The following is a 57671-nucleotide window of genomic DNA, read 5'->3' on the forward strand; positions in this document are numbered from 1 at the left end:
CGGACGATTCGGTCGCCGTATACGGCGATCCGGTCGCTCTCTGACCTCGCGTGCCGACCATGATCGGGAAGCGGAAACGCCTGTCTTTGTTGCTGACTGCGGCCGCCGCGATGGTTCTCGCGCACTTTCCCGCTCCTCCCGCCGCCGCTGACGTCGTCGCGCCCGCACCGCACGAGCGGTCGGTCACCGCGGCGGACGGGCGGATATTACGGGTAGGGAACCGGCCCGAAAGAGTCGATCGGGTCGCGAGCGGGATGTTGTCCAGGCGTTCGGCATCAGTGGATATCGAGGCCTACGGCGCGTTGGCGGGCCGCGGGAAGTCGCCGCTGGAATCAGCGGAACTGGCCATCGGCTACCACGTCGGCTGCGCGGTTGCCCTGGCGGAGATCTCGGCAGGGGTGAAGTCTCTGCTGTCGGCGATCGGCTTGAGCGAGGAGGGCCCGTACCAGCGGGATTCCACCATCGTGGTGAAGCCCGACGAGAGCAAGCCGGAGTCGGAGAGTGAGAGCCGAATCTATCCCGGAATGACAGTCGCACCCGAAGTCACAATGTCACTCGCGACCGGATCGATCGCCGATATCCGGTTGGCGACGGCACCGGTTCGCAAAGGCCGGGCGGCAGCGGGTATCCGGCGTACACACATCACCGTCGAGGGTTGTATCGGGCCAGCCGCCATCAGGTCGTATGCGGTACTGACGACAAAATCGGCCCTGGCCGACGAAACCGTGGTCGTCTACGGCGATCCGGTTCTGCTCTGATGCGCGCGAATCGATAACGGACGGGTCGTGAGTGGCCCGCACGGGTTGGCACAACTCGTACGGGCCACATCGACCGCGTCGTCGCGGTGAGTCGTTACCGGACGCGACCGCGCCGCGTCCGGTAACGGCCTACGGGAGTCAGTTCCCCGAAACAGGCTGCTTCGGTGCCCACTGCGTGGTGCCGGGTGCGGCGTTCAGGGTGTTGACCAGGTCGACGGCGGCGATCACCAGGGTCGGTCCGCCGACGGCGATCGTGCCGATGATCCCACCGATGGTTGCGCCGGCGATGATACTGGCGATAACCCCTGGGCCGGTGACAATCCCGGTGAGCCCCACGAGTGCGCCGAGGGCCGTGCCGACGAATCCGCCGATAGCGGTGGCGATTCCGAACTGGGACGCGAAATTGTTCTGGGCCGCGAGGTTTTCCTGCGGGGAGGCCACGAACTCGGCGGCGGGCCGTGCCGCCGCGGGGTCCTTCACCGCGGTGAGTTCCAGGACGCGGTCGTCGTCCCGGACCGCGTGCGGCAGCGGGTATTCGGTGGTGCCCTCGCGGACCGCCAAGGGCAAAGTGACCACGGTGGCGCCGGATTCGTCGACGATATCGACGGTTTCGCCGTCTACCTCGAAGGTTCCGTGGGTGAGCGTGGTGACAACGGTCTTGCCGACCAGTTCAGTGCGGTAGCCGATATCGGGCGCCGCGGGTTCTGCGTGTGCGGCTGCCGAGCCGAACGTCGCAACGGCAAGGAACGGCACTACGGCCGTAGCAATCTGGCGGATCCTCATGGTGTCACATGTCCGATCTGATCACGGTGTCGCCAAGGATGGTTTACAGCCGGGACAAGCGCTCCGTCCGCGTACCGCCGGACCGAATGGGCTGGGTCCCGGCGGTTTCGAGCAAATGGGACATTACGCTGCCCGGGGTGCCCGAGAGAAGTATTTTCCAGGAAAATCCTAGAAAAAAGTTTAGATACCCGATGATTCGGATACTCAACTGCGCCTTGCTCGCTCGGGCTAACGGGGGTTATGCGGGCCGACCCGCAAGCCACGGATATCGAGCAACCCGGGCTGATGCGGCCGGATCGTGCCTTCGCCGCTGTATTGCCGCGGCCTCCGCCGGCTCCGGTGCGGATGGTTCCGGTGGATCGGACCGCACTTTATATCGGCGCGATGGTGAATGTACAGCTATCTGCAGTGATGCGCACTTGATAATGTATCTGTGTGCGTAGTTCCAGCTGACCGATTCGAGGAAAGAAGGAACGCCGATGACAACGGCACACGCTCAGCACACCGAACACAACCATGTGCACGGTCCGGATTGCGGGCATGTCGCGGTACCGCACGGCGACCACGTGGACTACGTCCACGACGGGCATCTCCACCGCGAGCACGCCGGTCACTACGACGAATGCGAACCCGAGGGTCATACCGAGCACGCCACCCACGAGCACGTGCACGGTGAGGGCTGCGGGCACGTCGCGGTACCGCACGGCGACCATGTCGACTACATCCACGACGGCCACCGCCACGCCCCGCACAACGGGCACTACGACGAGCACTGACCGCACACGCGGCCCCGGTCGTCACCGGCACCGTCGGGGCCGCGGAGCCACCGGGTGGCCCATGGGCTGATCGCGGGGCGGGGTGACCCGCGACGACGGCCGGTCGAGCCGCTCAGCGCGGGCGGAGCACGATTTCGGTCGGGTGTCCGTCGCGCGGTGTGTCGACGGCCGTCCGTACCGCACGGGCCACCGTTTCCGGCCGCAGGAATTCCGCGGGATCGTAGGGCCGGTCCTCTCCGGCCACGATCTCGCGCTGCATATCGGTGTCGATACGTCCGGGATGGATCGATGTCACCCGGATCGAGGGTTCCTCCAGCCGGAGCGCGTCCCCGAAGGCCCGCAGACCGAATTTGCTCGCCGCATACGAGGCCCAGCCGGCGTTCGCCCGCAGGCCGGCACCCGAATTGATGAGCACCACATGACCGTTGGCGGCACGCAACGCGGGCAACAAGAGCCGGGTCAGTTCCACCACGGCGATCAGATTGGCTTCGAGCGTCTCACGCCACTGACGCACCGAGGATTCGGCGATCGTGCCGAGATCGGCGATGCCGGCGTTGTGCACGAGAACATCCAACCGGTCGATCGGCGCCACCGCCTCGGCCACCGCGGTGTAGTCGGTGAGCTCCACCGGCCAGCCCGTGGCACCCGGGAGCTCCGACCGGATAGCGTCCAGGCTGCTTTCCGTCCGCGCTCCCAGCAGCAGTGCGTGATCGGGCGCGAGCTCCCGCGCGATCGCCGCCCCCAGCCCCCGCCCGGCCCCGGTGATCAGCGCCACAGGCCGCTCCCGGCCCGGCTCGTCCGCCGCATTCTCCACGCCCACAGCGTAGCGCCGCCGAAATACGACGCACACGCCCACGAAACCCGGCCGAGGTGAAATTGCCATCACCCACACCGCCCCGTTCCTCACACACGGGGCAAACTGCCTCCGAATGGCAAACCACCCATATCCCAACCCCGCGCCACCCGAGGCGGCGCCGAAAACACGAGCAAGATGTAGAGATGGCACATCCGGGTTTCACCCCCACGCAACTCGCTGCCCGCGCGGCGTATCTGCTGCGCGGCAACGACTTGGGAACCATGACCAGCGCCGCGCCGCGCTTGTATCCGCATATGTGGAGCTGGGACGCCGCGTTCGTGGCCGTGGGTCTGGCGCCGTTGAGTGTGGAGCGCGCCGTGATCGAACTCGACACCCTGCTCTCGGCGCAGTGGAAGAACGGGATGATCCCGCACATCGTGTTCGCCAACGGCGTCGACGGCTATTTCCCGGGCCCGGCTCGCTGGGAATGCCGGCTGCTGGCCGCCGACGCGCCCGACGGCCCGGATACCTCCGGGATCACCCAGCCGCCGGTGCATGCCATCGCCGTGCAGCGGATCCTGGACCATTCGCGCCGGCACGGGCGCAGTACCCGGGCGGTGGCCGAGGAATTCCTGAACCGCCGCTGGCCCGATCTGGTGCGCTGGCACCGCTGGCTGGCGCATGCCCGCGACCCGCTGGGCAGCGGCCGGATCACGCTGTATCACGGCTGGGAATCGGGGATGGACAATTCGCCGCGCTGGGATCGGGCGTACGAGAACGTCCTGCCCGGGGCGGATCTACCGCCCTACCGGCGGGAGGACGTACTCGTTATCGACGACCCCTCCCAGCGCCCCAGCGACCGCGAATACGACCGGTACCTGTGGCTGGTGGAACAGATGCGCCGTGCCCGCTACGACGCCGCCGAACTGAGCACTGTGATGGATTTCGCCGTCGAGGACGTATTCGTGACCGCGATCTTCGCCCTGGCCTGCGAGGTGCTCGGTCAGATCGGCGAGGAGTACCACCAGCCCAGGGCCGACACCAAGGAACTGTTCGCTTGGGCCGACCGGTTCCGCGCCGGCGTGATCGCCACCACCGATGCCCGCAGCGGCGCCGCCCGCGACTACGACACCCGTTTGGGGCGCTGGATCGGCACCGAAACCCTGGCCATGTTCGCGCCCCTGATCAGTGGTGGTCTGCCCCGCGCGACCGAACGCAACCTGCTGCGGCTTTTCGAGGGCCCGCGGTTCTGCGGTCATCCCGACCTGCGCTACGCGCTACCGCCGTCGACCTCGCCGGTTTCGAAGGATTTCCGCTCCCGTGAATACTGGCGCGGCCCGGTCTGGCCGGTGATGAGCTGGCTTTTCTCCTGGGTCTTCGCCCACCGCGGCTGGGCCGAACGCTCGTTCATGCTGCGCGCCGAGGCGTTGCGGCAGGCCAGCGACGGCAGCTTCGCCGAATACTACGAACCGTTCACCGGCGAGCCGCTGGGCAGTATGCAGCAGTCGTGGACGGCGGCCTCGGTGCTGGACTGGCTGGGCTGACCTCAGACAGCCGGCGAGGTGCCGGCCGGTTCGCAGGTGTCCTTCAGCGAACACCCGCCGCACGATCCGCCACAACCGCCGGTCGCCGGCGCCGGGGCGATGGCCTCGGCGGCCCGCGCCCCCGCATTGGCCCCGGCACCGAGGGTGAACAGCGCGATGACCAGCACACCGGCGGTTACGAGGATCCCGGTGAGCGCACCCGCGGCCAAGACCACCAGCCCACCGGCGGCGAGCAGGGCCCCGGAGACGACCGAGGTCGGCGCGGCGATCCGGTTCGCGGTGCGGAAGGCCGTTTCGTCACGCAACGCGGCTTCGGTATGAACGCCGATATAGCGGTTGCCGGGAAGCCGGCCGATGAGACCGAGCACGCCCATCGCCAGGGCAATCAGAGCCAGGACGAACAGCAGAATCGCGACGACAAACACCAGGTGAGAGTACCGCAGTGTTTTTGTGGCGCCGCCTCCGGCATCGCGGGGTTCGGGACCCCGGACGCGTTCGATCCCTGCCGCCCGCCTGTCCACATACACCCCACCCCGTTTCCCCGCATGCGACTCCACCGCCGCCTCCGGGGTGTTTGATCCCCCCTTCCGCCAGCCGGTCCGCATGCGACCCTCACCCCCGTTTCCCGCATGCGGCCGGTCCACCTTGGTGGTTCGGGGCCCGTCTCGTTCTGGAGCGACCAGAGCGAAGGAGCGCAGCGACTGAGCGCCGGGAGTGAAGAACGAGACCAAGGGGGCCCCGAACCCGCGACGCCGCAGGCGGCGCCAAAAAACACAGAGCCTTAGCGAACGGGCTTCCTTGTCACCTTCGCGGTCCGGCTCACCTCGCACCTTGACAGTCCTGCTCACCTCACGTGCTCACCTCACGTGCTCACCTCCCGCCTTCACGCCCGGCTCACCTCACGTCTTTATGTCCCGGTTCACACCACGACAGGCCCAGCCCACCTCACCGCACCCCGGCCCCGGCCCCGGCCCCGGCCCCGGCCCCCGAGGCGACGCCAAGAGACACAGCTTTTTGGGCTTGTCAGGGGGCAAGTCTTAGGCTGTCGACGACGGATTTCTCCCATCAGCAGCTAGAGAAGGCAGGGCCGTGCAGGACACCCGCGCAACCGAGACCGCCGGGCAGAGCTCGGCAGACACCGGCGCCCCCGGCCGGGCCGGCGATACGCCCGCCCACCGGTACACCGCCGCGCTCGCCGGGGAGATCGAGCGCCGGTGGCAGCAGCGCTGGAACGAGCGCGGCACCTTCCACGCCCCCAACCCTGTCGGCCCGCTGGCCGGGGAGGTGCCGGCCGATAAGCTGTTCGTGCAGGATATGTTCCCGTACCCGTCCGGGGCGGGTCTGCATGTGGGGCATCCGCTGGGATATATCGCTACCGATGTTTTCGCGCGGTATCACCGGATGCACGGGCGCAACGTGCTGCATGCGCTGGGGTACGACGCGTTCGGTCTGCCCGCCGAGCAGTACGCCGTGCAGACCGGTGCGCATCCGCGGGATACCACCGAATCCAATATCGCCACCATGCAGCGGCAGCTGGATCGGCTGGGGCTGGGGCATGATCGGCGGCGTTCGTTCGCGACCACCGATCCCGAGTACTACAAGTGGACGCAGTGGATCTTCCTGCGGATCTACAACGCCTGGTACGACCAGGAAGCCGATCGGGCCCGGCCGATCGAGGAACTGGAACGTCAGTTCGAAACGGGGGCCCGTCCCGCGCCCGAGGGTAAGGATTGGGCGGCCATGTCCGCGGCCGAGCGCCGGGCGCTGATCGATTCGTACCGTCTGGTGTATCAGACCGATTCGATGGTGAATTGGTGCCCGGGCCTGGGGACCGTGCTGTCCAACGAGGAGGTCACCGCCGACGGGCGCAGTGAGCGCGGCAACTTCCCGGTGTTCCGTAAACAGCTGTGGCAGTGGATGATGCGTATCACCGCCTACTCCGACCGGCTGATCGACGATCTGGATCATGTGGATTGGCCGGAGAACGTGAAGGCCATGCAGCGCAACTGGATCGGGCGCTCACGCGGGGCCCGGGTCGAGTTCGCCACCGCGGCAGGCGATGTGGAGGTTTTCACCACCCGCCCCGATACCCTGTTCGGCGCGACGTACATGGTGCTGGCTCCGGAGCACGAGAAGGTCGACGAGCTGACCGCCGCCGCGTGGCCGGACGGCGCCGATGCCCGGTGGACCGGCGGCAGCGCGACCCCGGCCGAAGCGGTCGGGGCCTACCGTAAGGCCATCGCCGCGAAATCGGATCTGGAGCGGCAGGAGAACAAGGAGAAGACCGGCGTCTTCCTGGGGGCCTACGCCACCAATCCCGCCAACGGTGCCCGGATCCCGATCTTCATCGCCGACTATGTGCTGAGCGGGTACGGAACCGGCGCGATCATGGCCGTACCGGGGCAGGACCAGCGGGACTGGGATTTCGCGACCGCGTTCGGGCTGCCGATCATCCGGACCGTCGAACCGTCCGAAGGGTTCGACGGCGAGGCATACACCGGGGACGGTCCGGCGATCAACTCCGATTACCTGAACGGGCTGTCCATCGCCGACGCGAAGGCGGCAATGATCGCCCGGCTGGAAGCCGACGGCCACGGCGCCGGAACCGTGCAGTACAAGCTGCGGGACTGGCTGTTCGCCCGGCAGCGGTACTGGGGCGAACCGTTCCCGATCGTCTACGACGAATCCGGCGCCCCGCATGCGCTGCCGGAATCGATGCTGCCGGTGCGGCTGCCCGAACTGGACGATTTCGCGCCGGTCACCTTCGACCCGGACGACGCGGATTCCGAACCTTCCCCGCCGCTGGCCAAGGCCACCGACTGGGTGCAGGTGGAATTGGATCTGGGCGACGGTCCGCGCACCTACCGCCGCGATACCAATGTCATGCCGAACTGGGCGGGTAGTTCCTGGTACCAGCTGCGCTACGCCGACCCCACCAATTCCGAGGCGTTCTGCGCGAAGGAGAACGAGAACTACTGGCTGGGTCCGCGCCGGGCCGAGCACGGCGCCGACGATCCGGGTGGCGTGGACCTGTACGTGGGTGGTGTGGAGCATGCCGTGCTGCACCTGCTGTACGCGCGGTTCTGGCAGAAGGTCCTGTTCGATCTGGGTGACGTGAGCGGTAGCGAACCGTACCGGCGCCTGTTCAATCAGGGCTATATCCAGGCTTTCGCCTATACCGACGCGCGCGGGGCCTATGTTCCGGCGGCGGAGGTCGTCGAACGGGACGGCAAGTTCTACTGGACCGATGCCGCGGGCGTCGAGGCCGAGGTGCACCAGGAATACGGCAAGATCGGCAAATCGCTGAAGAACGCCATCGCCCCCGATGAGATCTGCGATCTGTACGGGGCCGATACGTTCCGGTTCTACGAGATGTCGATGGGTCCGCTGGATACGTCCCGGCCGTGGGCCACCAAGGATGTGATCGGCGCTCACCGGTTCCTGCAGCGGGTGTGGCGGCTGGTGGTGGACGAGGAGACCGGCACGACCCGGGTCACGGAGGACAACCCGTCCGACGAGACCCTGCGCCTGCTGCACCGCACGATCGCCGGGGTGGACGAGGATCTGGCGGCCATGCGGGACAACACCGCCGGCGCCAAACTGATCGAGCTGACCAATCACCTGACCAAGGCCTATCCGAAGGGCGCGCCCCGCTCGGCGGTGGAGCCGGTGGTGCTGATGCTGGCCCCGCTGGCCCCGCATATGACCGAGGAACTGTGGGAACGCCTGGGTCACACCGGCTCGCTGGCCCACGGCCCGTTCCCGGTGGCCGATCCGGCGCTGCTGACCGCCGAGACCGTGGAGTATCCGATCCAGGTCAACGGCAAGGTCCGCAGCCGGATCCAGGTCGATCCCGAAGCGGATCGGGCCGCGATCGAAGCGGCCGCGCTGGCCGACGAGAAGATCGCCGCTCTACTCGACGGAAAAGACCCGCGCAAACTGATCGTGGTCCCGGGCAAGTTGGTGAACATCGTCGCGTGAGCCGTCGCCGATCCTCGCCGCGCACCGGCGGGGTTCGGTAGCGCAGCCGGTCACCTGTTGCGGCGCCGCGTCGACCCGGGATAATCCGGGCAGATCATCGTTGCGCGGATCGGTGGTCGCGGAGCCGGTCACGTTCGGTGGTAAGGGCGGCGTTCGCATCGCGGAGCGTGGAATTGGCGTCTTCGAGGTCGAGGATGCGTCCGATCGCGATGAGCTGGATACCCTGCTCGGACAGTGCGATGATGCGGCGTAGCCGAGTCAGGTCATCGCGACTGTAGCGGCGGGTGCCGCCCGAGCTGCGGGCCGGGGTGATCAGTCCGTTTCGCTCGTAGAGTCGCAGCGTTTGCACGCCGACACCGGCCAGTTCCGCGGCCACCGATATCGCGTACACCCCGTGGCTCGGTCCGGGCACGGAATTGCCTCTGTGATCCGTGTACGTCACTTCTTCGCTCACCTCCCGAGATTATCTGCTCCTGCCACTTGCACTCACCCCTCTCGAGTGCTAAAAATTATCTGTGTCAGTTGGCATAGATTATCTGGTTTCTCTTCGAGAGTGAAGGAGTGGACTGGAGGTGGCGACCATGTTGATGCGCACGGATCCCTTCCGGGATCTGGATCGCCTGACGCAGCAGGTTTTCGGCACACCCGCACGTCCGGCAGCGATGCCGATGGATGCCTGGCGCGAGGGCGATAATTTCTTCGTCGAGCTGGACCTTCCCGGCATCGACCCCGACTCACTGGATCTGGATGTCGAACGCAACGTGATGACTGTCCGGGCATCACGGCCCGAATTGGACGAGGGCCGGTCGATGATCGCCGCTGAGCGCACTCGCGGCGTGTTCAGCCGGCAGCTGTTCCTGGGCGAGAACCTCGATACGAGCGCGATCCGCGCCGACTACCGCGACGGTGTATTGCGGTTGGTTATCCCGGTCTCGGAGCAGGCGAAGCCCCGGAAGATCGAGATCGCCCGCCACGATCACGAGCGTCAGGCCCTCAACGCCTGACCGGCCCGGTCGGCGCCGCGGAGGGGCCGACCGTGGCAACGCGGGCCGAGGGGCCCGCCTCCCCGGCGCGACCCTCGGTTCTCCGATTCCATCCAGCCGTGGGCGGGTCCGGATCGCCGCGATTCTCCGGGCCCGCCCGCACTTCGAACAAGCGTGGATCAAAACTCACGATGACGATGACGATGACGACGACTTCCTCACCACCCGATCGCCGATCTGCCCACATCCGCGCCGAGCCCACCGCGGTCCCGGCCGGGCACGCTGCCGCGGATGTGTACTGGCCCGACCCCAGCCCGTTGGACCACTGGTGGACCGAGGTCATGGACGTGCCGTCCGGCCACGGCCTCGCCGCACTGGGGCGGAGGCCATGAACACGGCACCGCTCGTTCATCCGATGGACTCCTGAGACTCGCCTTTCTCGGCTAGCCTCCGGGCGTTCAGCCCTGCACAGGAGTCCACCGTGAAACCTCTCGAGTTATTCGTCGCCCACGAACCGGCCGGATCGCGGTCCCGCGTGACCTGCCGGTACAAATGCGGCAATGCCTGCTTCCACGAGGTACCCAACACCTCGTCGAACACCTACTTCGGGGATATCGTGGCCGGGATCTCCCGGCGCCGGGTCCTCCAGGGCGGTGCGGCCGCGGTGGTCGCGATCGGTGCCGTCGGCACCCTGGCGGCCTGCGGTGACGACGCGGACGCCGGATCGTCCGACGGCGCCCCGGGCACGGGTACCGGTTTCTCCCCGGTGGCTCCCAACACAGAGGACGCGGTCGTCATCCCGGAAGGGTACGAGCAGGGTGTGGTCATCCGCTGGGGCGATCCACTGTTCGACGACGCGCCCGAATTCGATTTCTTCGGCCAGACGCCCGCCGCGCAGGCGAAACAGTTCGGCTACAACAACGATTTCGCCGGGCTGCTGCCGATCGAAGGGCAGGCGGGTAAATACCTGCTCGTGGTGAACCACGAATACACGACCGAACTGTTCATGTTTCCCGGCTACCGGACCGAGGCCGTCACCAGGGAACAGGTCGATATCGCGATGGCCGCGCACGGCCTGTCGGTGGTCGAGGTACACGGTGAATCCGGAACCGGACGGCTGAAGCCGGTTTTCGGGAAGTACAACCGGCGGATCACCGCGACCACCCAGTTCACCGTGACCGGTCCGGCAGCGGGCAGTGCCCTGCTGAAAACCACCGCCGACCCCACCGGCACCAAAGTTCTGGGCACCATCAGCAACTGCTCCGGTGGTGTGACCCCTTGGGGCACTGTGCTTTCCGGCGAGGAGAACTTCAACGCCTATTTCGTGGGCGAGGCCGCCGATCCGGCGACCGCCGCGCGGCTGGAGCGCTACGGGATCGGCGAATCCGATTCCCCGCATTTCTGGGAGAAGTTCGACAAACGTTTCGATGTGGCGGCCGAACCCAACGAGTCCAACCGCTTCGGCTGGGTGGTCGAGGTGGATCCGTGGGACCCGCGGTCCACGCCGGTCAAGCACACCGCGCTCGGCCGGTTCAAGCACGAGGCCGCCAATATCCACGTGACCTCCGACGGCACCGTGGTCGCCTACAGCGGTGACGACGAACGCTTCGACTACATGTACAAGTTCGTCTCCTCACGCAAGATCGAACCAGGTACCGGCGCGGCCAGTCGCCGCCACAACCTGACCATCCTGGACGCGGGCACCCTCTACGTGGCGAAACTGACCGGTGATCACCCGGACCGGATCGACGGTTCGGGCACCGTCCCCTCGGATCAGGGCTTCACGGGTTCCGGCCGGTGGATCCCGATCCTGCGTACCGCCGAGGACGGCCGCGGCGAATCACTGGTGGACGGCATGACCGCGGAGGAGGTCGCGGTGTTCACCCGCCTCGCCGGTGACAAGGCCGGCGCCACCAAGATGGACCGCCCGGAGGATTTCGAGGCCAGTCCGAAAACCGGGAAGGTGTATGTGGCGCTGACCAACAACACCAAACGCGGTACCGACGGTAAGGCCGCGGCCGACGAGGCCAACCCGCGTAACGAGAACAAGAACGGCCAGGTCCTCGAGATCACCGACGACCACGCGGGCACCGAATTCACCTGGTCGCTACTGCTGGTCTGCGGTGACCCGGCCGCCGCCGATACCTACTTCGCCGGTTACGACAAAACGAAGGTCAGCCCGATCTCCTGCCCGGACAACCTCGCGTTCGACCCGTACGGCAACCTCTGGGTCAGCACCGACGGCAACGCGCTGGACGCCAACGACGGGCTGTTCGCGGTGGTTCTCGACGGTGATCGGCGCGGCGAGACCAAACAGTTCCTGTCCGTCCCGGCGGGCGGCGAGACCTGCGGTCCGGTGATCACGGAGGAACGGGTCATGGTGTGCGTGCAGCATCCGGGTGAGACCGACGACGCGTCGGTGGAGAACCCGGCCTCACACTGGCCGGACGGTGGCACCTCACAGCCGCGACCGGCGGTGGTCGCGGTCTGGAAGTCCGGGGGCGGCCGGATCGGCGTGGAGTAGTCTGCCGCGCCGACCCGGGATGACTACCCGCTGCCGGTGAGCCCGCCCATTCGGGCGAATCGGGCGAAATCGCCCTGCGCGCCGCTGTACACGTTCACATCGGTGGGGCCGTGGATACCGGGAATGGAACCGGAATCGGTCTGCTGCCAGAAGGTCCACGCGGGCCAGCGGCCCGGGACCTCGGGTGCGGGGCGGTCACGATAGTCGGCGATCCACAGCGGATAGCGGTGGAATTGATCGCTGTCGGCCATCGCGGCCCGCCAGAAGGTCGGATAGGTGTAGATGATCGGGACGCGGCCGGTCAGCGACTGCACCGTGTCGAGATAGCGGTGCGTCCAGTCGATCAGCGCGCCCGGTGGGAGTCCGCCGGAGTTCTCGATATCCAGTACCGGCGGCAGATCGAGGGGGCCGTTCTGGCCCAGCACCACCGCGGCGTACAGCGCCGCCTGGGGTTCGGGCGGCAGCTCCGGGCGCGCGTAGTGATAGGTGCCGCGCGCCATTCCGGCGACCCGCATCTGCAGGCTGTCCGGGACGAAGAACGGGTTGATGTAATCCAATCCCTCGGTGGCCTTGACCATGGCGAAATGATGTCCGGAGGCGCGCACCGAGAACCAGTCGATGAGCCGCCCGCCGCCGTGCTGCCAGGACGAGACATCGGGTCCGGTCGGCTCGGCGGTGGCGGCCGCCGGGAAACCGCCGAACCCCGCCGCGCAGACCAGCACCCCGGCCATCGCGACCCTGCGTGACAGACCCCGGACCGTGCCGCCACGCTCGGCCGCCCGGTTCCGGCTCGCGGGGGGTGGCGCTGTCCGGTGAACGCTCGAGGACCGGCCGGCGGCGGGCGTTCTCCGGCGAGTGGTACAACCCGTAGCCGCGGGGCGGGCCGCGGCGAAGATGCGGGTCATTTCGCCGGCGGTAGGGGTGTGATCGGGCGTTGTGGGCCCGCGCCGCAGGAGGCGGCGCAACGGTGCAGTCGGTCTCCGGCGGTGAAGTCTCATATCACCGACCATAAGCATCAGCAGAGCTTCTACCTGGTAAGACAGCGCCGTGTATCGTCCGGAAATCGGTGCGGTGCGATATTGCGCTCTCACAACTCGGTCGCGGTTCGGCTCTCCGTGGCCGTGGCGTACCGCATCTCGCAGGCCGATGGTGTCCGGCCGTTCGCTGGTCGGTGAGCAGCGCGTACACCCGGACCGGCACCTGCGTTTCGCGGTCCGGCCGACGAAAAATTCTGGCGTGGTGGAGGTTCGCGCCGGATACTGGTTTCACATCGGGTGGAGCCAGAGGTGGGTATGCGGGAAATCGAATTGCCGGCGGCTGGGTCTGTGCTGTCGGCCGGGGAGACATGGGGGATCTCGGGCACCGGCTTCTTGGCGCTGTACTTGCCGATCGTGATTTTCGCGGTGGGTCTCGGGTTCTGGTTGCGGCACGGGATCATCGGAGCCCACGCCGCCGCACCGCCGGGAGAACTGACCGCGCCCGAGCTGGGTCTGCTGACCAGCGATCGCCGGGCGGTGATGGCTTCGGTGGCGTTGCTGCGCAGTCACAACCTGATCGATGGGCACGGTCATCCGACCGGAGTACCGGCTCCCGCAACCGGGCTCGACCCGTTGACCGTGGCGGTGGCCGCACAGCTCGACGCTTCGAGACAGAGCATCGCGGGGGTGACTCGACGGGTTCATACGGTGCTCGATCTCCTGCGCGGCTCCCTGGTGGAACGCGGCTACCTTGCCGGCGGAAGTTTCAAGAAGAAGCTCGGCGAAGCGGGGCTGCCGATCGTAGTGGTCGGGCTCTTCGGGGTAGCCCGGCTGATCGCGGGGATATCCGCCGGCAACCCGGTGATCTTCCTGGGGATCATCCTGGTACTGCTGGGCTTGGCCTGGTGGCGGGTCGTGGCCGCGGTGCGGGTCACGCCCGCGGGCCGGACTACCTTGCGCGAAGCCGCAACCGGTCACCGGCACCTGCGTCCGGAGAACAATCCCTCGTACGTGACGTACGGGCCGGCGGCTGCCGGTCTGGCGGTGGCGCTGTTCGGGGTCCACGCACTGGTTCTGCTGGACCCGGCCCTGAATACGGCGATGCAGGGATTCGGCGGGGGATTCGCGAGCGGCGGTGGCGACGGCAGTGGGGGCGGTGACAGCGGTGGAGGTGACGGTGGTGGCTGCGGCGGTGGTGGTTGCGGCGGCGGTGGTGGTTGCGGCGGGTGCGGTGGCTGACCGGTGACCGGGCCCCTGCCCGAAGCGGCCCTCGGAATCGGCTGGCGACCGCAGATCTGCGGGCTGATCGACCAGTTGGACGGTCTCGATTTCTGCGAGGTGATCGCCGAATCGCTCACCGTCGGCGATAAGGCGGCGGGCACGGTGCATGTGCCCTACGAGCTGGAAGAGCTGCGCGCCCGGGGGACAGCGGTCGTCCCCCACGGGATTTCGCTATCCCTCGGCGGAGCCGAACCGGTGCAGGATGCCCGGGTCGAACATCTGTCGGTCTGCGCGCGAGCGGTGGGGGCACCCCTGGTGAGCGAACATATCGCCTTCGTCCGAGCGGGTGGCCTGGAAGCCGGGCATCTGCTGCCGGTTCCGCGCAACCGGGACGCGCTCGACGCACTGACAGCCAATATCGCCCGCACCCGGGCCGCGCTCGACGTCCCGCTGGCGGTGGAGAACATCGCCGCCCTGTTCGATTGGCCCGACGACGATTTCACCGAATCGGAATTTCTCACCGAGATCGTCGAGCGCACCGGGGTGTATCTCCTCCTGGACATCGCCAACGTGTACGCCAACGCGCGCAACCGCGGGCGTGACCCGCGCGCCGAACTGGCCCGGCTGCCCACCGAACGGATCGCCTACTGTCATATCGCGGGCGGCCACGTATCGGACGGCCGCTATCACGACACGCACTGCCATCCGCTGTCACCCGAGGTAATCGCTCTGGTCACCGAATTCGCTCACGATCACCCGGTTCCGCTCATGCTCGAACGGGACGGGAATTTTCCGCCGGCGTACGAATTGCTCGACGAACTCGATGCCCTCGCCGTCGCCGCGGCGCGCACCCCGATCACCGCCAGCGCGCGGGCCGGCCTGCGGTGAGCGGCCCGGACGGACCGAGCCTGGCCGAGCGCCAGGCCGCCCTGGTGCGCGCACTGGTGGCGGGGGAGGCCGTACCGCCCGGGTTCGACCGGGACGCGGTGCGGGCCGCGGCGCACGCGCTGCTGCACAAACGTGCCCGGGAGACCGCGGCGCGCTTTCCCGCCCTGGTACACGCCACCGGCCCCGATTTCACGGCGCGCTACATCGACTGGGCACGCGATCGCCCGAAGACCGGTACCGCGGCCGACGCGCTCCGGTTCGCCCGCGACAACGGTGTGCGGTGGTCGCCGGAAAAGCCCGGCCCGGGCGCCCGGATCGCGCGGCTGTTGCGGATTCGCCGATCGCGCTGAGCGGATACGCATCGTAGGGGTCCGAGAGCCCGCCGCCGGGCGCCGGGGGACGAGCGGCCCGGTTCCAGGATGCCGGCGGTCATCCGGCTCCCGGAGCGGCGCCACCCCGGCCCGCCGGGTCGTACACCTTTGACGTCACCGTGCGCGAATATCTCGTGACGCACCCTTACGCGCGCCACTGTCTATGCGTACATGTGAATGTCCCTACTCGACCCGAGCGAGGTTCGATCATGACGGTGACCGACGAATACCTGGCGAACAACGCCGAATATGTCGCCCAGTTCAGCGGCCCGCTACCGCTGCCGCCCAGTAAGCACGTCGCCGTGGTGGCGTGTATGGATGCCCGGCTGGACGTCTACCGCATCCTCGGTCTGAAAGAGGGTGAGGCACACGTCATCCGGAACGCGGGCGGTGTGGTGACCGACGACGAGATCCGCTCCCTGGCGATCAGTCAGCGGCTGCTGGGCACTACCGAGATCATTCTGATCCACCACACCGACTGCGGCATGCTGACCTTCACCGATGACGAATTCAAACGCGCCATCCAGGACGATACGGGGATCAAGCCCCACTGGTCTGCCGAGGCCTTCCCGGATCTCGAGGAGGATGTGCGCCAATCCATCCGCCGGATCGAGTCCAGCCCGTTCGTCACCGCGACCACGTCACTGCGCGGTTTCGTCTTCGACGTGTCCACCGGCAAACTCGACGAGGTGCTGACCTGACGCGACGTCTCGTCGAGGCCGTGACCGCCCGATCGAAGGCGGATTCCGGCGGCTAAGCACCCGCCGCGGCGTGGTCGCGGATCCACTCCCGGTAATGCGTGCCCGCCAGGTGCGCGTCCGGTCCCGCGATGAGCGCATCGCCGCTGACGGCCGCGAACATACCGGCCGTATCGTCGGTGACGACGATACGGTCGTCGTGCTCGGCCGCCAGGGTGATCCGGCCGAGGTCGTCCAGCGCGAAGACATCCGGGCCGGCGATATTGCGTATCCCCTGCAGCGGGGTGCGGGTAGCGACCTCGACGACCCCCTCGACCACGTCCGCGGCGGCCATGGGCTGGAGGCGAGTGGTGGGCAGGCGGACGGTGCCGTTATCGGAGGTCCAGGCCAGGACCGAGTCCATGAACTCGAAGAACTGGGTGGCACGGACGATCGAATACGGCGTCGGCCCCTGTCGTAGCAACTGCTCCTGCAGGGTCTTGGCCCGGTAGTAGTCCAGCTGCGGCACCTGATCCACCCCGACAATGGAGAGCACGACCTGGTGTTTCACGCCCGCGCGCTCACCCGCGGCGAGCAGGTTGTCCATCGAGGTGCGGAAGAAGTCCAGCGATGCCTCGTCGAAAGTCGGTGAGTTCGCCAGGTTGGTGACGACCTCGGCGCCTTCCAGCGCCTGGTCCAAGCCCTTACCGGTGATGATGTCGACACCGGTGGAAGGCGCCGCGGGGAGGGCCTCGTGCCCGGCCGCGGTGAGCTTCGCCACCACCTGCGACCCGATGCGTCCGGTACCGCCGACGACTACGTGTTTCATGTTCCCGCCCTTTCACGGCGTGCCACCCGGGGCCTTCCCGGGGATCTCACGAAGGTCGATTGCCCTGCTTGTCCGGTGATTCGCGCACGGTGGCCGAGGACGATCCCCGCCTTTTCCGCAGCGGCCGATTACCACGTTGCGTGTCCAGCAAACCAGCCGCGGGCCGGGGTGGGGGATCACCCGGTTCGGGTGAGCTTGGGCGAGCGGGCCATGCCGCCCGCGTGGAAGAACCCGACAGCTGATCTGTTCCGGGAGCGGCGCGTACCGCTGCCGCTCGCTACCGGATCCCGGCGGGATCTCGGCCGCTTCTAGTTGCGTTCGACCTCGATAGGGTGGGTCGCCAGCAGGGACAGCGGCAACGGCTGACGCCGCAGCACCTGCGCCCACATATCGGTTCGGCGCCCGGCGATCGGATCGCTGGGCAGCGCCGACACCACGATCCAGTCGTCGTTGGCCAATTCGCTGTCCAACTGGCCGAAGGTCCAGCCGGCATACCCGGCGAAGATCCGGACGCCCTCGACCAACGGGCCGATCCGGTCGGGATCGGCGTCCAGATCCACCAGCACCACCCGGCCGTCGACACGCCGTAGCCCGGCCACACCCTCGATGGACGAACCCACCCGGACGGTTCCCAGGCATAACGCGGCGTCACGTTTGACCGGGCCACCGACGAACAGGGTGCGGGGCTCCGCGCAGACCTCGTTCCACTGCGGCAGCACATCGGGCACGTCGGTTTCGCTGGGCCGGTTGAGCACCACCCCCAGCGTGCCGGCGTCGTTGTGCTCGATGATGTACACGACGGTACGGCGGAATGTGGGCTCGGCCAGGTCGGTCGAGGAAACGAGTAGTGTGCCGGCGCGAACTACCTGCTCACCTTGCCGGCTGCCGCGACGACCAGGTTCGGGATCGTGCCCGTCACCGCGGCCGCCCCGGGTCTTACGATCATCGGGGTCATCTGCCTGCGCCACCAGGCCATCATCGCAGTTTTGGCCCGATCGCGCCTCTGTATCTATTGCGCCGCCTTCGGCGTCGCGGGGTCGGGGGCGCTGTATGTATGGCTCCACCTTCGGAGGCGAGGGGGTTGTGGGCCTGTTGACCCTGGTCTCGGCGTAGGCCATCCGTGAAGGGGCGGGCTGTGTTATTGGAGGCGCTCCGCGCCTCGAGGTCGGGGCCCTATTAACCCCGCGTCTTCACTCCGGCGCTCGGTCGCTGCGCTCCCTCGCTCTGTCGCTGCAGACGCGGGGCGGGCCCCGACCGCAAAAGTTGACCGATCGCCGGAGAATTGAGGGGGTGGGCGTGAAGGTAGCGGGCGTGTTGTCTTCGGAGGTGCCGGGCTGTGTTCAGGGCGCCTCCTGTGGTGGTCGGGTGCGGACTGTTCAGGGAGCGCGGAGGGGGCGGTGTGTCTCGTAGAGTCAGGCCCATGCGACCCCCTGAGGTGCTTCTCGGCAACAGTGAAGATGTTTACGATTTCTACCGTGCGCACCGGCAGAACCGGATCCAGGCGATGGGGGCCTACGCCCTGCTCGGGCGGCGTTACCGGCCGCGGATCAGCTACGCCGCCGGTGCCCGGGCCGCGATCCGTGATCTGATCCGTGCCCGGACTCCGCTGCTGATCGCGGTCAATCACCTCTCCCGGCTGGACCCCTATACGCTCGCGGCGGCCGCCTGGCGCAGTGAATTGCGGCCGATCATCGGACGCACCCGAGTGCTGGCCAAGGACGAACTGTTCGAGGAGGAGAAACTGCGCCGCCGGATCGACATGATGGGCGGGATCCCGGTTTTCCGGGGTAGCGATCACGGATTGCGGGCGGTGAACGCGGCCGGGCAGCGAATGATGGATATCTGTGCCGAACGCCTGGCCGAGGGTGACAGCCTGGCGGTCTTCCCGGAGGGGACCTGCAACGACGTGGATCCGGCGCAGGTGCAGCCGGTGGGCACCGGAATCGGGCATATCGCTTTCCGGACCAGCAAATTGGGTGCCCGGCCGGTCCTGCTCAGCCTGGGGCTCAGTTACGGTCCGCGGGCCGATCCCACTGTCGAGCCGACCAAAGACGAGGCGAAATCGGCAAGCTTCCATTTCGGGGTGCCGCGCACCGAGCTTCCGACCCGCCCGGCGGAGATCTCCCGGTTGGTGCGAACCGATCTGCAGCAGGCGCTGGACGGGGCGGTCGCGGCCTACTGAGCGCGGCGGGCTACTGCGGCAATCCGAGCCGGTCGCGGGCCCAGTGCGGGACCATCGACAGATATTGCGGCCGGGTCTCGATGAAATGCCCGACCACCCGGCACATGGGCAGCGCGCCGAGCCCTTCGGCGCCGGTAGCGTGCAGCGCCGCTTCGACCAGTTCGCGGGCATAACCCTGCCCGTCGAAGCGCGGATCGATCTCGGTGTGGACGAACGCGCGCTCACCGGCGGTGTCCTGATATTCGATGTAGCCCGCGACCTCGCCCTCGACCGTGATCTCGAAGCGCTGCAGGGCGATATTGTTGCGGACCTCCGGCGGCATGGCTCGACGCTACTCGTTCGACCGGGAAAATTCGCTTCGATCGGCCGGGCGGCCCGGCGCGTCGCAGCTGATCAGGACATTTCGATGATCGCGCGCCCGACGATCTCGCCGCGGGCCAGCGCCTGGTACGCCTCGTCGGCCTCGGCGAGCGGGTAGCGGCGGGTGATGACCTCCTGCGGCCGAACCGTATTCGCCGCGACCATTCGCAGCAGGGCAGGCATATCGGTGCGCGCTTTCGCCCCGTAGGAGCCCAGCACCTGGAGTTTGCGCCGGACCAGCCGGGCCAGATCGATGGTGCCGGTAGACCCCGCCGGCGCGATACCCACAACCACGGCCCGGCCCCCGTCGTCGAGGATATCCAGTGCGGTAGCGAAGGTCGCCGGACTGCCGAGCGCTTCGAACGCCACCTCCACGCCGTAGCCGCCGGTGAGCTCCCGGACCCGGGCGGCCGCGTCCTCGGTCCGCGAGTTCACGGTATGGGTGGCGCCGAGCTTCGCCACCGCGGACAGTTTCTCGTCGCTGATATCGACGGCGATGATCTGACTGACCCCCGCGGCCGCCGCGAACTGCACGATGGAGGAGCCGACCCCACCGGCCGCGACCACCGCGATCCGGTCGCCGAGCCCGAGCCCGGCGGTGTGGAGCGCACCGAGTGCCGTGAACGAGCTGCAGCCCAGGATCGATACGGCTTCCAGACCGACTTCGGCGGGCACCGGAAAAACATCGGAGGCGGGGACGACGCAGTATTCGGCGAGGCCACCCATCGAGTACATGGCCAGCGGTGTCCCGTCGGCCCGGGCGAGCCTGGTGGTCCCGTCGTACAGGGTGCCGTTGAGCCGGTTGTGCGCGAAGAATTTCTCGCAGAGATCCTCGGCTCCGCGCACACAGTGGCGGCAGTCCCCGCACGGCATGATGAAACTGCACACCACGCTATCGCCCACCGCTACATTGCCGACGCCGTCGCCGACCTGCTCGACCACGCCGGAAACCTCATGCCCGAGCACGGCGGGCGCCGGGAACTTCACCTCGGACCTGAGCACATGCAAATCGGTATGGCACACCCCGCACGCGGTGACCCGCAGCAGCACCTCGCCTCGCTGAGGCACCGGAACCGGAATGTCCTCGACGACGAGCCGGGGTTCGTTTCCGTAGAAAACTGCGGCCTGCACGGCACCCTCCTCCACCATTCACACACTGCACGCCCGCGATAATCCGGCGCCTCGACCACCGTCTCAGAAAACGCCGGGGTTGGGGTCTGGTTCCTGTGTTTCGGCTGGCCGGTTGGTGGAGGTGGTGAGCGGGGCGGTTGGAGGGCCGAGAGTACGAACGGGCGAAAAGCCCGCTCAGGGGCTCACTGAACCCGGCACCCCGGCTGGGCACGCTCGGTACTCCCAGGACCGAAACCGTCCAGCATTCGCGGGGGTTCGCCGTCGCCCGAACCCACGACACCACCCGCGCCGCGAACCGCAGCGCCCCGGCGGTTGACGACCCCGGCTTCCACAAAACCGTGATCAACCCCCACCTCACCCAATCTGAGAGCACTGCTCTTGACTATTGAGCGCCGAGATGCGATCGTTGTTCACAACAGAGAGCGCCGCTCACAAAGGGAGAAACCATGACCGCCACCACCCGCTACCTCGCACCCTCCGGCTTCGACCCGATCTTCAACCGCGTCGTCAACCTGCTCCCGAAGCTCGGAATCAGCATCGCGGGATCCCGCCTGCTGGCCGTGCGCGGCCGGAAGTCCGGCGAATGGCGGACCACCATGGTGAACGTGATGACCACCCCCAACGGTCAGCGCTACCTCGTCGCCCCGCGCGGGCATACCCAGTGGGTCCGCAACCTGCGTGTCGCCGGCACGGGCGAGTTGCGACTCGGGCGCAAGACCGAGGCATTCACCGCGGACGAGATCGCCGACGCCGGCAAGATCCCGCTGCTGCGGCACTACCTCGAACGCTGGGGCTGGGAAGTCGGCCGGTTCTTCGAGGGCCTGTCCGAGGACGCCACCGACGCGCAGCTCGCCGAAATCGCACCCGGTTTCCCGGTTTTCCGGATCGACCGCACGCGGTGACCGGAAGACATACAGGTCAGGCGGCCGAAGCGGGGCGAGTCAGCAGGAAGTCGATCGCGGCCACATAGCCGTAACTGCCCATCCCGGCGACCACCGCGTCGGCGATGGGCGAGATGTAGGAGTGCCGGCGGAACTCCTCCCGGGCGTGCACATTGCTGATGTGGACCTCGACGATCGGTACACCCGGGATGATCAGGGCGTCGCGCAGCGCCACCGAGGTGTGGGTCAGCCCGCCGGGGTTGATCACGATTCCCGAGACCGTACCGTGCGCGCCGTGGATCCGGTCGATGATTTCGCCCTCGGAATTCGATTGGAAATGCGCGATCTCCCGGCTGCGCGCCGCGGCGGCCCGACGGCACAATTCGATTACATCCTCGAGGGTTTCCGAGCCGTACACCTCGGGCTGTCGCGTGCCGAGCATATTCAGATTCGGGCCGTTGAGGACCAGGATCGGACTGCTCGAGGTTTGCGGGAAAGCGGCATCGGACATGACAGCAACCCTACCGACACCCTGAGCGGGCGCCGATGGTTCTGAGCTACCGTGACGGGGTATCTCTGCAGTGGACGCGGACTTGCGGGGTAACGCAACACCGCTGCGGCTCGATCGGTAGCGTAGCGAACCCTGGCATGCCCGGACCGTCCGATAATTGATCATGGTCGGTTCGGCGGCGAGTTGGGTACGGCCACAACTACACACGGTGGGACCGGTTATGGTTTCGGGTTTGCGATCACTCGCAAGCAGGCATTTTTCAGGTACGGTGGTCTTGTTACTGGAGTGGCAAGAGTGAAGAGTGGGCGACATGGATGTGTGGGGATCCCGCCGCTTTCGCTTCCGGGGCGCAATAGCCCTTACGGGGGTGGCGGCTCTGGCAATAGCGATGGGATCGTGCGGGACCGGAACCGAGGAGGCCGGCCCCGAATCGGTCGTCGACCAATTCACCGAACTGCTGGACGAGCGTGATCATGCCGCGGCAGCCGAACTGACCTCTTACCCCTCGGCGGCTTCGGCAACTCTGGAGCAAATGTTCGACGGGCTAGAATCCGGCACCGTCGATTACGAGAAAACGCAATTCATCGAATTGGACCCCGAATCGGGCATCTTCAGCCTGGACGTGCACTGGAACTTCGGCGAGCGCAAGGACTGGTCCTACGGACTGGAAGGCACCGTGCGCAAGCTGTCGACCGGCTGGAAGATCTCCTGGGATCCGGGGGTCGTGATGCCGCAGCTCGCGCACAACCGCACCGTTCAGCTGGTACGCACCACCCCCGACCCGGCCCCGCGCGTGGTGGACAACATCGGCAAACCGCTGATGACCCAGCAGGACATCAATGTCATCCAGCTCGACCCGGCGCGGATGCCCGATCAGGTCGCCTCCACCGATAGGCTGGCCGCCGCCATCGAACCGGTCGCTCCGCTGATCACCGGAGCGACACTCCGCGAGGAACTGGCCGCGGCCGGCGGTAAACCCATTACCGCGGTGAGCCTGCGCGAAGGCGATTTCGCCATCCTGGAACCGGAGATGGCGCCGATTCCCGGCGTGGTGATGAAGAAGGAGCCGCGACTCGTCGTCTCCGATCGCCGGATCTTCTCGCCCCTGCTCGACGGTATGAGCAAGGTCTGGGAAGAGAGCCAGGACAAGCATTCCGGCTGGGGAGTGCAGCTGTTCGAAAACGGCCGGTTCGTCAAACAATTGGCCGGCTATCAGGGTCCGGCCGGGCCGGATATCGCCGGAACCATGGACCAGCGGCTGCAGCGCGCCGCCGAGGACGCGGTGGTCAGCGTGGGTTCACCGGCCTCGATCGTGGTAACCCAGCCTTCCACCGGCGCGGTGGTCGCCGTTGCCCAGAACAACTACTCGAGCGCCCAGGGGCCGGTCGCGTTCACCGGGCTGTACCCGGCGGGCGGCGCGATGGAGGTGTTCAAGGCGGTCGCCGGAGCATCCAAGGGTAAAGCCGCGAAGGATGTTACGGATCAGGAAGCGGTGGAAGCGGCGGCCCAGCTGGGGGTCGGAGTGGATTTCCGCGTACCGGGCCTGGACGAGGTAACCGGCCGGCCCGCGGGCGCGGGTGATGCCGAGCCGGTCCGCCAGGGCGGCGGATCCGACGCACTGCTGGCCAGTCCGTTCGGGATGGCGATCGCGGCGGCGGCGATCACCAACGGCACGCTGCGGCCACCGATGATCGAACGGGGTCGTCCGGGGGAGACCGACGCCCCGGCGGGGCCGCTGCCCGGGCCCGTCGCCGATGCGGCGCGCCGCGTGCTGCGGGACGGGATGAACGCACCGCAGATGGCACGGCTGCGCGGGTTCCGCGATGTCACCGGGTATTCGGCCAAGGCCGGTGACGACGGCTGGCTCATCGCGAATATGGGTGATCTCGCGTTCGCGATCCATATCGCGAACGTCGACAGCGGCGATATGGTCGTCCGAATGGGCGAGCGGATGCTGTCGTCCTTCGCCAAACCCGACGAGTGAGCCGGGCGGCCCGGGACTTCAGCTGATCACGCGCACGGCCGCCCGCCAGCCGAGCAGGAACAGCGCCAGTACCAGCGTCGCCACCACTATGAAGCTGAACGCTGTGCCCTGACCGCTGACCACTCGCAGCGCCATACCGACGACCAGGGTGCTCAGCCAGACCACCAGACCGGTCGGCCGGATCCGGCTACCTGCGAACGGTTCGTCCCCGCGGCGGCCGCGGTCCAGGAGGAACACGGCGATCCAGCCCACGGCCAGCCCGGCCGCGAACGGCCACACCGTATGCAGCAGGCCGGTGAGCACGGCCTCTTCGTGACTGCGGCGTCCGATAGCACAGAACAGCACCACCAGCAGCGAATCGGCAACGATCGGTCCCAGCCATCTCACAACAGCAGCCTAGTAGGCGGTGGCGCGGTGAAGTCCACCCCACCGGTCGGGGCCCGCCCGGTTCTGGAGCGACGGAGCGGGGGAGCGAAGCGGAGGAGCGGAGGAGTGAAGAACCGGGTTAATAGGGCCCCGGCCCCGCGACGCCGAAGGCGGCGCCAAAAACACAGTTCAGGCGTTGCGCCGGGTGAACTCCTTCTCGTATTCGTCGTCCTCGGCATTCCGGTTGCGGAACAGGAAGGCGAAAACGATCCAGCCGATGATCGCGATCAGCACGAAACTCACCAGCCGGTACACGAACGCGGCGGCCACGGCCTGTGCCGCCGGCAGACCGGCTGCCGCGGTGAGGCCGTAGATTAGCGTTGCGTCGACGTAGACGATGCCGCCCGGTGCGAACGGGATGGACCCGACCGCCTTACCCGCGGCGAAGGCGATCAGCAGGCCCGCCCATCGGGGGTCGCCGCCGATGGCATAGCAGGCGGCACCCAGGCAGGCGACATCCGCTACCCGATGGACCACGGCCCACCAGACGACCCCGGCCCCGTCGCGGGTGCTCAGATCCACCGATTCGACCTGGGCGAGCATGTCCCGGATCTTCTCGCGGCCCGCATCCGGCGCGCGTTTACGAGCCCGGTTGACCAGCGCCAGCCCGCGGCGCAGTACCCCCTCGAGGGTTCCGGGGTGCCGCGACGCGTAGTTACCCGCCCAGACCAGCGCCACCACGGCGGCCAGGGAGACGATGAGGTTGACCGGGCCGACCTGCCTACCGGCCAGCACGGTGCCCAGAACGCCGAGCAGGGCGAGTCCGGCCGCCGACACCACGCCGGAGAAGACGAGTTGCCAGGACGCAACCACCGGGCTCGCGCCCCAGCGCCTGGTCTGGCGATAGGTGAAAGCGGTCGAGAACACCTGCCCGGCCGGTAGCGTCACCGACATTGCCGTCGCACCGTAGACAACGGCCACCGATTTGCGCTGCGCGACCTCGACTCCGCCCGCCCGCAACAGCTGTTTCTGTACCCGGCCGAAACCGGACATCGACAGCATTTGCATACCGATACACGCCGCGACCCAGCCCCAGTGGATTTCGGTCAGTTTCTGCCAGGATTCGTGCAGGCGCGGGTAAAGGTAAACACCTTCACCGATCAGCAACAGCAGCAGAATCGAAACGGCGAGCCATTTGAGCCAGCGGAATCTCCGGCGGTGTTTCCCGCTCGGTGACGGTTTTCCGGCCGACGACACAGCAGAAGTATCCGCTGTATCTCCGTCGGCAGTCACGGGCCCAGCCTAATGGACGCGCCCGGACGGAGGGGGTACCCCTTATCGGTACTCGCGCGGACCCCGTGTTATGCGTGATCGACCTGGTCCGCGGGGGTCTCCGGATCGGCCGGAGCCGCGGCGGGCGCGGTATCCGCCGGGGTTGTGGAGCGGCTGGGCCAGGACAATCGCGTTTTGCGGCGCCGCCCGCGCAACTGCACCTCCTCGCCCGCGGTCCAATTCCGCTGTTCGCTCTCCTCGGCGAAATACAGCGCCGAACCCGAGGCAAGCACCCGGCCCGGATGATCCTTCGCGAGTTCGGTCAGCCGCGAGGCTTCGTTCACGGGATCGCCGATCACGGTGTATTCGAACCGATTCGCCGCGCCGATATTGCCCGCCACCGCCAGACCCGCCGAAACTCCGATTCCGATATCGAGGCCGGAAATCGGCCGTAGTGCTTCGCGTAGTTCCCGGGCCGCCGCCAATGCGGCCGTCGGCGCGTCCGGCCGGTCGAGTGGGGCGCCGAATATCGCCAGAGCGGCGTCACCGACGAATTTGTTGACGAATCCGTGGTGGTGGTCGATGACATCGACCACCACGCGGAAGAATTCGTTGAGCAGGTTGACCACCTCGGTCGGCGGCTGTTCGGCCGCCGTGGCGGTGGAACCGACCATATCCACGAACAACACCGCGACGAAACGGGTTTCTCCACCGAGTTCGGTGCCGTAGTCGAGCGCGCGCTGGGCCACCTCGGCGCCGACATGCTGGCCGAAGAGTTCCTGCAGGCGTTGCCGGCTCGCGGCCTCCTCCATCATCCGGTTGAAACCGACCTGCAGCAGGCCGATCTCGCTACCGTCGAAAACCTCGACCTGGACATCTCGCGGACCGTTCTGTACCTGGTCGATGGCTTGGCGGAGCTGCCGGACCGGGTCGGAGATACTGGAGGCCGTCAGCATGGACAGGGCCAGTGCCTGCATGATCACCACCCCGCACAGCAGCAGGATCGACACCGCCAGCGACTGCGCCGAGAACTTGATATCCGACGAGATCTGGGTGACGCACAGCAGCACAATGGCGATGGTCGGTGCGAAGGTCCCCATTCCCCAGGTCATCGCCATCCTGGTGCCGACGCCGGGGGTGAGCGTGTGATCGAAGCGGCCCGCGGTGAGCGCCTCGGCCGCGACCGGGCGCAGAATGCGTTCGCCCAGCATGTAGGTGAAACCGAAGACGATGGTCGCGGCCATACATTCGGTGATGATCACGGTGCCGGCCAGGGCCGGGGTTTCGGAGATGATGTCGGTGGCCAGTACGGCGCCACCGAGGATCCACAGCGCCAGATGCAGGATCGCCTGACGCAGCGGGGCGTGCAGGGTCGCCATCTGTTCCTGCCGGCTGGGTGGTCCGCCGCGTACCTGCCAGCGCATCACCGGCCGCAGCATCAGCGCCGAGGCGAGCACACTGAGCACCCCGCCGGTGAGGAACACGATCGCGGGGACGAGCAAGCCGATCTGCCGTGGTCCGGGCTCGTCGCCCTCGGGCACCGGTAGCCCGTACTGGATGAACGCCCACACCAATACGGCGCCGAAGGCGTTCGCGAGCAACATCGAGGTCAGGTACAGGGGCCAGCGCGTATGCATGGTCTGTTTGACCGCTTCCAATGGCGCTGACACGTGTACTAATCTAGCGTCCGGCCTCGGCGGCCCGGTGCTCCCGGGCTCGGGCGATAGGGTCGGGCGGGTGACCGAGCCGAAACCCTCTGCCGCGGACGCCGTTCATCCGATCGTCCGGCAGACCGCCGAATGGGCCTGGCGGCTGCTGGTGATCACAGCTCTGGTGGCGGTGCTCGCGGCGGCCGTGCGGCGCCTCGACACCGTGGTGATTCCGCTGGCCATCGCATTGCTCGCGGCCGCTTTGCTGGTCCCGCTGGTGGACTGGATGCAGCGCCGCGGTCTACCGCGGGGTCTGGGCGTGTTCGTCGCGCTGGTCGGTTCACTCGGCCTGGTCGCGGGGGTCGTGACCTTTGTGGTGGAACAGTTCGTGGTGGGCGTACCGCAGCTGTCCGACGAGTTCACCAGCAGCATCCACAAGGTGCAGGACTGGCTGATCACCGGTCCCCTGCATCTGAGCGACGAGCAGATCCGCACGGCGGGCGATGCGGCGATCCGGGCCATCCAGTCCAATCAGGACACGCTGACCAGCGGTGCGCTGACCACAGCGACGATGGTCGGCCATATCCTCACCGGCACCTTCCTCACCCTGTTCATCCTGATCTTCTTCCTCTACAGCGGATACCAGATCTGGGAGTTCGTCACCCGGATCGTGCCCCGGCCGCATCGCGAACGGGTGCGTACCGCCGGGGAACTGGGATTCGGTTCGCTGGTGGGGTTCGTGCGGGCCACGGTCGCGGTCGCGGCCGTGGACGCCATCAGTATCGGCGCGGGACTGGCCGTGCTGGGGGTTCCCTTGGCCCTGCCGCTGGCCTCACTGGTGTTCATCAGCGCGTTCATCCCGATCATCGGTGCGTTCCTGGCCGGTTTCGTGGCGGTGTTCATCGCCATGATGACCAAAGGTTTCGTGACCGCGCTGATCGTGCTGGGCATCATTGTCGCGGTGATGCAGGTGGAAGGCCATGTACTGCAACCCCTGCTGCTCGGCCGGGCGGTACGCATCCATCCCCTCGCGGTGGTGCTGGCGATCGCCGCGGGGCTGGTGCTGGGCGGTATCGCGGGCGGCTTGCTCGCGGTACCGCTGGTCGCGGTGCTGAACACCGCGATCCGCTCGCTGCTGGCCGAGGATCCAGAAGAATTGCTCGCGGAACTGACCGCGCCCGGCAGGGGTATCTATGCGGCCGAGCCGGATTCGCCCGAGCCCGAAGGAGCCGCGTCGGCGGACGGACCGGACAGCGGCCGATTCGATATCGCGGCCCTGTTCGCCGAAGCGCAACGGCGACTACCGCTACCACGAGCGACCACCACCGATACCGAAACACCCCACGCGCGGCCGGCCGGCCCGGGCGACTCGCCGCATCACCCTGCCGATGCCGGCGAAACCGGCGGGCAGAAGGTCTGACCGGGCCCGGGACGCCCACCGTATCCGGGAACGCCCTGATGCGGGATGGCGTCGCCGCTGGGTAATCTCGGACCTATGAGCGGGCCCGATCCGGTTTTCGACGATGCGGGTCCCGGCGGCCAGGTGGGCAACCGGGATCTGCGTGTTTCCGATGCGGAACGGGAACACGTCGGGGAGCTGCTGCAGCGCGCTGTCGGGTTGGGCATGCTCTCACTGGGCGAGTTCACCGAGCGGATGGATACCGCGTTGGCGGCCAAAACCCGCGGCGAACTGAATTCGGTGCTCATAGACCTACCGGGCGTCCGGCTGATCGGCGAACCCGCCGCGCCGCCGCCGGGCCACGGTAGACCCGCGCCGCTTCCGCAACCCGGTGACGCCGCGCGTTCGCCGCTCTCGGGTGTGGTGCAGGGAGGGACCATCCGGCCGCGGATGTCGGGAGTCAACCGCCGCGGAAACTGGCAGGTCGCGCCGGTGCTGCGGGTGAACAGCTGGCTGTCCGGCGTAACCCTGGATTTCACTCAGGCGGTGATGACGACTCAGGTGGTGGAGATCCAGGTCGACGACTACGCCAGTTCGCTCACCCTGGTCGTACCGCAAGAAGCGACGGTGGATCTGGACGGTCTGGAACTGGTCGGGTCCAGTGTGAACAACAAGGTGCGCAGCGGTCCGCCGATCGGCCCGCTGCACCTACTGGTACACGGCCGGGTCCGCTTCGGCTCGGTCACCGCCAAGCAGCCGTTCATGGCACATTGGCGGCGCCTGCTCGGGAGCTGAACCGCTTCGCGGCCGGGGAGTTCGCGCTATGCGCCGCCCCGGCCGTCACTCCGGGTCTTCGCGGCGGCGGAGCAATTCGTTCACACTGACCGAACGCCCCTCACCGTGCTGATGCCGGCCCGGATCTTCGGGATTGGGCGGCGGCATACCCGCCTGTTGCCGGCGGGCCGAACGCAGCCCGGCCATCCAGGATTCGATGCTGCTGCGTTCCCGGGGATCCGGACCCTGCTGCGCCTCCGTCGATCCGGCGGGCTGCCCGGCCGGACCGTCCGGTCGCGGCCAGGCGGGCGGTACCGGGCGGGCGGGCGGTTCCGGATTATGCTGCTGCCTCGGCATTTCCGGCGGCAGGCCCCGTGGGACGCGACGGGGCAGCTCCGGCAGGCCGGACTGCGGTGCGCCCGGAGACCCGCTCCCCGGATTCGAAATCCGGGGCAGGGGGCGGGGTTGCGAACCCTGATCCGGTGCGCCCCGATGATCCGCCGGGCCCGGTCGTTGATCGGGTGCGGGACGACGCGGCGGGGCGGGCGGCCGGGCCGGTCCGGGGTCGGGCCGGTTCCCGGACGGCTGCGGGCCGGCGGGGCGCGGCGGCGCCGGCGGCCGGGCGGGGCCGGCCGGGTGACCCGGTGCACCGGGTAGCCGTAGGGAGGAGTTCGGCCGCGGTTGCGCGGGGTCGTTGTTGATCCGCGCCTGCTGCGGGGTCGGGGGTACGGGGGGCGCATCCGCGGGGGTCGGATAGACCGTGCGACCTGTCGCCTGCCGGTTCTCCGCGTCCTCGACCGGTTCGGAGGCGAAAAGGCCGCGCAGGGTGGGGGTCGCGAAACCGGGACGTTCCGGCGGTGTCTGCTGACCGCCCGGGCTGCCGGGCCGGTCGGGACCGGCCTGGTTTCCGTTGGCGCCCGGCGGCCGGCCGGGGCCCGGTTCGCGGCCGCTCGGACCCGGTTGCGCGGACAGGGAATCGCTTCTCCGGCTGTTGTCGGGGACAGGGCCTCGTCCGGATTCGGGCGGCCGTCCGGTGCTGCCCGGCCCCTGACCGGCGGAAGGAGCATGTGGACCCCGGGCCGGTCCGCCGGCCGCGGGCCGTGGGCCGCCCGGCTGCTCCGGGCCGCGCACCGGCGCACGGTGATCCTCCGGGGCCGGACGGGTGTGCCGTCTCGTCGCGGCCGATCCGTCGTCGGGCAGGTTCCGGCCGGTTTCACCCTCGGCCGATTGCGGGGTGGCGCGTGGCCGGGTGGGGTCCGGCGGTGTCGGCATCGGTTGTTTGGGCGCGGTCGGTCCGGATCCGGCCGGGGCCTGCTTATCGGGACCCTTGCGCTGCCCCTTGGACACCGCCTTCATATGCGTCGTGGGCGCGGCGGCCTCGATCTCCTCGCGGGAGCGCTCGAGCACCGGCGTCTTGCGCTGTTTATCGGACGGGACGGCCGGCATCTGCATGGTTACCGGATCGGTGACCGGCGTGGTCTTGACCAGATCGACCAGATCGCCCGACCCTGGGCGCTCGTCGTCCAGGATCGGCTCGCCCAGGCCGATCTTCTGCTGGATCCGTTTCATCCAGGCCGGTGCCCACCAGCAGTCGTCACCGAGGAGTTTCATGGTGGCCGGGACGAGCAGCATGCGCAGAATGGTGGCGTCGATGATCAGCGCCGCGATCATGCCGTAGGCGATGTACTGCATCATCACCAGATCGGAGAAGGCGAAGGCGCCTGTCACCACCAGCAGGATGAGGGCGGCGGCGGTGATGATCCGCCCGGTGTGCGCGGTGCCGATGCGCACCGCCTCGGTGGTCGAGGCGCCCTTGGCGCGGGCCTCGACCATCCGTGACAGCAGGAACACCTCGTAGTCGGTGGACAGGCCGTAGATGATCGCGATGATCAGCACCAGCACCGGGGACATGATCGGCTGCGGGGTGAAGTTCAGGATTTCCGCACCGTTGCCGTCGATGAATATCCAGGTCAGGATGCCCAGCGTGGATCCGAGGCCGAGCACGCTCATCAATGCCGCCTTGATCGGCAGCACCAGCGACCCGAAGGTCAGGAACATCAGCACCGTCGTGACCAGCAGCACCACCGCGATCATCAGCGGGATCCGGTCCACCAGGGCGTCGATACTGTCGCCCTGGAGTGCCGGCTGCCCCCCGACCAGCATCGTCACATCGTCCGGTACATCGATCGCCCGCAGGTAGTCCACGGTCGGCTGGTAGTTGTCGGAGTCGAGCAGGGTCGCGCTCGTGCGGAACACATTCTCCTGCGTCGGGGATTCCGACGGCACCGCGAAACCGGCGGCGTCGGCCAGGCCGGGCGCTTTATCGGCCTCCTTCAGCACTTTCGCGATGGACGAAGTGTTCTCGCCCTGGAAGATCAGCTGGATCGGATCGGATTGGCGCAGCGGGAACGTCTTGTCGAATTCCTCCTGCGCGACCCGTGTCGCGTTATCCGGCGGCAGATACTTCTCGCTCATACCGCCGAAGGCCAGATTCTTGACCGGGATGATCAACAGCAGCAGCAGGATGCAGATCGGGATGGCGATCTTGAGGGGATGCTGCATCACCCAGGTGGTGGCGCGGCCCCAGAGACTGGACTCGACCTCTTCCGCGGATTTGGTCTTGCGCATCTTCTTGAAGCTCAGCATGTCCACCCGCGGTCCCAGCACACTCAGCATGGCGGGGAGCAGGGTGATCGAGGCGAGCGCGGCCATGGCGACGGTGGCGATGGTGCCGTAGGCCATGGATTTAAGGAAGCCCTGTGGGAACAGCAGCAGGCCGCCGAGACTGGCGATGATCATGGTCGCGGAGAACACGACGGTCCGCCCGGCGGTGACCACCGAACGTCTGACGGCGGCCCGGGTGTCGTAGCCCTCGGCCAGTTCTTCGCGGAACCGGCTGACTATGAACAACCCGTAGTCGATGGCCAAGCCCAGGCCGATCATCGAGACCACCGCCCCGACGAACGTGTTCACCTCGGTGAATCTCGTCAGCATCATGATGATGCCTTGCGCGGCGATGATCGTCAGGCCGCCGACGATCAACGGGAGACCGGCGGCCACCACACCGCCGAAAACGAAGAACAGCAGGATACCGACCGCGGGGATGGCCAGGATCTCCATCCGCTTCTGGTCGTGCGCCATGGTGTCGTTGAGCGTGCCCGCCACCGGTTGCAGGCCAGCGACCTGCACATCGACCCCGTCGATGAAGAAAGCGTCTTTGACGGCGCGATAGTTGCGGACCATATCGTCGTCGTTGTCGCCGACGATCGCGACGGAGGCGAAGGTTTTGGTCTTGTCCTTGGAACCGAACACCGCGGGCTGGGCCTCGCCGGTTTCGGTTTTCCAATAGGCACCGTTCACCTTCGCGATCTGGTCCGGATGTTCGCGCGGCAGGCTGTTGAGACTGTCGACGATCTTGTTCTGGAACGCGGGATCGGAATCGACGGTCTGGCCCTCGGGCGCGGTGTAGAGAACCAGCACGTCGCCGTTGTGATCGCGGCCGAACGCTTCGTCGGAGATCTCGGCGGCCTTCACCGACTCCGAGTTCGGATCGAACAATCCGCTGGAGCTGAGATGATCCGCCAGCCCGAGACCGTAGGCGCCCAGCCCCAGCATCCCTGCGACAACAACTCCGATAACGGCGAAACGCAGCCGGTAGACCAGATCGCCCCAGCGGGTGAACACTTTAAGCGACTCCTTGTGCGGGGCGAGAGGTGAGTAGCGCCGACAGCGGCCGGAACGGCTGCAGCCAGGCACCCTCGTCGGGCAACGAGTCGAGGCTCACCCGCGGGAGCGGTTCACGGAATACTCCCGGGATGTCCTCGAGGTCGACGAATTCGAGGGTATCGGATGTTACCGCCCAACTAGCGTGCTCGCGGAAGCCGAGTACCTGAACCGGGATACCGTCACCGGCCAGTTGTTCGAGCGGCTCGCGGAATGCCTGGCCATCGGCCGAGGCCACGATGATGCCGGCCAAGCCCGCGCCGCGGGTGCGTTGCGCGATATGGCCGAGCATATCCGAGTCGACATCGGAATCTTCGTCGATCTTGGGTTTGGCGAAGACGGCGTAGCCCACATTGCGTAACGCCTCGACCCACGGCCGCACCACATCGGCGGTGCCGGGGGCGATATTGGTGAACACGGTGGCCTCGGGTTCCACCCGCTGTTTCGCGCCGACCGAGAGTTCGGCGGTACGCGCCAGCAGCCACCGGCCCAGCGCGTCGAACCGGGGCCGGTAGGCGGCAGTGGGACGGCCACCGAGAATCGCACCCAGCCCCATGTCCAGGTTGGGCGCATCCCACACGAGCAGAACGCGCCGCAATCTGTCCGAATCGGGTCCGGCGGGCTCGCCGCCCGGTTCGCGCAGACTTTCGGCAACCTCATCGCCGCCGGGGGCCATCTCACTGACGCTCATCATTCGATCTTGCCCCATATGAACTCGTTGATCGCACTACCGGCCTGATGTGCCTTGCTCTCGAACTTGGTGACAGGGCGTTCGAAACCGATCGGTGCCGAATCCCGATGCTCGGCGCTGACCCCGCCGGTGGTCTCGTTCCATCCGGCGAGCAGGGGTTCTCCCGCGCCGACTTCCGCGATGTGCTCGGCGTATCCGGCGTGGTCGGTGGCCACGTGCAGAACTCCGCCGGTTCGCAGCCGGTCAGCGATGAGCGCCACGGTGGCCGGCTGCAACAGGCGGCGCTTATGGTGACGGGCCTTCGGCCACGGGTCCGGAAAGAACACACGCACACCGGTCAGCGATCGGGGAGCAATCATGTTCTCCAGCACATCTACCGCATCGCCGCGCAGCAGCCGGATATTACCTATCTCATCGCGTTCGACCCGCTGGACGAGTTGCGCCAGGCCCGGCTGGTAGACCTCGATACCGATCAGGTTCAGTTCCGGTTCGGCCTGGGCCATGGCCGCGGTCGCGGTACCGGTACCGCAGCCGATCTCGATGACGAGCGGGGCCCGGCGCCCGAACCAGGCGTCGGCGTCGAGGGGCTCGTCGGCCACTTCGCGGCCGATCAGCGGCCAGGTCCGGTCCCAGGATTTCTGCTGGTTGGGGGTGAGCGCGCCGCGCCGGGAGCGAAAACTGGTGACCCGCGGGTAGAGCCGGGAACCGGCATGCCGTCGCCGGGGACCTCCGGCGCCGCCGGAGGTATCCGACAGTGTGACCGGAACGGACTCGGGGCTGGGGTGCACGGCGTCGTTCACCGCTCTATTGTCTCGCATGGCAGGTTCCGGGACGCACCGGACCGGCCGCCGGCTACTCGTTGGTAGGGCGAGCCCGGTCCGTGCCCGGCGCACCGCGGGCGGTCTTCTGACAGAATGCGCACCGGAACAGGGGGTGCGTACGGTGACAGTCGAGGGATCGGACAGGTACATGCGTGAGGCGGGGGCGGCTGATCCGCTCGAGCGGATGATTTCGACATTGCGGATGGGCGACGGCGTGGACGCCGGTATCGCGAACGGTATCGAGGTGGCGGTCCAGCGCTGGCGGACCCTGCCGCGGGCACAGGTCGCGGGCCGGACCCGGTCGGGCCGGACCACGGTGGCCAGGGCGCTGGGACTGAAACACGGTGCCGAGACCGCGCCCGTCGACGAACCCGGTTTCCCGGACCCGGTACTCGACGCCGACATCATCATCTATGTCCTCGCCAGCACTCCCTCGCCGGGAGACCGGCGAATCCTGGCCGAGCTCCCCCCGGAGCGCACGCTGCTGGTGCTGAACAAGGCCGATGCGATCGGCACCAGCTGGGCCGACGCCGTAGCGGCCGCGGACCAGTACTCCCGGGCCTTCGGGCTCCAAGCGCATCCGATCGTCGGGGCGCTGGCCGCGCAGACGGTCGCCGGAGCGCTGCGCGAGGCCGATCTGGCGCTGCTGCGCCGGCACGCGGGCAACGGTTCCCTTTCGGCCGTATCGGCGGAGGCCTTCGTTTCCCCGGCCGCGGGACCCGATACCGAGCAGCGGGCCGAACTACTCGACCGGTGGGACCTGTACGGGCTCGGTTGTGCGCTCGCGGCCCTCGAACGCGAGCCCGGGCTGTCTCCGCAGACGATCCTGCAGATCCTGCACACGGCCAGCGGGATCGAGCCCGTGGCCCGGCTGCTCGGGCTGCGCTACCAGCAGGCGATATCCCGGCGAGCCGGGGGACTCGTGGACGAACTCACCCGGCTCGCGGCGCGGGCGGTTCCGCAGGGGCAGAGCCGGGCGCGGGCCCTGATCACCGAATACCTCGCCACCGACGAGGCGAGCTGGCTGGGCCTGTGCGGTGGTCTGGTCGATCCCGAGGTATCGCATCTCGCGGCGGGCTATCCACAGCCCGAGCCCGCGGACGCCGACGACGCCCTCGCCCGCGCCATCCGGTGGCGCGCGGTGGTCGCCAGCGATATGTCACCGGCCGCGCGCCGGGCCGCCGTTCGAGTGCACAACGGGTACGTACGGGTATGGGAACGGATGAGCAGTGTCGGACTCTGACCGGAGTCCGGGAGCCGGCAGCACCGGTTCGGTTCCCGCCCCGGGTGCGCAGCCGCCGGCCCCCTTGCCGGAAGCGGTCGCCGCGATCGTGGGCCGCTGGAATCCGCAGGGTATGTCGCTGCTGAGCACGATGACGGTCACCGGGAACAACGCGGCCGTCCGGCTCATCGGCCCGGACGACGCGAACACCACCCTGTTGCGCACCGAGTTGACGCGCTTCGAACCGCGGATCGAGCTGAGCGCGCCGGTGGCCGACGCCACGAATGCGGCGCCGGGATCGGTGACGCTGCTGGTGCTGGACGCCGGTGTGGTGATCGGCGCCGCCGAACTGGACCTTGTGCGGCGGCTGCGCGCGGAGGGCAGCCGGGTGCTGCTGGTGTTGAACGGAACCCACGCCCATATGGATTGGCAGCTGGTCCGCGACCGCAGCGCCGAACTACTCGCCGCCGCCGGACTGGACTGCGAGATCGTGCCGGTTTCCGCCCGCCTGGCACTCGCCGCCCGGACATCGGCGGATTCGGCGCTGCTCGACCGCTCCGGTCTCGCGCTGCTGCACGCCCGCCTCGCCGCGCTCACCACCGATACCGCCACCGCGGATACCCGCCGGGTCGCCGCCGCGACACGAGTGGTCACGCAGACCATCGACCGGATCGCGCAGGAGGAAGCGCTGCTGGCCTCGGGTACCGAAGCCGAACAGCTGCGCGCCGAACGCGCCCGGTTGCTCGCCGAACGCGACGGTGGCCGGGCGGTACTCGTATCCACCCTGCGGGCACAACTCAACCTGGCGCGGGTCGATCTGCTGACCCAGGTGGGCCACCGGGTCCGGGCGCTGCACGCCGAGGCACGTACCGAACTCGACCGCCTGGACCGCGCGGGCCGGCGCACCTTCCCGGAACGGTTGCGGTCCGCGGTCGCCGCGCTGACCGATACGGTCGACCGCGATATCGCCGCCCGGCTCATCGAGCTGCGGGCGCGAGCGGCGGCCGCCACGCCGGCGGCCGGTGCCGCACTACCGGATGAGACCCCCGGCTTCCGCCACGACCCCGCTCCCACACTCGGCCCGGATCCGCAACCCAGGGGCCGGGGTGTCGAAGATCACCTCATGATCGTCCTCGGTGCGTCCGCCGGGGTAGGCCTCGGCCGGTTGCTGGTCTCGCCGCTGGCCCTGGTGCCGGCCTTGGACACGGCCACGATTCCGGTGACCCTGCTGCTCGGCGCGGGCGCGGCAGCCTGGGTGGTGCGCGCCCGCCGTCAGCTCGCCGACCGCGATCACCTGCGGCAATGGGTGGCGGACGCGATCGCGAATGTGAAGGCTCAGCTCGAACAGCGCGCGGTGACGGCGCTGGTGGAGACCGAAACGGTACTCTCCGACGAGATGGTCCGGTCGGCTGCCGACCGGATGCTGGAGGTCGATCGCCGGGTCGCCGAACTCGAGACGGCGCTGCGCCGCGCCACCAGCGGACAGCCGGGCCGGCTCGCCGCATGCGCACGTGACCGGCAGATTCTCGAACAATGGGCGCCCGAGTCCGGAAAATAGTTTGTCCACCCCTATTGATAGGCAACCCGCTTCCATAGGGGTCGCAATACCGCGTTAACCTCTAGACAGGAACCTGGGCGTCCGCTTGGTCCTGGTGCATCTCGGTAGCTCCGGAGGTGTACCTTGCGGGCCGTAGTGGGCGCCTCACCCGCCAATGGTGGCGCTAGGTGTTTTCGCGCTGGTCACGGGCCCGAGGGCCAGGGCGGAGGCATCTTCGCCGCCCATTTCAGGAGAGTTTTCATGACCTCAGCGACCATTCCCGGTCTTCGTGGATCCGACGGCACCGCGCCGACCGAACACAGCGAACTGCTCGCCTGGGTTCAGGAGGTCGCCGAACTGACTCAGCCGGAGCGAGTCGTATGGGCGGACGGTTCCGACGCCGAATGGGATCGGCTCACCACCCAGCTCGTCGAGGCGGGCACCTTCAAAAAGCTGGACGAGAAGAAGAAGCCGAACTCGTACCTGGCGTTATCCGATCCCTCGGACGTGGCCCGGGTCGAATCGCGCACCTACATCTGTTCCAAGTCCGAAGCCGACGCCGGTCCGACCAACAACTGGGTCGACCCGGCCGAGATGCGCGCCACCATGACCGAGCTGTACCGCGGCTCGATGAAGGGCCGCACCATGTACGTGGTGCCGTTCTGCATGGGCCCGCTCGGCGCGGACGACCCCAAACTGGGCGTCGAACTCACCGACTCGGAATACGTGGTGGTGTCCATGCGGGTGATGACCCGGATGGGGCAGGCGGCGCTGGAATCGCTGGGCACGGACCGGCCGTTCGTGAAGGCGCTGCATTCGGTGGGCGCCCCGCTGGCCGAAGGCCAGGCCGATGTGCCGTGGCCGTGCAACGACACCAAATACATCACCCACTTCCCCGAAGACCGCGAGATCTGGAGCTACGGCTCCGGCTACGGCGGTAACGCGCTGCTCGGCAAGAAGTGCTACTCGCTGCGGATCGCCTCGGCCATGGCCCACGACGAGGGCTGGCTGGCCGAGCATATGCTCATCCTCAAGCTGATCTCCCCGGAGAACAAGGCCTACTACGTCGCCGCCGCGTTCCCGAGCGCCTGCGGTAAGACCAACCTCGCGATGATCCAGCCGACCGTTCCGGGCTGGCGCGCGGAAACCCTGGGCGACGATATCGCCTGGATGCGGTTCGGCAAGGACGGTCGCCTGTACGCGGTGAACCCGGAATTCGGTTTCTTCGGCGTCGCCCCCGGCACCAACCGCTCGTCCAACCCGAACGCGATGGAAACGCTGGAAGCCGGCAACACGGTCTACACCAACGTCGCGCTCACCGACGACAACGATGTGTGGTGGGAGGGCCTGGAAGGCGAGCCCGATCACCTGATCGACTGGAAGGGCAACGACTGGTACCTCCGGGAGACCGAAACGCTTGCCGCGCACCCGAACTCGCGGTACTGCACCCCGATGTCGCAGTGCCCGACCCTCGCCGAGGAATGGGACGATCCCCAGGGTGTGCCGATCTCGGCGATCCTGTTCGGCGGCCGCCGCAAGACCACGGTCCCGCTGGTCACCGAATCCTTCGACTGGCAGCACGGCGTGTTCATGGGCGCCACACTGTCGTCCGAGCAGACTGCGGCAGCCGAGGGCAAGGTCGGCACCGTCCGCCGGGACCCGATGGCCATGCTGCCGTTCATGGGCTACCACGTCGGCGACTACATGGCGCACTGGATCAATGTGGGCAAGAACGCCGATGCGGGCAAACTGCCGAAGATCTTCTATGTGAACTGGTTCCGCCGCGGTGACGACGGCCGGTTCCTGTGGCCGGGCTTCGGCGAGAACTCCCGGGTCCTGGAATGGATCGTCGGCCGGATCGAGGGTTCGGCGGAAGCCGAGAGCACGGCGATCGGGCATGTGCCGACGGCCGCCCAGATGGACCTGGCGGGTCTGGATGTGGATGCGGCGGATGTCGACGCGGCGCTGGCGGTGGACATCGAGGAATGGCGCGCGGAGATCCCGCTCATCGAAGAATGGTTCGAATTCGTCGGTGACAAACTGCCCTCCGGCGTACGCGACGAATTCGAGGCTCTGAAACAGCGCGTGCAGTAATTTCGGAGGTGATACGCGCCTCGAGGGGGCGGGGCGCTGTATCTATGGCTCCACCTTCGGAGGCGAGGGGTTGTGGGCCTGTTGACCCTGGTCTCGGCGTGGACCATCCGTGAAGGGGCGGGCTGTGTTGTTGGAGCCGCTCCGCGGCTCGAGGTCGGGGCCCTATCAACCCCGTGTCTTCACTCCCGACGGTCAGTCGCTGCGCTCCTTCCCTCTGGTCGCTGCAGACACGGGGCGGGCCCCGACCATGGATGTTGACCGAAGAGTGGGGGCGGGGCTCAGGGGGTTCCGGTTCTGCTGGTCGCTGCGGAGCCGGGGCGTCCTTGGCGCAAAGATTGACCGAGGCGGCGACGTCGCCGGGGTGGGCCTCGGGGTGCCGGGGCTTCATTCCTGCCGGGGAATGCTGTAGGTCCGGGTAGGTGGCTGTGCCGGATCGAGGTGTATTCGGCGACCCTGGTCGGGTCCTTGTGACCAGGGTGTTCACACCTGCGATGGAGGTTGTGCTTCCTCCTTCCGGTAGGGGTGGGCCCCGGCGCAGACGGATCCGTCCGGGGGCTGTTGTGAGTGATCGGGTGGCTTGTTGATGCTGGTGGGCCCAGTGGGGTCGACCGGTATATCGCCAGGTCCGGGTGTCTGCTATTCCACCGTGGGGGCGGGGATGGGGGCAGGGGGCAACTCTCCAGTGGTTGGTGGCTGCGCTCCCTTTTCCTGTAGCCGGGCTGGTGCGCCCTGGAATTCTTGCGGAGTTGTCTTCGGAGGCGTGCCGGCCGGAGTGTCGGTGACTCTGTCTGGGTCGGTCACGGTGATCTGTCGTGTGGCAGTGGGTGGAGGGGTATCTGTGCCTTATTCTGGATGTGTATCGAATCTCACGCTCACGCATTCCTGATTGCCGGACTGTCCTACACACTGATCGGCCCGCCTATTGCGCGATCCGTGGCCGAGCCGATCACCCGCGAGAGGTGGTTGGAAGATGGCCGAAGGACATATATCCCCGGAATCCGGTGACGCTGTTCCGGTGAGCACGCCACTGCACCGTGCCGCGGGCCGGTTGGAATCGGCGCTGCCCGAGGGGTGGCAGGTGGACGTGGTCGAGAGCGAGGACGGGGTGCGGGAATCCGAACCCTTTCTGCGCGCGTCGCTGGTTACCGATTAGTTTGCTCGACAGGGGGATTCCCGGTCGTATACGGGACCTCCTGTCGCGGGGGGTATTTCACGTATTCGCCGAATTCACGGCGTATCTATGGGAGGGTTTTGCTGCGCGGCAGCCGAACTCGTGCGTCTGTTTCCCCGGCTGGGGCCCTCTGTGGTGGCCCGCTACTCCCTGCCCGCGGGCCTCACTCCGAATTCCTACCTCGCGGTTCGTATTTCATCGAACGCACTATTGCGTTTTGTTGCTGGAGCGCGCATGATGTTAGCTAGATATCAGCTCGCTCCATTCATCGAACCGAAGACCCACGGGGAGTACGTTCATGGCGGTGCAAGTGATCGGCCGGGCGTTGATGACCAGCGACCAGACCGACCATCAAGCGAAAAGCGTTGGCAGCGGCGGCTGGGTCGTCTCGTTCCTACCGGGGCGCACCCTGACCACCGAACAGGCTATGGCCGCCATGCAGGCGGCCGAGGTGGTGGCGTACGTCGGCGGGCTGGCCGATCAGGTGGGGCTCACCACCCTCGAAACCGTCGGGCTCGCCATCCAGGAGTCGCCGTGGACCCGGGCCGATCCGGTTGTTCGCAGCGGTTGGCGGGACCGGATCGGTCGTGCCCGTCCGCAGATGGCGCTGTAGCCGCGTTTGTCGCGGTCAGCCGGGTTTGCCCGCGACGACCACCAAATTGCTGACGAGTAGCTCGCGGATCACCGGTACTCGTACCAGCCACCACGCCCAGCGCGGGTGGTAACGCGGGAACACCGCGTGCACATCCGCTGGTGTTCGCTCGGACCAGCGCACACCGTCGCGGGCGCGCACCGCGAACAATGAGACACCGAAACGGTTCTTAGGCTCCCGTCCGTATTTCCGGCGGTACCGCCGCGCCGCGTATTCGCCGCCGAGATAATGCCAAGGCCCGGTTTCGTGGCCACCGAACGGCCCCAGCCACACGGTGTAGGACAACACGATAAGTCCGCCCGGTTTCGTCACGCGCACCATTTCATCGGCCATCCGCCACGGATCCGGTACGTGTTCGGCCACATTCGACGAGAAACAGATATCCACGGCATCGTCGCGGAAGGGCAGTGCCATTCCCGAACCGCGCACCGCGGCCGGAACCGCGATACCCGCGGCATGCATTTCCGAGGGGTCGGGTTCGACCGGGATATACCGGGCGCCGACCCGGGCGAACTCATCGGCGAAGTAGCCGGGCCCGCCCCCGACATCGAGCACAGTGACGCCGTCGAGATCGCGACCGGTGATATCGGCATAGAAATCGCCCAGCAGATCGACACTGTCGGTGGCGATTCCGCCGTAGAACCGGGCAGGGTCGGTCTGCTCGAAACGGAAACTACGCAACAAACGCACCGACCTGCTCAACGTGGCCCGCCGCCCGAACCGGAACCCTTTCCGAACTCGCCCGGTCGCCCGCGGGGGTTTCGCCCCGAACCCTGGACCATCAGCGGTAGTGGTGGCGTCATTCCCCGCCCCGGTCGATATCCGGTCCACGGGTGATTCCTCGGCGAACACGCCGCCGAATCTACAGCCCACCCACAACACCTCTCCGCCGGTCACCCTTCCCGGGCGGGGCCCGCCCGGTTCTGGAGCGACAGAGCGAAGGAGCGCAGCGACTGAGCGCCGGAGTGAAGACACGGGATTAATAGGGCCCCGACCCTGCGACGCCGGAGGCAGCGCCATAGATACAGTTGGGGGGATGTCCATGTCCTGTTCGCGGGACCCGAACCGACCGGAGAAGCCTCACGTGCGCGAAGTACTTCTGCTCTGCTGGCGTGATACCGGCCATCCGCAGGGCGGCGGTAGCGAACGGTACCTGGAGCAGGTCGGGGCGCAGTTGGCGGCTCGTGGGGTGAAAGTGACCTTGCGTACCGCCCGCTATCCGGGTGCGGCCAGGCAGGAGCGGGTCGACGGTATCGATATCAGCCGGGGCGGGGGGCGGTTCACCGTGTACCCCAGGGCCTTGGCCGCGATCGTTCTCGGCCGGCTCGGCTTGGGCCCGCTGAAGGGCGTCCGGCCCGATGCCGTGATCGACACCCAGAACGGTATCCCGTTCTTCGCCCGGCTCGTCTCGGGTGCGCCGTCGGTGGTGCTGGTGCATCACGGGCATCGGGAGCAGTGGCCGGTGGCCGGTGAGCTGGTGGGCCGGATCGGATGGTGGATCGAATCGTCGTTATCGCCGCGGGTGCACCGGAAAGACCAGTACCTCACGGTTTCGCTGCCGTCGGCCGAGGAATTGGCGACGCTCGGCGTGGACCGGTCCAGGATCGCGGTTGTGCGCAACGGCGCCGAACCGGTGCCCGCGGATACTCCCACCGGTGCTGCCGGGGTACGTACTCCGGAACCGCGGGTGGTCGTGTTGTCCCGGCTCGTGCCGCATAAACAGATCGAGGATGCGCTCACCGCGATCGCCCGGCTGCGCGACCGGATTCCCACCGTCCATCTGGATGTGATCGGTGGCGGCTGGTGGGCGGACAAGCTGAAGGACCAGGCCGCCGCGCTCGGCATCGCCGATGCGGTCACGTTCCACGGTCATGTCGGCGAGCGTCGTAAGCATGAGCTGCTGGCCCGCGCGTGGGTGCATGTACTGCCGTCCCGTAAGGAAGGCTGGGGGCTGGCGGTGATCGAGGCCGCGCAGCACGGGGTGCCCACGGTCGGTTACCGCTCCTCACGCGGGCTCACCGACTCCGTTATCGACGGGGTGACCGGCCTGCTCGCCGATGACGCGGACCAGCTCGCCGCTATCGTCGGTGAACTCCTCGACGATTCGGCGGCCCGGACCATCATGGGTGAGAAGGCGCGGGCCCGGGCGCGGGAGTTCTCCTGGGAACATACGGCCGCGGGTGTCCAGCAGGTGCTGGCGGCGGCCGCGGCGGGGCGGCGGATCAGCGGGCTGATTTCGCCCGGCGAGGAGACGCCGGTCGTGGAGACCGAGGTCGCGGCAGGGGCCTGACCCGGGCCGGGTTCTTGTCTCAGCTGGACCGGAGGCGTGCGATGCGCGTGGAGACAACCATGAACAGCGGCGCCACCAGGAGTAACGCCCACAGGATATGTGCGCCGATCACCAGCGTTCGGTGCTCCGGTGCGGGCCGGGGTCGCACATCCGGAACCCGGTAGAGGTCCAGGTCACCCGTACCGAGAACCCGATCCAGTTGAGCGAGGGTGGTGGCGGACTCTCCCATCGGGCCAGGGGTGTCATGTTCGACAAGGACCCATCCGACGCCCAGCCGCGCGAGTTCGTTCGCCTCCCCGCCGGCGAGCAACAGATCTTCGACCTGCTGCGCGCGATTACCCTCGCCCGCCACGGTCCGGCCGTGGACGGGGAGCGCGCCGGTTTGCAGCACGTCACGCGGCAGCATCCGTGGCGCCGGGTCCAGAACCGGCGCGGAACCGCTGTACGGGAAGCGGCGGAACATCCCGCCGGGAAGTACCGCGATATCACCGGGCCCGTCGAATTCTGCGGCCACCTCGCTCCAGGAATCCGGGTAGTGGATCGCGCGCAGTTGCCCGCCCACGCCCCAGCCCAGGTCCGGTAGCGGGAGGATGAGCATCCCGATGAAAAGAACGGCCAGCGCGGGAGCGGAACGCATAGGCCGGTCGCGGTCCCGGGAGTCGGCTGTCCCCGTGCCCGGGGCCGAACCCGGTGCGCTGCCGCGGGCCGAATCCGCGGCCTCGGCGGAAACATCTGGGTGATCGGCCGGGGAGTCGGTGGATGTGGCGAGCGGCCGGTTACGTCGACCGGCCGGGGCCGAGCAGGCTGCCGCCGCGCAGAGCGCATATCCCGGGAGGGCCAGAGCGACGAACTTCTGCGTATCCCGTACCAGTCCGGCGCCGGGAATGTGTACAACCAGCCACTCCACAACGGTCAGCCCCGCCGGGGTCGCGGCGAGCGCCGGGAAGACGACCGCGACTGCCGCGAGGGCCAGGAGGACTCGGCGGGCCCGGGTACGTTCGGGATCGCCGTCCGAGGCGAGGACTGTGCGTATTCCGAGCACCACGACGACGAGCAGCAGGATTGTCGCGACCGCCGCCAGCGGTGTGGCCCGGGAGCCGGGGACCGCGTCGGCGTTCCAGATACCGCCCAGTCCGGCGAGGCTGCCGAGGGTGCCCAGACCCGGCTCCGCGCGGGCGGCGAACGCCGGGACACCCGCCGGATCCGAGGGTTCCGCCGCGACCCCTGAGACGGCGGTAGCCATCAGCCACGGTGCACAGGCCAGTGCGATCAGCGCGAGGACTCCCAAGAGCCGCCGCCCACCGGTCACCGTCACGGTGACGACCCCGGCGAGCAGCGCGCCGGTCGGGGTCAGACCGGCAGCTGCCAGGCAAACGGCCAGTACGGCCCACTCTCGGAAACCGGCGGACCGGGCATCGGGAACGGGCCGAGCGCCGGCCCGCCGAAGCGGGAGCGGCAAGCGGAACCGGCGGCCGTATGCGGTCATGTCTGTGCCCGGCGCCGGCGGTACGTCCCGGTCGGCGTCCGCCGTCGCCCACGGCATCCGGCGGCGCGCGGCGCCGCGAATCCGGAGGGCGGCCAGCACTGTCCAGGGCAGGGCCGCGTAACCGGTGAGCAGACTCCAATGCCCCTGCAGCAGCCGCTCCGCGACGTACGGGTTCCAGACCGCGACAGTGGCGGCGACCAGCTGCGCGGCGAGCGGAGCGCGCAACAGATCGCGAACCGATACCGCCGCGCCGTACCCGGCCGCCCAGAGCGCGACCAGCAGGATCGCCTTCACCATCAATCCGCCGTCGACGATCGGCGAGAGTACGGCGAGCAGGGCATCCTGCGGCACCGCCCGCGGCGCGGCATCGCCCAGACCGAGAGCGGAATCAGTGAGATAGGAGCGCGGGGTGCTCACCGCGTCGCGCAGCAGCAGATACCCCCGGGGCAGCAGCGGCCCGATGATCAGGAGCGTGAGCAGCAAGCTGTAACCGGCCGGGAGCCACCGCGCCCACCGGCCCGCTCGTCGTGTACCCACGGCGAGTCACCCTACGTTCGCCGCAACCCGACACGCCCGGGGCCCACCCCGGGTCCGCACCGGCTCAGCGCGGAGCCGAGGGCCCGGTGTCCCGAGTGCCCCTCGATCGCCCCTGAAAGGCAGCAGCACAATCCACGAAGTCGGCCCGCCCTGGGTGCGCAGCGATCGGCAGAGCTGAAGCCCCCGGGCTCCACCCCACTCAACCCTCTCAGTTGGTCAACCTTCCCGGGTGGGGCCCGCCCGGTTCTGGAGCGACCAGAGCGAAGGAGCGCAGCGACTGAGCGCCGGGAGTGAAGAACCGGGTTAACAGGGCCCCGCCCTCGAGCCGCGGAGCGGCTCCAAAATTACAGCCCGCCCCTTCACGGACGGTCCACGTAGAGAACCGGATGGTCTACGCAGCGAGCACCGACGGTCTACGTCGAGAGCAGGGTCAACAGGCCCCCAACCCCGCGACGCCGGGCGACGCCGTGTACACAGCGCCCCGACCCCGCGGCCCCGGAGGCGGCGCGGTGGACACAGCGCCCCCGCCCCGCGACGCCGGAGGCACCGCAACAGATACACCGTGGAAGACTTGCCCGCGTGCAGTCCGTTCGCCGTCTTCCCGCCGTGGCGGACATGACGCTGGTCACCGCGGGAGCGATGACCGCGAATATCGCGAGCTATCTGTTGCAGTTACTGGCCGGCCGCTGGCTCGGTGTGGCCGGTTACAGCGAATTCGCCAGTCTGCTGGCCGTCCAGTTGCTGTGCGCTGTTCCGGCGCTGGCCTTGCAGAACGTGGTGGCGCGGGAACTCGTTCACGGGGCCGATATCGCGGCGCTGCGTGTTCTGCGCTGGCGATGCGCCGCGCTCGTGGCGGCCGCGGTGGTGGTGCTCGTGCCGGTGGTGAGTGCGCTGCTGGAAGTCGGTATCGCGGCGGCCGCGGCCGCGTTGGGGTCCGCGCCCGCCTTGGTTGTGCTGGCCGGTGAGCAGGGAGTGTTGCAGGGCCAGAAACGGTTCCGGGGGCTCGCGGTGGTGCTGGGAGTGACCGGTATCGCGAAAGTGGTGCCGGCCTTGGTGGTGCTGGCCTGCGGTGGTGGCGCCACCGCGGCGCTGTGGGCCGCGGCGGGCGGTATCGCCGGGGCAGCGGTGTACGGGCGCATGGTGGCGGGTCCGGGGCGCGGTCCGGTCGAGGATCGCGGTGTGTTGTCCGGGGCGGAAGGTTCCGGTGTGGCACGCGTGGACGCCGGTGTGCGGTCCGGGTTGGCGGATGTGGCGGCGGTGCTGCGGGCCGCGCAGGTGCAGGCGGCGTTGATGGCGTTATCGTCCGCCGATCTGATCGTGGTCCGGATCGTGCTGGAGGAACCCGATGCCAGCAGATACGCCCTGGGCACCATCGCTACCAAGATCGCGTTCTGGTTGCCGCAAGCTGTCGGCGTGGTGCTGTATCCGCGGATGGCGCAGCCCGCGTCTTCCGGCTCGGCGGTGCGTTCGGCGCTCGCGGTGCTCGCCGGTATCGGTGTGGTCGCCGTGCTGGGGGCGGCGGTGGCGGCCCCACTGGCCCCGTTGTTCGCCGGCCGGGATTACGCCCCGATCGAGGGACTGCTGTGGTTGTTCGCGCTGCACGGCGCGATATTGGCGGTGTTACAGGGTGCGCTGCTCTCGGCGATCGCGGTGAACCGGACCGCGCTGGCAGTGCTGGCGTGGGTGGGTCTCGCGCTCGAGGTGGTCCTGATGGTGACGGCGAGCACGGTGACCGGACTCATCGTGACCGCCGCGCTCGTCGCGGGGGCGACTACCGCGCTGGTGTCGGTGCTGGTGATCCGCTCGGCAGCGCGGGTTTGTCCGTCGATCCTGCCCGAGGGCTCTCCGGGATGACCTCCGCGCCCGACTCGCTCATGCGTCGGGCGGTGGCTGCCGCGTGATTCGCGGTAGCGCCGCCAGACCGACCGCGATCACCGCGATGAGGGCGGGCACCTGTACCCAGAGCGAGTCGCCCATATAGCCGCCGGGCATCCGCCAGGGCCCGGTCGACAGCGCGGCGGCGGAGAGCGCGGTGCCGAACCCGGCCACGGCGGTGAGGGTGCGGCCCGGCAGCCGCGGGACGAACCGCAGAACCGCCAGGCCCGCGACCGTGAGTGCGGTTCCGACGGGCCCGGCGATCAGTGTCGCCGCCGCGGTGAGCCCGAGGCCGCCCAGTATCCACGGCGTGCGCCACACCGGTACCGGCGTCCGGGGAGCGCCCCGTGGCCCGCGCGGAATCGCGAGGACGAGCAGTGGGATGAGCAGGAGCAGACCACCGAATATCGCTACGCGGTACCACTTGTCGATCGGGAAGGACACCGTGACCGGTCCGGTGGCGCCGTCGGGTAACAGCCAGCCCTGTTGCCAGCCGTCGACCACGACAGGCTCGAGTTCCCGGCCGTCCGCGGTACGCGCCGACCAGCCGGCGTTGGTGCTGAGCGGCATGGTCAGTAGCTGGGTCCCGGTATCGGCGACAGGTGGCGGGGGCTGGGTGTTCACCAGGCGCAGCCTGTCGACGAAGAACAGTTCGGACGGTGCGACGAGCACATCCACTTCGCCTGTCGGCAGGGAAACCGGCTGGGCGGCGGCGCTTTCGGTGCCAGGCGCGAGCGGCGCACCGGGGTCGGGGCAGACCTGTGCGGGAACCGGGTCGCCGGAGCGTAATTCGCCCGCGGTGGCGGTGACGCTGGTGCGCACCAGCCGGCCGCCCACCGCGATGGTCGGCCCGATATCGCAACCGACGGTGACCAGCCGGTCCGCCGGCGCCGGCGGCGGGTACTGCGGACCGAGTACGTTCACTTCGGCCAGCCCGGCGGGCTGGGCCTGGTGGTAGCCGAGGGCGGTCGTATCGAGGACCGATTCCCAGCTGCGGATGCTCAGCTCGATCCGATCGGTCACCGTGGGATGCAGGTCGATCCGGGAAACCTCATGGGGTTCGTCGAGTTCGCGTATCTGCGGCCCGTTGCCGAGATTCACCGCGACCGAGGTCGGGGCGGCCGGCAGCCCGCCGAGCGAGGGGGCCAGTTCCAGGCCCGTGACCAGCGTGGGCTCCGGGAGTTCGATCGTCAGTGTCGGTTTCGGGCCCTTGGCGTCGCGGGCGGATTCCTCCGGGGCCGTCCAGCTGGTGCGCGGGTCGCCGTCGGTGGCGGCGAATGCCGAACCGCGCAGATCGCCGACATCGGATTCGCCGCGTGCCACCGGTCGTGCCGGGTCGGTCAGCAGTGCCTCCAACGCCGGTCCTTGGCGAGGGCGGACTCTGAGCTGTGGATCGACGGCAACCGGAGCCGGCACCGACAGTGTGCGGCTGAACGCACCCATTTCCTCCGGAGCCAGCCCCAGGCCTTTCCCGCAGCGAATCCGGTCCGGAGCGTCGAAACAGGCGGCGCGGCCGGGAAATTCCTGTCCGAGATCCCATCCGCTGACCTGCGCGCCCGGCGGTGGTGCCGGAAGGACGGTCCGGTGCCGTATATCGACCGGGACGGGAGCGTCGCGCACCGTGTAGTCGTCGATGCCGAGTTCGCTGATACCGAACTGTCCGCCGGTACTGCCACCTTCGGTCTGCCTGGCGGTGATCTTCACCCAGTCGGTCGATCCCACCGGCAGCGCGACCGATACCGGTTCGCCGGGTTTGGTGATCCGGGCCGAGACACTGCCGTTGTTGGTGCGTACCTCCACCCATTTCACCGGGTCGCCGATGGCGGCGGGAGTGGTCGTGAAACGTAACAGCCCCGACCGGAAGGGCTTGTCCATATCGAGCCGCAGCCATTGGCCGAGTGCGTATTCGCCCGCGTTGCTTATCCACGCGGTGGTGGGATCCCCGTCGACGATCGCCGCGGTCGAATTGCCCGGGGCGACACCACCGATCTGGGTGGCGTCGGCGGCCGAACTGGACGCGGTGACCGTGGCCCCGGTCCAATCACCTCGGACCGGTTCGGCTCCCGGTACCGCGTAGTCGGGCACCAGATTGTGTGTGCGGCGCGCGTCGCCGGGGGCGCGCAGCGCGGAGTTGTGGTTGTCGACCTTGCCGAAATCGGTTTCCCGGTCCATCGGTGTATCGGTCACCGTCACCGGGCCCACCGGCAGACCCGCCGCGGCCGCATCGCCTGCCAGCAGGGTCGGTTCGTGTGAAGTCGCGGGGTCGCGGTGGAGACGTTCCAGGACTTCCGGTCCGCCCTGCACCACCGGGACCGAGGCCAGTGGAACACTGTAGGCACCGGGCAGGTCGGCGGGAGCGCCTGTCCCGCTGCGTAATTCGACAGGGGTGCCGGGGGCCGGGGCGTCGACCCGGTAGATCTCGACCGCGGGGTACTCGGGTCGCAGATCGGCATCCACAACGAAATCGTCGCTGCCGGAATCATGTTCGATCGGTCCGCCGAACTCGGCTACCTTCTCCAGTCCGGGTGACCCCTCCACCGCGCTGTGGGCCAGCAGCGGCCGGGTCGACCGGGACGTATCGGGATCCAGGTCGTTGCGAAGTACCAGTATTCCGATGCCCTGCCCGCGCAGTGCGGCCGCCAATCCGTCGGACGGCCGGCCGTCTGCCACGAGCCGCTGGATCGAATCCATCGCCCGGATGGTTCCGGGTGGGGTCAGCGGAACGGCGTCACGTACCGACCAAGGGGTTTCGGCCAGCGCCTGTATGGGTTCGTCCCTGGTCAGCCCCCATACCTGGCTGCCGAACGGTGCGCCCGGTACCACCAGTGCCCGGGTATCGGCGGCATTGTCGCGCAACCAGTCCGCGGTCTGCTGCCAGTAGGCGGGTACCTGGTCGTAGGCGCCGCGCGGTGCGAGTTTGCCGGTCCAGGCCAGCGAGGTGGACAGGGTGAGCGCGGCCAGGATCAACATCGCCACCGCGACCCGGCGGTCACGATGCGGGTTCGCGAACGCGGCACGCCATTGGGCCGCACGCACCGAACCCGGCAGCGGCACCCGGGCCAGCAACTGCGCCAGACCGAGCACCAGTGGCAACCGGATCAGCGGCTCCAATTTGTGCACATTGCGCAGCGGCGCGCCACCCGAATCGAGGAATACGCGGATGGGTTCGGCGAACGGGCCACCCAGCTGTCCGACATAACCCGCGCAGATACCGGTCAGCCCGACGCACAGGATGAAAACCAGCCGCCCGCGCCCGGGCATCGACCGCAGGGCCAGCCCCGCCATCCCCGCGGCGGCGATGAGCCCGGTGGCCAGCACGGCGGCCGGCTGGGTGACCAGTACCGCGCCCGCGATGCGTTCCGGCGAGACGAACGGGGTCCAGCTGTCGGTGCCGCGCAGCACCTCACCCAGCGAAGCCCACTGTGTGGTGACCCCGGACGATTCGATGTAGTCGAGGAACGGCGGGCTGACCCGGCCGAGCAGCAGCAGCGGTACCGCCCACCACGCGACCGCCAATACCAGCAGCGGCACCCAGGCGCGGGTGAACCGCCACCAGGAAGGGTTGGGCCGGTAACTGGCCCACCACAGCAGCGCGGGCAGGAACGCCGCGACCGTGGCGACCGCGTTCACCGCGCCCATCAGCGCCAGCGCCAGCGCGCTGCCGGCCGGCGACCGCATACCGCCGCGGCTTCGGCGCCGGTACACGGTGCCGAGGGCCGCGGGCGCGAGCAGCACCCACGGCGCCAGCATCATGGGCAGAGATTCGGAGGAGATCGAGCCCAGGGTGGTCAGTACCCGGGGTGAGAGCGCGTAGGCGGCGGCCGCGATGATCCGCGAGCCGTGCCCGCCGATCCCGAGCGTTTCGCAGAGCTTGATCACACCCCAGAAGCCGGCCAGCAGCAGTAGCGCCCACCAGACCCGCTGGGTCACCCAGGCGGGAACAGCGAGGAGGTCACCGAGCGCGAAGAAAGCGCCGTGCGGGAAGAAATAGCCGTAGGCCTGGTTCTGCACCTGACCCATCGGGGCCTGGCTGCTCCACATGTGGGCGGCGCGGGCGAGGAAGCCGAGGGGGTTCTCGGCCAGGTCGTATTTGGTGTCGGCGACCGTGAGTCCGGGCGCCTGCAGGAAACTGAGCAGGAGAGCGATAACCACTGATCCGGCGAACCATGCAGCGGATCGCCAACCCGCGCGCGTCAGCGCGCCGAAAATACAGCCGGGCGTATCGGCGGGATCGGGCTGGTCGGGCACCGTGGGTCAGGCGTTCGGCGTCCCCGCCGCGAGTGCCGGGCGGGGACGGGACGGGTTCTGGGTGGGTCTCAGCGCTTGCCGTATTCGACGTTGTTCAGCAGCGAACTGTCCGCGTTACCGCTGCGGTCCACCTCGGGGCGAGTGTTCTGCTGCAGCGCTGCGGTAATGGCGAAGACCGCGATCGCGCCCAGCAGGGCACCGCCCACCGCGCTCGCAATACCGGGGACAGCAAACTTCATCGCAGCACTCCAAACTAGACGCGGCAGTATCCCGGCCAACCTAGCAGGAGCGCCCGGTGCTGTGTTTATCGGCGCGCCTTCGGCGCGCTGGTTTCGGCCCCCTCGGTCCATGCCGTCAGCCCTCGAGACTCGCGGCTTCGCCGCATGCGCTTCGAGGACTGACGGCATGGACGGGCCGAAACCGCCAAGGCCTCGCTGGACTCGGCACCACCGATCGGCACGTGAGGGGGTGGGGCGGCCTGACAGGGGCCTCGCTGGGTGCCGGTGCCGAGGTTCAGCTGCCAGGGCCGCGACTCGGTGGCGCCGATACGTTCAGCGCGCCGAGCAGAGTGCGCAGTTTGCTGGTGGTCTCCTCCAGTTCGGCCTGCGGGTCCGAGGCCGCGACAATGCCGCCGCCGGCGTATGCGCGTAGCGAGCGCCCGTCGGCCGACAGTTCCGCGCTGCGGATCGCGACCACCCAGCATCCGTCACCGGTCGAGTCACACCACCCGGCCGCACCGCCGTAGAACCCGCGGTCCTCCTCGTGACCGGTGATGTACTCCAGGGCCTGCGCGGTGGGTGTGCCGCAGACCGCGGGGGTCGGATGGAGCAGCAGGGCCAGTTCCAGCGCGCTCGGTGCCGGATCACGCAGCACGCCGTGGATCGGGGTGCCCAGATGCCATACGTCGCGAGTCCCCACGAGCTGCGCACGCGGGGCGACCGTGAGCCGGGCGCAGACCGGTTGCAGCCGTTCGGTGATCCAGTCGACGACGAACGCGTGTTCGGTCAGGTTCTTCGTGCTGGACGCGAGACGCTGTGCCGCCGCGCTGTCCGCTCCGGGGTCGGACAGCCGGGGCGCGGTACCGGCCAGTGGGTGCACTCCGACCGTGTTCCCGGTGCGCTCGACCAGGGTTTCGGGGCTCGCGCCCACCAGCGTCGCGCCCGTCCGCCCGGCGGGCGTGAGATCCACCGCGAAGATATTGGCGCGCGGGTGCCCGGTGAGCAGGTAGGCGGTGACGGTTTCCGGGTCCAAGGGCGCATCGGCTGCCGTCAGTACCGACCGCGCGGCCACCACTTTCCCGAGCGGTTGCGATGGGTCGGCGAGGATTTCGACCAGCCGCGCCACCCGGGCGCGGTGCTCGTCCGGCACCGGTTGTTCGCTCACCACGCGCATCCGGGGTAGTTCGGGAAGTGCGGCCGGGCGCCACGGTCCCGCGGTGTGGCGCAGATCGGCGGGCTCGATCAATGCGGCCGGCCGGCGTGGATCGAACGGCAGCGCGCCGACGACCGCCGCGGTGCCGCCGCGCAATGCGTCGACGGCCTGCCCCGGGTCGCGGTATTCGGTGCGAACTCCGCTCGCCCGGACCACGCTGTCGGGTCGTGCCAGGAGGAACCCGGTCATATCCCGACCGTAGCCCGAGCCGCGGACACCGGAGGCGGGCTACTTCACGGCGTGTTGGTTGTGCCCGTTCTCATGCGCCTGGGCCCGTTGCACCGGCGGGACCAGGAAGACCGGGCGGTGACAATGTTTGAGCACGGCGTCGGCGACGCTGCTGTGCACCAGCGCCCGCAACCCGGTGGCGCCGCGGGTGCCCGCGACGATGATGTCGACGTCCAGCTCGTCGGCGACCTCGACAACCGCATGCCACACACTGCCCGAGAATTCCTCGGTGCGGGGCTCGGCGTTCAGTCCGGCCAGTCCCGCCAGATGCACGCCTTCGGCGTTGATCTCGCGCGCGGTCGTATAGGCGATGTCCTCCATCTCCTCGTCCGGCACCCATTCGGGCTGCACCATCCCGGAGATCCCCGATATTCGCGCCGCCTGGCGCACCATCGGCTCCCAGGCGGTCAGCACCACCGCACGGTTGGCGGTGAGGAAGCGGCCGGCGTATTCGATCGCGCGTTTCGCGTGTTCGGAACCGTCGTAGGCGATGAGCATCAGATCGCAGGGCATGGCGACCTCCGGGGCGGAGTCCTGACGGATGATTCCAGATTACCTCCCTCCCGAAACCGAGCCGAGCTTCCGCGTCCACGGCGCGCGGGCTAACGTCGAACGATGCGGAAGATGCCGTTCGTCCTGCTCGCGGTGCTCGCCATGATCGTTACCGCCTGTTCGGGCGGTGACGGCGGTAGCCCGGGAACTACTCAGGGGGGCAGCCCCCCGGAGGCCGCGACGAGCGCGGCGCCCGCACCCTCGCCCGATACGGAGTCCGACTGCGCGGCCGAGTACCTGGGGCAATTCAGCACCAGGGAGAAGCTGGCGCAGTTGCTCACCGTCGGCGTCGCCGATACAGACGACGCGCTCGCTGTGGTGCGCGACCATCAGGTAGGCGGCATCTTCGTCGGCAGCTGGACCGATCTGTCGATGCTTACCGACGGCGGGCTCCAGCAGGTGACGGCCGCGGCGAAGGTTCCGCTGATGGTCACCACCGACGAAGAGGGCGGCCGTGTCTCCCGGCTGGACGACCTGATCGGGACAGCCCCGTCGGCCCGTGCCACAGCGGAGACGATGTCGGCCGACGAGTTCTACGACGCCACCCTGGAGCGCGCCCGCGCCATGAGCGACCTGGGTATCACGGTCGATTTCGCGCCCGATATCGATGTGAGCTCCCAACCCGACGATTCGGTGATCGGCGACCGTTCGTTCTCCGATGATCCGGCGGTGGTCACCGAATACGCGGACGCCTATATCCGGGCCATGCACGAGGCGGGCCTGGGGACCGTGCTCAAACACTTCCCGGGGCACGGCGCCGGAACCGGTGATTCCCACCTGGGTGCGGTTCAGGTCGCGCCGCTGCCGGAACTGGTGGACCGCGATCTGGTGCCGTTCCGGGAGTTGATCGACACCGGTTCGGCCGTGATGGTCGGCCATCTCGACGTGCCCGGCCTGACCACATCCGGGGTGCCCGCCAGTATCAGTCCGGAGGTCATGTCCCTGTTGCGGGAGGGTTCCGGGTACGGGGCGGCCCCGTATGACGGCGTGATCTTCACCGACGATCTCAGCGGTATGGCGGCCATAACCGACCGGCTGTCCATCGAGGAGGCGGTCGAGGCCACCCTGGTGGCCGGTGCCGACAATGCCTTGTGGATCAGTACCGATGCGGTGGGGCAGGTGCTGGATCAACTGGAGGACGCGGTCGCCGCGGGCCGTCTGCCGATGGACCGGGTGGATGCCTCGGTGTTGCGGATGGCCGATTACAAGCGGATTCCCCGCGCCTGCTGACCCGGCGCGTGGTGGTCACCCGGGGCCGGCGCCCCGGGTGCGGCGCTGATCGATCGACCCGGACTTCCCCGGAACTGCCTCGGAATCCCGGCGGCGTGAATGCGCCGTCGTGGGTGGTTCCGGGCCTGGTCAACTTACTTTGGAGTAATATAGAGGGCTCACTGCGGTAGGAGAACGTGATGGCGGGCGGTACGAAAAGACTTCCGAGGGCGGTGCGTGAGCAGCAGATGCTCGACGCCGCGGTCGAGGTCTTCTCGCACAAGGGCTTCCATGAGACCTCCATGGATGCTATCGCCGCCCAGGCCGAGATTTCCAAGCCGATGCTGTATTTGTACTACGGCTCCAAGGACGAACTCTTCCGGGCCTGCATCCAGCGGGAGGGTATGCGTTTCATCGAATCGGTCGCGCCGGCCGGTAACCCGCTGCTCAGCCCGCACGAACAGCTCCGTACAGCGCTCGAGGGTTTTCTCGGTTTCGTCGATTCCCACCGCAACTCCTGGCAGGTTCTCTACCGGCAGGCCCTCGGTCAGCAGGCGTTCGCGTCGGAGATCGAGAACGCCCGCCAGCGGGTTATCGAACTGACCGCCAAACTTCTGGAGTCCAGCGCCAAGCACGCCGAGCCGGGGACCAATTTCGATATCGTCGCGGTCGCCGTGATCGGTGCGGGGGAAGCGATCGCCGATACCGTCGCCAGTGGGCGCATCGATGTGGCCGAAGCGGTGGACCTGCTGGACGTGCTGGCCTGGCGCGGTCTGTCCGGGCGCAAACCCGAATCCGGCGAGCGTACCGAAACGGGCGAATAGTCCGAATTACCGTGGTGGCGCGGTTTTCTGCCGGTTTGCGCCGTGCCGGGCCCCTCCGTAATTTCTATGCCGAAAGCGGGTCGTCGTGGAGGACGGCGCCCGCGGGGAGGCAGTGTGTTCGGAATGTTGCGGCCGTGCCGGCACGGCGCGGCGAAATACGGAATCGACCCGGGGCTGTGGCAATCCCATATGTGTGGTTTATGCCTGGGTCTGCGGGACGGTGGGGGTCAGCTGGCACGCGCCGCGACCAATACCGATGCGATCGTGTTGAGTCTGCTGACCGAGGCGCAGGCCGATACCCCGGCTCCGCGGCGCACGGCCGGACCCTGCCCGCTGCGTGGTATGCGGACGGCGCGGGTACCGGTCGGGGCATCGGCCCCGGTCCGGCTCGCCGCCACCGCCTCGCTGCTACTGGGTTCGGCCAAGGTGCAGGACCATATCGACGACGGTGATACCCGGCCGCGGCTGCACCGGCCCATGCGGCGGGTCGCCACCAGTTGGTCGGCGGGCGCGCACGCCCACGCCGCGGATATCGGCCTCGATATCGAACCGCTGGTCGCGGCGATCGAGGCGCAGGCCGATACCGAATATCGCATCGCCGCCGCGCCCGGTCCGTTCGGCCGGTCCGATCTCGACGACCTGACCGTCGCCAGCAGTCGCTGCGCGGCCGAATTCTTCGCGCACACCGCTGTGCTGGCCGGACGCCCGGACAACGCCGATCCGCTGCGCACGGCGGGCGCGGAGTTCGGCCGGATCGCCCATCTCGCCGACGCGCTCACCGACTACACCGCGGACGCCGCCGCCGATCGTTTCAACCCGCTCGCCGCCACCGCGACACCACCCACCGAGGCCTACGATCTCATCCGGGAATCCGACCGGTCGTTGCGCGAATCGCTGCGCACGGCGGGGCTCGCCAGGGTTCCGTCGCTGCGCTGGGCCCTACTGGACCCGCTCACCACCGCACTGCGCCGCCTCGGCGGTATCGTCGCCGCTCCGGCCGGCGCGTCCACCGGGTGCGCGGTATCCGGCCCGGGCGCCCGCAATTCCACCGATCAGGGCCCCTTCGCCCCACCCCGGCGCCCCGGTGCGGGCGAATCGATCCAGCTGATATTCGCCCAGTACTGCACGGGTTACGCCTGCTGCGCCGACCACACCAACCCGTGCAGCGGCGAGCAGCGGGGGTCCTGGTTCAGCCGGGGCTGCGATTGCGGCAATTGCGGCGATTGCGCCAGCTGCTGTCCGGACTGCGGCGGGGGCGATGGCGGCGACGGGGGCGGCTGCTGTGAGTGTTGCGAGTGCTGTGAGTGCTGCGACTGTTCCTGCTGAGCCGGCGACGACATGCGGCGGGATTCAGTCCCGCTCCGGTCGCGGCCGGTCGAAACGCCGCGCCCACCGTCTGCAGGGTTCTTCCACCAGTGCGTGACTGGCCGCGGCGATCGGCAGCGTGAAGGCCACAGTAAGTA

At 68.2% G+C, this 57671-nt stretch carries 50 protein-coding genes (2 of these 50 only partly in view); 27 read left to right on the forward strand and 23 right to left on the reverse strand.

Annotated elements, in window-relative coordinates:
- Both ABZ827_RS17365 and ABZ827_RS17370 read left to right on the forward strand, forming a co-directional pair.
- Positions 1-44, forward strand: the 3' end of a protein-coding gene (locus ABZ827_RS17365) for an MspA family porin (protein ID WP_357237790.1). 604 nt of this gene lie to the left of the window's left edge; the window shows 44 of its 648 coding nt (coding positions 605-648); its start codon lies beyond the left edge, outside the window; its stop codon occupies positions 42-44.
- Between the two features lie 15 nt (positions 45-59).
- Positions 60-758 carry an MspA family porin gene (locus tag ABZ827_RS17370; protein WP_357237791.1) on the forward strand — a complete coding sequence of 233 codons (699 nt, stop codon included), beginning with the start codon at positions 60-62 and terminating at the stop codon, positions 756-758.
- 138 nt (positions 759-896) lie between these two features.
- On the opposite strand, the gene ABZ827_RS17375 is transcribed toward ABZ827_RS17370, so the two are convergent.
- Positions 897-1541 carry an ammonium transporter gene (locus ABZ827_RS17375; protein WP_357237792.1) on the reverse strand — a complete coding sequence of 215 codons (645 nt, stop codon included), beginning with the start codon at positions 1539-1541 and terminating at the stop codon, positions 897-899.
- A gap of 479 nt (positions 1542-2020) precedes the next feature.
- Between ABZ827_RS17375 and ABZ827_RS17380 the strand changes: the two genes are divergently transcribed.
- Positions 2021-2317, forward strand: coding sequence for a hypothetical protein (locus ABZ827_RS17380; RefSeq protein WP_357237793.1), 297 nt, complete (start codon positions 2021-2023; stop codon positions 2315-2317).
- Between the two features lie 112 nt (positions 2318-2429).
- On the opposite strand, the gene ABZ827_RS17385 is transcribed toward ABZ827_RS17380, so the two are convergent.
- On the reverse strand, positions 2430-3131 hold the full coding sequence (locus tag ABZ827_RS17385; protein WP_357237794.1) for an SDR family oxidoreductase: 702 nt from the start codon (positions 3129-3131) through the stop codon (positions 2430-2432).
- Between the two features lie 185 nt (positions 3132-3316).
- On the opposite strand from ABZ827_RS17385, the gene ABZ827_RS17390 reads away from it, so the two are divergent.
- The gene (locus ABZ827_RS17390) at positions 3317-4657 is read left to right on the forward strand and encodes a glycogen debranching protein (protein ID WP_357237795.1); all 1341 of its coding nucleotides are present in this window, start codon (positions 3317-3319) and stop codon (positions 4655-4657) included.
- Between the two features lie 2 nt (positions 4658-4659).
- On the opposite strand, the gene ABZ827_RS17395 is transcribed toward ABZ827_RS17390, so the two are convergent.
- Positions 4660-5082, reverse strand: a complete 423-nt coding sequence (locus ABZ827_RS17395) for an SdpI family protein (protein WP_357237796.1) — start codon at positions 5080-5082, stop codon at positions 4660-4662.
- Between the two features lie 664 nt (positions 5083-5746).
- On the opposite strand from ABZ827_RS17395, the gene leuS reads away from it, so the two are divergent.
- Positions 5747-8638 carry a leucine--tRNA ligase gene (gene leuS, locus ABZ827_RS17400; RefSeq protein WP_357237797.1) on the forward strand — a complete coding sequence of 964 codons (2892 nt, stop codon included), beginning with the start codon at positions 5747-5749 and terminating at the stop codon, positions 8636-8638.
- A 94-nt stretch (positions 8639-8732) separates the two neighbouring features.
- Here the strand turns inward: leuS and ABZ827_RS17405 are convergent, their stop codons facing one another.
- Positions 8733-9080 carry a MerR family transcriptional regulator gene (locus ABZ827_RS17405; protein ID WP_357237985.1) on the reverse strand — a complete coding sequence of 116 codons (348 nt, stop codon included), beginning with the start codon at positions 9078-9080 and terminating at the stop codon, positions 8733-8735.
- Between the two features lie 139 nt (positions 9081-9219).
- Between ABZ827_RS17405 and ABZ827_RS17410 the strand changes: the two genes are divergently transcribed.
- The 3 genes from ABZ827_RS17410 (at position 9220) to ABZ827_RS17420 (ending at position 12145) form a co-directional block, all read left to right on the forward strand.
- Positions 9220-9642 (forward strand): HSP20 family small heat-shock protein, encoded by a 423-nt coding sequence (locus tag ABZ827_RS17410; protein ID WP_357237798.1) that lies wholly within the window; start codon positions 9220-9222, stop codon positions 9640-9642.
- Between the two features lie 182 nt (positions 9643-9824).
- Complete coding sequence (locus ABZ827_RS17415) at positions 9825-10013, forward strand: hypothetical protein (RefSeq protein WP_357237799.1); 189 nt, start codon at positions 9825-9827, stop codon at positions 10011-10013.
- 89 nt (positions 10014-10102) lie between these two features.
- Positions 10103-12145 carry a PhoX family phosphatase gene (locus ABZ827_RS17420; protein ID WP_357237800.1) on the forward strand — a complete coding sequence of 681 codons (2043 nt, stop codon included), beginning with the start codon at positions 10103-10105 and terminating at the stop codon, positions 12143-12145.
- A 23-nt stretch (positions 12146-12168) separates the two neighbouring features.
- Here the strand turns inward: ABZ827_RS17420 and ABZ827_RS17425 are convergent, their stop codons facing one another.
- On the reverse strand, positions 12169-12876 hold the full coding sequence (locus ABZ827_RS17425; RefSeq protein WP_357237801.1) for a glycoside hydrolase family 25 protein: 708 nt from the start codon (positions 12874-12876) through the stop codon (positions 12169-12171).
- A 561-nt stretch (positions 12877-13437) separates the two neighbouring features.
- On the opposite strand from ABZ827_RS17425, the gene ABZ827_RS17430 reads away from it, so the two are divergent.
- From ABZ827_RS17430 to ABZ827_RS17445, 4 genes are all read left to right on the forward strand, one after another.
- A complete protein-coding gene (locus ABZ827_RS17430) occupies positions 13438-14361 on the forward strand; it encodes a TIGR04222 domain-containing membrane protein (protein ID WP_357237986.1) in 924 nt (307 codons plus the stop codon).
- A 3-nt stretch (positions 14362-14364) separates the two neighbouring features.
- Positions 14365-15231 (forward strand): DUF692 domain-containing protein, encoded by an 867-nt coding sequence (locus ABZ827_RS17435; RefSeq protein ID WP_357237802.1) that lies wholly within the window; start codon positions 14365-14367, stop codon positions 15229-15231.
- Positions 15228-15581 (forward strand): hypothetical protein, encoded by a 354-nt coding sequence (locus ABZ827_RS17440; protein ID WP_357237803.1) that lies wholly within the window; start codon positions 15228-15230, stop codon positions 15579-15581. The genes ABZ827_RS17435 and ABZ827_RS17440 overlap by 4 nt, the downstream gene beginning before the upstream one ends.
- 230 nt (positions 15582-15811) lie before the next feature.
- Entirely contained in the window at positions 15812-16303 is a 492-nt protein-coding gene (locus tag ABZ827_RS17445; protein WP_357237804.1) for a carbonic anhydrase, read from the forward strand.
- Between the two features lie 52 nt (positions 16304-16355).
- Here ABZ827_RS17445 and ABZ827_RS17450 read toward each other — a convergent pair whose 3' ends face one another.
- Together ABZ827_RS17450 and ABZ827_RS17455 are read right to left on the reverse strand one after the other, a co-directional pair.
- The gene (locus ABZ827_RS17450) at positions 16356-17108 is read right to left on the reverse strand and encodes an SDR family oxidoreductase (protein WP_357237805.1); all 753 of its coding nucleotides are present in this window, start codon (positions 17106-17108) and stop codon (positions 16356-16358) included.
- 308 nt (positions 17109-17416) lie between these two features.
- Positions 17417-18076, reverse strand: a complete 660-nt coding sequence (locus ABZ827_RS17455) for a YqgE/AlgH family protein (protein ID WP_357237806.1) — start codon at positions 18074-18076, stop codon at positions 17417-17419.
- Positions 18077-18528: 452 nt separating this feature from the next.
- On the opposite strand from ABZ827_RS17455, the gene ABZ827_RS17460 reads away from it, so the two are divergent.
- The gene (locus tag ABZ827_RS17460) at positions 18529-19290 is read left to right on the forward strand and encodes a lysophospholipid acyltransferase family protein (protein WP_357237807.1); all 762 of its coding nucleotides are present in this window, start codon (positions 18529-18531) and stop codon (positions 19288-19290) included.
- 10 nt (positions 19291-19300) lie between these two features.
- Here the strand turns inward: ABZ827_RS17460 and ABZ827_RS17465 are convergent, their stop codons facing one another.
- Positions 19301-19612 (reverse strand): GNAT family N-acetyltransferase, encoded by a 312-nt coding sequence (locus tag ABZ827_RS17465; RefSeq protein WP_357237808.1) that lies wholly within the window; start codon positions 19610-19612, stop codon positions 19301-19303.
- Between the two features lie 71 nt (positions 19613-19683).
- Positions 19684-20781, reverse strand: a complete 1098-nt coding sequence (locus tag ABZ827_RS17470) for a zinc-binding dehydrogenase (protein WP_357237809.1) — start codon at positions 20779-20781, stop codon at positions 19684-19686.
- Between the two features lie 446 nt (positions 20782-21227).
- Between ABZ827_RS17470 and ABZ827_RS17475 the strand changes: the two genes are divergently transcribed.
- Positions 21228-21683 carry a nitroreductase family deazaflavin-dependent oxidoreductase gene (locus tag ABZ827_RS17475; RefSeq protein ID WP_357237810.1) on the forward strand — a complete coding sequence of 152 codons (456 nt, stop codon included), beginning with the start codon at positions 21228-21230 and terminating at the stop codon, positions 21681-21683.
- 16 nt (positions 21684-21699) lie between these two features.
- On the opposite strand, the gene aroQ is transcribed toward ABZ827_RS17475, so the two are convergent.
- Positions 21700-22173, reverse strand: a complete 474-nt coding sequence (gene aroQ, locus ABZ827_RS17480) for a type II 3-dehydroquinate dehydratase (RefSeq protein ID WP_357237811.1) — start codon at positions 22171-22173, stop codon at positions 21700-21702.
- A gap of 367 nt (positions 22174-22540) precedes the next feature.
- On the opposite strand from aroQ, the gene ABZ827_RS17485 reads away from it, so the two are divergent.
- Complete coding sequence (locus ABZ827_RS17485) at positions 22541-24157, forward strand: NTF2-like N-terminal transpeptidase domain-containing protein (protein ID WP_357237812.1); 1617 nt, start codon at positions 22541-22543, stop codon at positions 24155-24157.
- An 18-nt stretch (positions 24158-24175) separates the two neighbouring features.
- On the opposite strand, the gene ABZ827_RS17490 is transcribed toward ABZ827_RS17485, so the two are convergent.
- The 3 genes from ABZ827_RS17490 to ABZ827_RS17500 all read right to left on the reverse strand — a co-directional run bounded on the left by ABZ827_RS17490 (position 24176) and on the right by ABZ827_RS17500 (position 27432).
- On the reverse strand, positions 24176-24544 hold the full coding sequence (locus ABZ827_RS17490) for a DUF3054 domain-containing protein (protein WP_357237813.1): 369 nt from the start codon (positions 24542-24544) through the stop codon (positions 24176-24178).
- A 168-nt stretch (positions 24545-24712) separates the two neighbouring features.
- Complete coding sequence (locus ABZ827_RS17495) at positions 24713-25816, reverse strand: YbhN family protein (RefSeq protein ID WP_357237814.1); 1104 nt, start codon at positions 25814-25816, stop codon at positions 24713-24715.
- A gap of 68 nt (positions 25817-25884) precedes the next feature.
- Complete coding sequence (locus ABZ827_RS17500; protein ID WP_357237987.1) at positions 25885-27432, reverse strand: adenylate/guanylate cyclase domain-containing protein; 1548 nt, start codon at positions 27430-27432, stop codon at positions 25885-25887.
- A 100-nt stretch (positions 27433-27532) separates the two neighbouring features.
- Between ABZ827_RS17500 and ABZ827_RS17505 the strand changes: the two genes are divergently transcribed.
- Entirely contained in the window at positions 27533-28864 is a 1332-nt protein-coding gene (locus ABZ827_RS17505; RefSeq protein WP_357237815.1) for an AI-2E family transporter, read from the forward strand.
- A 123-nt stretch (positions 28865-28987) separates the two neighbouring features.
- Positions 28988-29638, forward strand: coding sequence for a DUF1707 domain-containing protein (locus ABZ827_RS17510; RefSeq protein WP_357237988.1), 651 nt, complete (start codon positions 28988-28990; stop codon positions 29636-29638).
- Between the two features lie 45 nt (positions 29639-29683).
- Here the strand turns inward: ABZ827_RS17510 and ABZ827_RS17515 are convergent, their stop codons facing one another.
- The 3 genes from ABZ827_RS17515 to trmB are packed head-to-tail and all read right to left on the reverse strand — an operon-like array spanning position 29684 to position 34849.
- A complete protein-coding gene (locus ABZ827_RS17515) occupies positions 29684-33301 on the reverse strand; it encodes an MMPL family transporter (protein ID WP_357237816.1) in 3618 nt (1205 codons plus the stop codon).
- A gap of 1 nt (position 33302) precedes the next feature.
- A complete protein-coding gene (locus tag ABZ827_RS17520; RefSeq protein WP_357237817.1) occupies positions 33303-34031 on the reverse strand; it encodes an NYN domain-containing protein in 729 nt (242 codons plus the stop codon).
- Complete coding sequence (trmB, locus tag ABZ827_RS17525) at positions 34031-34849, reverse strand: tRNA (guanosine(46)-N7)-methyltransferase TrmB (protein ID WP_357237818.1); 819 nt, start codon at positions 34847-34849, stop codon at positions 34031-34033. Before trmB ends, ABZ827_RS17520 begins: the two co-directional genes overlap by 1 nt.
- Positions 34850-34973: 124 nt before the next feature.
- On the opposite strand from trmB, the gene ABZ827_RS17530 reads away from it, so the two are divergent.
- From ABZ827_RS17530 to ABZ827_RS17550, 5 genes are all read left to right on the forward strand, one after another.
- Positions 34974-36095 (forward strand): hypothetical protein, encoded by a 1122-nt coding sequence (locus ABZ827_RS17530; RefSeq protein WP_357237819.1) that lies wholly within the window; start codon positions 34974-34976, stop codon positions 36093-36095.
- A complete protein-coding gene (locus ABZ827_RS17535; protein WP_357237820.1) occupies positions 36082-37632 on the forward strand; it encodes a hypothetical protein in 1551 nt (516 codons plus the stop codon). Before ABZ827_RS17530 ends, ABZ827_RS17535 begins: the two co-directional genes overlap by 14 nt.
- A gap of 240 nt (positions 37633-37872) precedes the next feature.
- Positions 37873-39705, forward strand: coding sequence for a phosphoenolpyruvate carboxykinase (GTP) (locus tag ABZ827_RS17540; RefSeq protein WP_357237821.1), 1833 nt, complete (start codon positions 37873-37875; stop codon positions 39703-39705).
- 970 nt (positions 39706-40675) lie between these two features.
- Entirely contained in the window at positions 40676-40858 is a 183-nt protein-coding gene (locus ABZ827_RS17545; protein ID WP_357237822.1) for a hypothetical protein, read from the forward strand.
- Between the two features lie 316 nt (positions 40859-41174).
- Entirely contained in the window at positions 41175-41489 is a 315-nt protein-coding gene (locus ABZ827_RS17550; protein WP_357237823.1) for a hypothetical protein, read from the forward strand.
- Between the two features lie 15 nt (positions 41490-41504).
- Here the strand turns inward: ABZ827_RS17550 and ABZ827_RS17555 are convergent, their stop codons facing one another.
- The gene (locus tag ABZ827_RS17555) at positions 41505-42218 is read right to left on the reverse strand and encodes a class I SAM-dependent methyltransferase (protein WP_357237824.1); all 714 of its coding nucleotides are present in this window, start codon (positions 42216-42218) and stop codon (positions 41505-41507) included.
- Positions 42219-42612: 394 nt separating this feature from the next.
- Between ABZ827_RS17555 and ABZ827_RS17560 the strand changes: the two genes are divergently transcribed.
- Positions 42613-43818, forward strand: coding sequence for a glycosyltransferase family 4 protein (locus tag ABZ827_RS17560; RefSeq protein WP_357237825.1), 1206 nt, complete (start codon positions 42613-42615; stop codon positions 43816-43818).
- Positions 43819-43837: 19 nt separating this feature from the next.
- Here ABZ827_RS17560 and ABZ827_RS17565 read toward each other — a convergent pair whose 3' ends face one another.
- Positions 43838-45841 (reverse strand): hypothetical protein, encoded by a 2004-nt coding sequence (locus ABZ827_RS17565; RefSeq protein WP_357237826.1) that lies wholly within the window; start codon positions 45839-45841, stop codon positions 43838-43840.
- Positions 45842-46456: 615 nt separating this feature from the next.
- Between ABZ827_RS17565 and ABZ827_RS17570 the strand changes: the two genes are divergently transcribed.
- A complete protein-coding gene (locus tag ABZ827_RS17570) occupies positions 46457-47695 on the forward strand; it encodes a polysaccharide biosynthesis protein (RefSeq protein WP_357237989.1) in 1239 nt (412 codons plus the stop codon).
- 18 nt (positions 47696-47713) lie between these two features.
- Here the strand turns inward: ABZ827_RS17570 and ABZ827_RS17575 are convergent, their stop codons facing one another.
- From ABZ827_RS17575 to ABZ827_RS17590, 4 genes are all read right to left on the reverse strand, one after another.
- Positions 47714-51913 carry an alpha-(1->3)-arabinofuranosyltransferase gene (locus ABZ827_RS17575; RefSeq protein ID WP_357237990.1) on the reverse strand — a complete coding sequence of 1400 codons (4200 nt, stop codon included), beginning with the start codon at positions 51911-51913 and terminating at the stop codon, positions 47714-47716.
- 119 nt (positions 51914-52032) lie between these two features.
- Complete coding sequence (locus ABZ827_RS17580) at positions 52033-52203, reverse strand: DUF2613 domain-containing protein (protein ID WP_357237827.1); 171 nt, start codon at positions 52201-52203, stop codon at positions 52033-52035.
- A gap of 274 nt (positions 52204-52477) precedes the next feature.
- Entirely contained in the window at positions 52478-53584 is a 1107-nt protein-coding gene (locus ABZ827_RS17585; RefSeq protein WP_357237828.1) for an isochorismate synthase, read from the reverse strand.
- A 39-nt stretch (positions 53585-53623) separates the two neighbouring features.
- Complete coding sequence (locus ABZ827_RS17590; protein ID WP_357237829.1) at positions 53624-54136, reverse strand: universal stress protein; 513 nt, start codon at positions 54134-54136, stop codon at positions 53624-53626.
- Between the two features lie 102 nt (positions 54137-54238).
- Here ABZ827_RS17590 and ABZ827_RS17595 point away from each other — a divergent pair, with 102 nt between their 5' ends.
- The 3 genes from ABZ827_RS17595 (at position 54239) to ABZ827_RS17605 (ending at position 57534) form a co-directional block, all read left to right on the forward strand.
- Positions 54239-55405 carry a glycoside hydrolase family 3 N-terminal domain-containing protein gene (locus ABZ827_RS17595; RefSeq protein WP_357237830.1) on the forward strand — a complete coding sequence of 389 codons (1167 nt, stop codon included), beginning with the start codon at positions 54239-54241 and terminating at the stop codon, positions 55403-55405.
- Between the two features lie 179 nt (positions 55406-55584).
- Entirely contained in the window at positions 55585-56208 is a 624-nt protein-coding gene (locus tag ABZ827_RS17600; protein ID WP_357237831.1) for a TetR/AcrR family transcriptional regulator, read from the forward strand.
- A gap of 123 nt (positions 56209-56331) precedes the next feature.
- Positions 56332-57534, forward strand: coding sequence for a DUF5685 family protein (locus ABZ827_RS17605; protein ID WP_357237991.1), 1203 nt, complete (start codon positions 56332-56334; stop codon positions 57532-57534).
- Positions 57535-57558: 24 nt separating this feature from the next.
- On the opposite strand, the gene ABZ827_RS17610 is transcribed toward ABZ827_RS17605, so the two are convergent.
- Positions 57559-57671, reverse strand: partial view of an acyltransferase gene (locus ABZ827_RS17610; protein WP_357237992.1) — the final stretch only. Its footprint extends 973 nt past the window's final position; 113 of the gene's 1086 nt are visible here — the last part of the coding sequence; the start codon falls outside the window, past its right edge; it ends in the stop codon at positions 57559-57561.

The sequence above is a fragment of the Nocardia sp. NPDC019395 genome, assembly GCF_040632335.1.
Classification (GTDB): Bacteria; Actinomycetota; Actinomycetes; order Mycobacteriales; family Mycobacteriaceae; genus Nocardia.

Coding starts and splice junctions, on each gene's coding strand:
- ABZ827_RS17605 (WP_357237991.1), top strand. CDS start 56,332: ATGTTGCGGCCGTGCCGGCACGGCGCGGCGAAATACGGAATCGACCCG.
- ABZ827_RS17460 (WP_357237807.1), top strand. CDS start 18,529: ATGCGACCCCCTGAGGTGCTTCTCGGCAACAGTGAAGATGTTTACGAT.
- ABZ827_RS17410 (WP_357237798.1), top strand. CDS start 9,220: ATGTTGATGCGCACGGATCCCTTCCGGGATCTGGATCGCCTGACGCAG.
- ABZ827_RS17450 (WP_357237805.1), bottom strand. CDS start 17,108: ATGAAACACGTAGTCGTCGGCGGTACCGGACGCATCGGGTCGCAGGTG.
- ABZ827_RS17415 (WP_357237799.1), top strand. CDS start 9,825: ATGACGACGACTTCCTCACCACCCGATCGCCGATCTGCCCACATCCGC.
- ABZ827_RS17540 (WP_357237821.1), top strand. CDS start 37,873: ATGACCTCAGCGACCATTCCCGGTCTTCGTGGATCCGACGGCACCGCG.
- ABZ827_RS17600 (WP_357237831.1), top strand. CDS start 55,585: ATGGCGGGCGGTACGAAAAGACTTCCGAGGGCGGTGCGTGAGCAGCAG.
- ABZ827_RS17570 (WP_357237989.1), top strand. CDS start 46,457: ATGACGCTGGTCACCGCGGGAGCGATGACCGCGAATATCGCGAGCTAT.
- ABZ827_RS17520 (WP_357237817.1), bottom strand. CDS start 34,031: ATGAGCGTCAGTGAGATGGCCCCCGGCGGCGATGAGGTTGCCGAAAGT.
- ABZ827_RS17445 (WP_357237804.1), top strand. CDS start 15,812: ATGACGGTGACCGACGAATACCTGGCGAACAACGCCGAATATGTCGCC.
- ABZ827_RS17550 (WP_357237823.1), top strand. CDS start 41,175: ATGGCGGTGCAAGTGATCGGCCGGGCGTTGATGACCAGCGACCAGACC.
- ABZ827_RS17370 (WP_357237791.1), top strand. CDS start 60: ATGATCGGGAAGCGGAAACGCCTGTCTTTGTTGCTGACTGCGGCCGCC.
- ABZ827_RS17425 (WP_357237801.1), bottom strand. CDS start 12,876: ATGGCCGGGGTGCTGGTCTGCGCGGCGGGGTTCGGCGGTTTCCCGGCG.
- aroQ (WP_357237811.1), bottom strand. CDS start 22,173: ATGTCCGATGCCGCTTTCCCGCAAACCTCGAGCAGTCCGATCCTGGTC.
- ABZ827_RS17430 (WP_357237986.1), top strand. CDS start 13,438: ATGCGGGAAATCGAATTGCCGGCGGCTGGGTCTGTGCTGTCGGCCGGG.
- ABZ827_RS17545 (WP_357237822.1), top strand. CDS start 40,676: ATGGCCGAAGGACATATATCCCCGGAATCCGGTGACGCTGTTCCGGTG.
- ABZ827_RS17375 (WP_357237792.1), bottom strand. CDS start 1,541: ATGAGGATCCGCCAGATTGCTACGGCCGTAGTGCCGTTCCTTGCCGTT.
- ABZ827_RS17390 (WP_357237795.1), top strand. CDS start 3,317: ATGGCACATCCGGGTTTCACCCCCACGCAACTCGCTGCCCGCGCGGCG.
- ABZ827_RS17585 (WP_357237828.1), bottom strand. CDS start 53,584: ATGACCGGGTTCCTCCTGGCACGACCCGACAGCGTGGTCCGGGCGAGC.
- trmB (WP_357237818.1), bottom strand. CDS start 34,849: ATGCGAGACAATAGAGCGGTGAACGACGCCGTGCACCCCAGCCCCGAG.
- ABZ827_RS17590 (WP_357237829.1), bottom strand. CDS start 54,136: ATGCCCTGCGATCTGATGCTCATCGCCTACGACGGTTCCGAACACGCG.
- ABZ827_RS17595 (WP_357237830.1), top strand. CDS start 54,239: ATGCGGAAGATGCCGTTCGTCCTGCTCGCGGTGCTCGCCATGATCGTT.
- ABZ827_RS17465 (WP_357237808.1), bottom strand. CDS start 19,612: ATGCCGCCGGAGGTCCGCAACAATATCGCCCTGCAGCGCTTCGAGATC.
- ABZ827_RS17580 (WP_357237827.1), bottom strand. CDS start 52,203: ATGAAGTTTGCTGTCCCCGGTATTGCGAGCGCGGTGGGCGGTGCCCTG.
- ABZ827_RS17500 (WP_357237987.1), bottom strand. CDS start 27,432: ATGCATACGCGCTGGCCCCTGTACCTGACCTCGATGTTGCTCGCGAAC.
- ABZ827_RS17380 (WP_357237793.1), top strand. CDS start 2,021: ATGACAACGGCACACGCTCAGCACACCGAACACAACCATGTGCACGGT.
- ABZ827_RS17475 (WP_357237810.1), top strand. CDS start 21,228: ATGACCGCCACCACCCGCTACCTCGCACCCTCCGGCTTCGACCCGATC.